The following is a 42,975-nucleotide window of genomic DNA, read 5'->3' as shown; positions in this document are numbered from 1 at the left end:
TAATGCCAGTCAGTTAAGCTGACTGGCATCTTTCTTTTTATGGGGATACTTAGATGGTTTTGGCTTAACCCATCGGGGATATCTTCTATCTTCTCGTCTAGCTGGAAGCTTAAATAAGACCAGTGTATCGAGTAAGTGCTGCCAGTGTATTGGAATGTTCCCTGGGCTCATTATAGATACTGACGAGAAATACTGAATGACAGCCATCGAACTGCTAGAGAAACTAAGCTGGTTAGGCCATATCCCTGTGACTGTCGCCGCCATCGTCATTATTCTTCGTATTAAATTATAGGCGAGTAACACGGCCCATAGCTCCTGACGCACCATGTCTGGACGCTTACTTCTTAAATGGTATGCGCTATCAAGCATGGTTTGTTTGATTTCTCTAAACCCAAGTTCTATCTCCCAACGATGACAATATAATTCAACAATTTCATTACCTGGATAACGCAATCTATCCGTCATCGAGGTTAATATACGGTAGCTTTTGCCCTTTATTGTTTTGCTGATTAATCTCGCTTTAATCGTTTCAGGAACATCGGGAAAGTTTTTTTGTGCATGCTTTGTTGTTTTCAATTCAATGATATGGTCATTTTTACCCGCGCTGGAGATGATTTCATACTGTAAGTCGGGCCTTGCTGGTATCAACCAGTGCCTCATCTCCCCAGTTTGGTGCCAACGGTTTAACAGGCCTAAAGAATAATATCCTTTATCAAACATAGTCAGTGAATTATCTGGTGTACGTTCAATTAAACGCTCAGCTAATTTCATCTCGTTGGTTTTATAGTTATCAAACTCGCTACTGAGAAGTTGATGGCTGGTCAATTCCATATGACAGACCATGCGTATTTGAGGAAAGGCTGTATCACCGTATTGGTTGCTACCTGAAGAGAAGGCTTTACGATTATCAGGCGTGTCGGCTGTTCGCCACACAACACCGTCAACAGCTAATAGGTTCAAACCATTCCATGTTTCGAATGACTGTTGCTTATACATTGATTGAGCAGATTTATTGAAAACGTGTTTAACGGAATCATCACCTAACCTTTGTCTCGCCTGTACCATCGCACTTGGAGCAACGAGTGGGTTCTTGCCAGGTAACATGATATCTAGCTTATTAGCGATATTCCAAACTGATTCTTTTCGAAACAATGCCATGCCAATAACTGACCACAAAACGGCTTCAAGCGGTAATCTTCGCTTACGAACGGTTGCAATCCCTGCTTGTTGAAAACCTTGTTCAATGATTTCAGGGTCAAGAATTTCTGATAATTTTTCAAAGGTATGGTATCGGCTGCTTTCTTCAAGTGTTGCTTGCAGTGCTTGTTCTATATTCACAAAAAATCCGTAGTTAGTTTCCTAACTACGGATTTTGCATGATCGTTTGGATCGGTCAACCGGTCATTTTCTTAACTGATCGGCATTAAGCTTTAGGCTCCTTTTTTTGTGCTCTAGAGTAGTTAATAAAATAACCCAGCGGTTTTTACATCAGGCAGTTAAGGTTTAGGCGCTTCAATTACCCAAGGCTGCGAAAACCAAAAGTAATCACCAGGGCTTGAAATAGAAGGGGCTGTGCAATTAAAACGAGAACGCCCTTTATTAAGGATCTTTGGTGAGATGATTTCGACAGTATTTTTAGTTATCCATTTTAAATCTGCTTGGCCTACGCTTGATACATAACAGGCAAATTGGCTCTTATGAAAATCACCCATCTTAAATTCTATTGTAAGCGTGGGAGGATTTTGCTGTGTAACGCTATCTTGATAAGTTAAATTGGTAATATTAAACGCGCGTGAGTTAAGCTTAGTAATAAGGGTTTCTAGTTTACTGTAAAAGCCTGATGCAGGAAAACGCGGTAAGCGGCTAAAATTAGAATCTTTATTTACAGCGCCTGAGTGCTGGCCAATACCTACAAAACCAAGCTCTGTCACGAGTGCTTGCAGCTCGTTATTAAACTCACCATACGGGTATGCTAAGTATTTATAATCGTGGCCTATTTCTTCTTTTATGCGCTTTTGAGAGTTAAGAATATCTTGCTTAATACGTGATTGCCATTGTGCATCGGTTTCGTTTTCAAGCTTAAGGTGTAAGTAATCATGTTGCCCGCTATGATTGGCTATTAATGCTCCTTTTTTAGATAACTCTTTAAGCTTATCCCACCCCATTACGTAACTCATGCCTTCGTCTATTAATTTAGGATTTACGAAGATAGTGTACGGGTAGCCAAACTTTTCTAAAATAGGCGCGGCTTGTTCATAGTTATTGTTATAACCATCATCAAAGGTGATGGCGAGTGTTTTATCAGGTAAAGTTTCACCTTGTTGAAGCGCGCTAATCAACTCATTAAGAGGAATAACGTTAAAGTTGTGCTCTTTTAAATAGCTTAAATGCTCCGTAAATGTATTTGCGCTAACGCTCGTTACTGCGGGTAGGGTTTCACTAACATGATGATACTGTAAAATAACGGCTGCTTGAGCCCGTACAGATACACCAATGAGGATAAATAATACTAAATGAAACAATTTCTTATACATAATAAGGCACACCATAAAAGCTTGTTGTTGTTAGCGGGTCCGATGATACTATCAAATATCACAGTGCCGTTGTTAGGAATTGTTGATACCGCTGTAATTGGGCACTTAGGAAGCGCTCATTACTTAGCGGGTATTGCCCTTGGCTCTGCAGTTATATCTATTTTATTTTGGCTTGCTGGCTTTTTAAGAATGAGTACCACGGGGCTCGTGGCACAAGCATACGGAAAAAACGATTTAACCCAACTTGCCGCTTTACTTAAACGCAGCCTATTGCTTGCAAGCGCAGTGGCTGTGCTATTAATTGTGTTATCCCCATTAATAAAGCACGCTATAGCTTACCTCTCCGCAGCCAATGGCGACGTACTTGCCCAAGCTTATCAGTATTTTAGCATTCGTATTTTTAGTGCTCCAGCAGCATTGTGTAATTTAGTGTTACTGGGTTGGATGCTTGGTGTACATTATGGTCGAGGCCCATTTTATTTATTACTCGTCACTAATATCGTTAATATAGTACTCGATATTTATTTTGTTGTTTATTTAGATTGGGCAGTTGCAGGCGCTGCATGGGCGTCACTTATTGCTGACTATACAGCACTAGTATTTGCACTGTTTTTAGTGGCTAAACTAGCTAAAAAACAAGACATTGATCTAAATGTACCGAACTGGTTGAGTATTAGCAAAATGGCTGAATTATTGAGTTTGAATAGAGATATATTTATTCGCTCTTTAATACTGCAATTATGCTTTAGTTTTATGACATTTTACGCGGCGCGTATAGGCGAAACCACATTAGCTGCTAATGCTGTCTTACTTAACTTTTTAATGTTGGTGAGCTTTGCTCTTGATGGCGTTGCTTACGCCTCTGAGGCAAAAGTAGGGCAAGCTAAAGGCCAAGGAAGTGTTAAGAATATAGAGCTGTGGGTTAAAATAAGCGTATTTTGGGGTATGCTTTTTGGTGTGTTATATAGCCTATTTTTTGCATTATTTGGCAACACCATAATCAAGCTTTTAACCAATGTGCCAGAGGTTATTCAAGAGGCAACGCATTATTTACCATGGATAATAGTATTACCAATTTTGGCCATGAGCTGCTTTTTGTTTGATGGTGTTTTTGTAGGGCTTACGCGAGCAAAGAACATGCGTAACAGTATGATACTTTCAGCTGGAGTTGGCTTTTTTGGTGTGTTTTGGGTGTTTATAGACTTGCAAAATAACGGGTTATGGCTGGCTATGAGCTGTTTTATGTTAATGCGCGGGGTTACATTAATAATTAAATATCACCTCTTAAAAATAAATAATCAGCTATTAGATTAAATAAATGGTTTATTTCCAGAGATCGGGGTCGTGGTGTTTAGGGCCCATATCTTTTAGAACTTGTGAAAAACGATTAGCAAAAATACCGCAGTAGCCCCAACCGGCAAAAAATAATGCGGGGAGTAAAATTATAACGCCAATTATTTGTAAGCTGTAGTGGGTGTAATACCCAATAGATATGAATATCACGGCTAGCACAAACAGTGCTAAGCCGCGAAAAAAGCGCTTTAAGCTCAGCTTAGGATTGCTCCCTAAGCGATAGATAAGCTGCTTTAGCATTTACAAGGCCTAATAGTAAGAGTGATCGCCCGCTTCGTGTTCTGTTATATCAGCAACACCGGTGATTTCTTCAAACTTAGCTATCATTTCTTTTTCAATGCCTTCTTTTAGTGTTACATCGATCATAGAACAACCGTTACAACCACCACCAAACTGAAGTATAGCTATACCTGCAGCTGTAATCTCAACAAGGCTTACTTGACCACCGTGGTTAGCAAGTTGTGGATTTACTTCGGTTTCTAGCATGTGCTGTACACGTTCGTTTAACGATGCATCGTCACCTATTTTACGCGCCTTTGCATTTGGTGCTTTTAGCGTTAACTGAGTACCCATTTTGTCGGTAACAAAATCGATTTCAGCTTCTTCTAAAAATGGCGCACTTTCTGCATCTACAACGGCATCAAAACCGTTAAAGTTTAGGCGAATATCGCTCGCTTCTACAGCGTCTTCTGGACAATAAGACACACCACATTCCGCTTGTGATGAACCAGGGTTTACAACAAACACACGAATATTGGTTTGTTGTGATTGATCTGCTAATAGTTTAGCAAAATGCGCTTGCGCTGTTTCGGAAATAGAAATCATAAAACCATCTATACTTGACTAAATTACTCGGATACTGCGTATCATACTCCGCTCATCGTGTTGCGGCTAGTGTTGAGCGTAAAAAGTTGGCATCTATTTTAAGCAATGGTAGCGTGCAAACAACGAACATTTTTTGAGTGATTTATATGCGTTTGGTATTAACATTAATGGTGGTGTTGCTTAGCTTTTCAAGTGTAGCTAAGCCACTTTCGTATTATTTTGAACAAGATGTAAAATTTGACCCTTCAATTCCTACTCCTGAGCAAGTACTCGGTTACGAAGTAGGAGAGTGGCACGTGAGACATGATCAGCTCGTACGTTATATGGAAATACTTGCTGATAAAAGCGACCGTATAAATTTTGAAGTGATTGGCCACACACATGAACAACGCCCCTTGTCATGCTAACAATTACAGCAGCTGATAAGTTATCAAGCATAGAGCAGACACGCCAAGCTCACTTAGCACGCTTAAGTAACGATGGATCAGATGCTAATTCTACAAAACAGCCTGCCGTTGTATGGATGGGATACAGTGTGCATGGTAATGAGTCATCAGGTAGTAACTCATCTTTGCTGGTGGCGTATTACTTAGCTGCTGCACAAGGCGCTGAAATAGATGAGTTATTAAATAACACGGTTATTTTACTCGACCCTTCGCTTAATCCTGACGGACTTGCTCGTTTTGCTAATTGGGCCAACAGTAACCGAGGTATGAACTTATCAAGCGACCCTAAAACTCGTGAACATGTTGAAAACTGGCCAAGCAGTCGTACCAATCATTACTGGTTTGATTTAAATCTTGACTGGTTATTACTACAACATCCTGAATCGCGCGCGCGTATTGCTAAATTTCATCAGTGGAAACCAAATGTCTTAACCGATTTTCATGAAATGGGACCAAACAGCAGTTACTTTTTTCAGCCAGGTATTCCTAGTCGTAAGCATCCTATAACACCGGATGAAAATGTAACGTTAACTAAAGCGATTGCTAACTATCACGCAAAAACGTTAGATGAAAACAACGCACTGTACTTTACTGAAGAAAGCTTTGACGACTTCTATTACGGTAAAGGTTCAACCTATCCCGATGTAAATGGCGGCATAGGCATTTTATTTGAGCAAGCAAGTTCTCGCGGGCATATCCAAGACACCATAAATGGACCTTTGAGCTTTCCTTTCACTATTAAAAATCAACTATTAACGAGTTTATCTACCTTTAAAGCCGCTGTTGATAACCGCCAAGCATTACTTGATTACCAAGCTAAGTTTTATAATCAAGCTACTGATTTAGCCAGTGATGAAAGCTTTGAAGGTTATGTAATTGAGGGCGCGGATGACAACACTCGTATTAAAGATTTTTTAGGGTTGTTAAAACAGCATCAAATAGATGCTTTTTCGCTTACTAAATCACTCAAGGCAAATGGCAATAACTATACAACCAATAGCTACTTTGTGCCCTTAGCCCAGCCACAGTACCGCCTAATAAAAGCTATTTTTAGCGAGCAAAAAAACTTTGCTGATAACACCTTTTATGATGTATCTGGCTGGACTTTAGCGCATGCGTTCAACTTACCTTTTGCAAAAGTAAAAAGCAGTTGGGGTTTAGAGGTTGCAAGTACACCGTGGCAAAAAGCGGTAAAACCTTCTTTTGCTTCACTTGAGCAAGGCTATGCGTTTGGCTTTTCGTGGGATGATTACCTAGCACCTAAAATGCTAAACAGACTGTTAAAGCAAGGTATTAAAGCGCGTGTAGCGCTAAGCCCATTAACAGCCAAATCAAACTCAAGTGAAGTAAGCTTTGATGCTGGTAGTATTATTGTGCCAGCAGGCTTACAAACGAATAATGATTGGGTTGGAATATTAAATAAAGCACAAAACGAGTTTGGAATTGCAATCAAGCCTATTAACTCAGGTCTTACAAGCAAAGGAGCCGATTTAGGGTCTCGTACAATGNGAGCCGAAAGTATTATTGGTAGGTGGTAAAGGCGTAAGCCAGTACGAAGCTGGGGAAGTATGGTATTACCTCGATCGCTTTGTAGGTGTTGCGCCAACAATTGTTGAAATGGAGCGTTTAAACTCTATTGAACTCAGTAATTACAGCCATATAGTACTTGCTCATGGTAACTACAACAGCTTATCTGATACCGACAAAGTGGCTATAAAAAGCTGGGTAAGAAAAGGCGGCGTTATTTGGGGTCACAAAGGCGGCGCTAAATTTTTAGCTGATCAGCAATTACTCAAAGCAAGCTATCTATCAAGACAAGATGTAGCGAGTGCATTTAAAACGACAGGTTTAAGTTATGGCGATAAGGACCATTTAGCAGGACGTCAACGCATTGCAGGAGCTATTTTTAATACTAATGTAGATTTAACTCACCCACTTACATTTTCACTTAAACGCAATACATTGCCCGTATTCAAAAACAGTACTTGGTTGCTAGAAGCTTCCGATGCACCGTTTGTAAATGTACTTACCTATACTAAAAAGCCATTGTTAGCGGGTTTTACCGATGCTGTTAATGTTGAGCAAGTTGCTGGTGGTGCTGGCTTAATTGCGCACTCATATGGACGAGGTACAGTAATAGGCATGACCGACGATCCTGTATTTAGGGGTTACTGGTATGGGACTAGTCGACTACTAAGCAATGCGTTATTTTTTGGTCATACGTTTCGTGCAAATGGCGAATAATACCAATTAGCTTAATTAAGTAATCTATTTTGAGGATGGAAAAACGTGTTGATAGCTAGGCAAAAAATTCGCTAATTAGTTGTTCTCGGCAATTGCTCCTGGATTGCTCTACCTTCTGCATCCATGCAGTCGTAAATGAGAATTTTTTAACACAGGTAGCGACACGTTTAGCCCCGCAAAATGATTAAGTATTATTGCGGATTGGTTTAATACTTTTTAATAATTAAATAGGCGTTAAGCAAGTTGTAAAAGCCCACACTTGTTTAGCGCCTGCTTGTTTTAGTGCACTAGTAGCTGCGTTTAATGTTGCCCCTGTCGTCATCACATCATCAACAATAGCGACTGTTTTACCTGCCATGTCTTGTGTACAAATAAAGGCATTTTTTAAGTTTCTTATACGCTTTGCTTTGGATAGCTCCGACTGAGCTTGTGTTTTTTTATCGCGAATAAGAACATTACTTAGTGGGGCGTAATTAGCTAAACAGGGTTGCCATACTTGGCTTACCTGATTAAATCCGCGAGTAATAAAGCGGCTTTTATGAAGAGGTAAAATAATAAAGGTATCTGGCAAGTTAGGGCTTTGCTCAAAAAACTGCGTTAACTGTTTTTGTATAATTTGCTGCAATGCCTTTTTATAATGAATTTGATTATTAAATTTTAGCCTTTTAAGCCAATGCTCAAAGGGAGGTTGATAAAAAGCGCATGCAAATAATTTATCAAACTCGCAATTAGGAAACATCTCAATAATATCAGGTCGATGCAATAAACTCGTATGCTTACTAAAATCAAACAATGGTAAATCTTCAAGGCAATAATCACATAGCCCTAAAGAGGTCGTAATCGAGTTTTGACACTGCACGCAATAAGAGGGAAATAACCAATTTAAAACGGCTTGTTTCACAGACTCGCTCCTTGCATTGCAATCGCCTTTCTAAACGTTATGATGAGCCTAAGTTTGGTAAAGTTTAGGCAAATATGCAAAATGAGTTAGTGTTATTACATGGTTGGGGAATGAATCAGGGCGTATGGCAGTTAGTACAGCCAGAACTTGAGTTTTTATATTCAGGAAATGTACGTAGCCTTGACCTACCTGGGTTTGGTAATAGCGATGTGTGCCCAAGCCCTTATACTTTGCATGATGCAGCAGAAATTTTAAGTAAGCAATTAAAGCCGAAGAGCATTTTAATGGGATGGTCGTTAGGTGGATTATTTGCACTTTATATTGCTAAGCATTGGCCTGAAAAAGTATCTAAAGTTATTTTAATAGCATCGACTCCTTTTTTTGCTGAGGCAGATAACTGGCCTGGAATAAAAGCGAATGTATTGGCGCAGTTTAAAGAGCAGTTAGTTAATCATCGAGAAAAAATAATAGAGCGCTTTTTAGCTATTCAAGCAATGGGTAGCGAGTCGGCGCGTGATGATATAAAGCAACTTAAACAATTGCTAAATCAGTACAGCGCACCCCAAAGCGATGCCCTGAGTGCTGGTTTAGATATTTTACAAAACGACGATTTACGTGACTTATTTGCTCATTGCCTAGTCCCTATTAGAGGAGTATTCGGCCGCCTTGATGCTTTAGTACCTTATAAAGCTATTAGCAAAATGTCAGCACTAAATACTGAGTTTGAATATGAAGTACTAGATAAAGCGTCCCATGCACCATTTATTTCTCATAAAAGTGAGTTTTTATCTGTCGTTAAATCAATGCTTTAAAATAGAGCTAAGAATAGCGCTGTTTAAAGCTTTATTTTGAGCAGAACCTGAGCGATAATTAAACAATGTTTATTTGGTGGAGGTTTTAATATGCCAATCGGATCAGTATTTAATAGTGGTATAGAAGGGTTTAACCGAGCTAGCCAAGGTATTGAAAAAGCCAGTGCTGAGATTAACCGTGCCAGTATAGAACAACAAGATGACGCGCAATTAGCGCAGCAACGTCAGCTTACGGCAGCACGCCCTGAAGAAGCGATTACTGCACCAGTAGCACAACCAGCTCGTGTTGATGAAGCGCTTGTTAACTTAAAAGTTGAAGAGTTTAATGCCAAGGCAAATACGCAATCAATTCAAACGGCCGATGATTTACTTGGCACGTTAATCGATATTAAAGTTTAGTATTATGAATATTGTCACGCCATTTCCGTCTATTAATATAAACACCGCAAATGTTTATACGGAAACCGCACGGCGTGACAACCAACTACGCGAAGTTATTCCGGCTCCCGCATCTAGTAGCGCAAGCAACACAGAAACCAAAGCGCAAAGTGATGCTGAAAAAGCAAAATTGCCAGGTAGTAGCGATGGTGCGACGTATAGCGCAACGGGAAAAATAGCAGGCGAAAAGTCAGTTCAGCAGCGCGATGGAAACTCAGAAAACCCTGAGGGCACTGAGCAAGAAAGTGAAGCAATTGAGAAAAAAGAATCTGAGCAAGAAGAGCTGCAATTAGAACAAGAACAACAACAAATTACAGAACTAAAAGCACGGGATACTGAAGTACGAATACACGAACAAGCACACGCTTCTGTAGGCGGGCAATATGCTGGCTCGCCAAGTTATGAGTATCAACGTGGCCCAGATGGTACTAACTACGCAGTTGGCGGAGAAGTACAAATAGATGTATCAGAAATTCCGGGTGACCCGCAAGCGACTATAGACAAAATGCAAACGGTACGCGCTGCCGCATTAGCGCCTGCAGAGCCTTCGGGAGCTGATCGCTCTATTGATGCAGATGCTACGCAAAAGCTAGCAGCGGCTCAAGCTGAGCTTGCACAACCTGAAAAAGAAGACGACGAAGGCGCAAAAAGTAAACTTGAAGCGTCATTCTCTAGCGATGAAAGCAGCGATACAAAAACAGCTAAAAGTGACGAGCAAACACGTGATGCCGATGTTGAAGCACGGGCGGGGCGTATTGCTAACTTTTATCAAATGGCTACATCGCCAGCGAGCCAAAGTAGTTTTTCAGCGTTAAGTTAATAATTTAGCAAAACATAACCACAAAAAAACCGCTTACGCGGTTTTTTTCGTTTTAGCTTAGCTGTACAAGTATTATTTTTTCACTTTAGCATTAGCGAACGCATCGGCAAATGCATTACCCATTAACGCATTACCGTTGTCACGTTTAGGCTTTGCAGCGCGAGGTTGCGAATTATTAGCACGTGCTTGTGGTTTTTGCGTAGCTGGCGCTGCTGACTTATTACTTGTGTCAATGTCGTCATCTAAGCGCATAGTAAAGCTTATACGTTTACGTGCAGCGTCTACTTCAACAACTTTAACCTTTACAATATCACCAGCTTTAACAACTTCACGCGGATCTGATATAAATTTATTCGTGATTGCTGAAATATGCACTAGACCATCTTGGTGAACACCTACATCAACAAACGCACCAAAATTAGCAACGTTTGAAACCACGCCTTCTAAAATCATACCTGGTTTTAGGTCACTAATTTTTTCAACACCGGCTTTAAACTCAGCTGTTTTAAATTCAGGGCGAGGATCTCGACCTGGTTTATCAAGCTCAGTAATAATGTCGGTAACGGTTGGTAAGCCAAATTTTTCGTCAGTGTAATCGTTAGCAGCAAGTTTAGTTAAAAAGTCGCTGTTACCAATTAGATTACTGACATCGACGCTATTGCGTTCACAAATACGTTTAACAACAGGATAAGCTTCAGGGTGAACTGATGAGTTATCTAGAGGATCGCTACCATTGTTAATACGTAAAAAACCAGCCGCTTGTTCAAATGCTTTTGGCCCTAAACGCTCAACCTTTTTAAGCTCACTACGTTTAGTAAATGTGCCGTTAGCATCGCGATAATTAACGATATTTTGCGCTAATGTTTTGTTTAAACCAGATACGCGTGTAAGTAGCGGTACCGATGCCATGTTTAAATCTACGCCTACTGAGTTTACACAGTCTTCAACTACTGAAATAAGGCTTTGGCCTAATTGGCTTTGCGATACATCGTGTTGGTATTGGCCAACGCCAATTGATTTTGGCTCAATTTTAACAAGTTCAGCAAGAGGATCTTGAAGGCGGCGCGCAATAGAGACAGCCCCTCGTATAGAAACATCTAAATCTGGGAATTCATTAGCTGCAAATTCAGAAGCTGAGTAAACCGATGCACCCGCTTCGCTAACCATAATTTTACTAAGCTTAAGTTCGCTGTTTGCTTTCATAAGCTCAGCAACCAACTTATCTGATTCGCGTGATGCAGTACCGTTACCAATCGCAATTAGCTCAACTTTATGCTGACGACAAAGTTGCTCTAACGTACGCACTGATTTATCCCAATGATTTTGTGGTGCATGAGGGAAAATAGTTTGTGTAGCTAGTAATTTACCTGTGCTATCAACAACGGCAATCTTACAGCCAGTACGAAGGCCTGGATCAAGACCTAAAGTAGTACGGGGGCCTGCAGGTGCTGCCATTAATAAATCTTTTAAGTTTTTAGCAAATACGTCGATTGCACCAGCTTCTGCTTTTTCGCGCATTGCTGCAAAAAATTCATTCTCTAGGTGTAATCCTAACTTAATTTTCCACGCCCATTGCACAACGTTTAATAACCAAGGACTTGCCGCTTTATATTTAATATCTAAACGGTAATGGTCAGCAATCATGTTGGCACATAGTTGCGCTGAATTTTCAGCGCTAGGCTCTGGATTAACATTTAACTGAAGTACACCTTCATTTCGGGCTCTAAGCATAGCAAGCGCGCGGTGAGAAGGTACTTTTTTGAGAAGTTCTTGATGCTCAAAGTAGTCACGGTATTTTGCACCCGCTTGCTCTTGGCCTTTAATTACAGTGCTTTCAATTGCGCCGTTTTGGCTTATGTGACTTCTAAATTTAGCAAGTAATTTTGCGTCTTCAGCAAAGCGCTCCATCAAGATAAATTTAGCGCCTTCGAGTACAGCTTTTGTATCTGCAAAGCCTTTTTCAGCATTTACAAACTGCTCTGCTTGTTGCTCTGGGTCAAGGTTAGCATCTTTAAATAGTGCATCTGCAAGTGGCTCTAAACCAGCTTCAATTGCTATTTGGCCTTTAGTACGGCGCTTAGCTTTATAAGGTAGGTATAAATCTTCAAGTTCAGTTTTACTTTGTGCATTGGTTATATCGGCACTTAGCTCTGGCGTTAATTTATTTTGCGATTCGATGGTCGATAAAATAAAACTACGGCGCTCTTCTAGTTCACGTAAATACGATAAACGCTGCTCTAAAAGGCGTAATTGGGTGTCGTCTAGGCCGCCGGTAACTTCTTTTCTGTAGCGGGCAATAAAAGGAACAGTTGCGCCTTCATCAAGTAATTTTGTAGCTGCAACAACCTGTTGCTGCTGTGCGTTTAACTCACCGGCTAAACGTGCAGAGATATCGCTCATGCAAAAACCTTTTTATACAATAAAATAAGACCAGAAGCGTGTTACTGGCGCCGTTAATTGCTTGAATAATATCACAGGAGGTAGTAATAAAAAGCTCTTAAAGCAAGCTATTTCACTTGCTTTAAGATGGTTGGGAGGGGAGTAAATCAATTCAACTAAAAGAGCGCCCTAGTGAGGATGCTCAATGTTTTCTAATACTTCACTGAAAGAGTGAGCAATAGGGCTAATATGTAGTGGAATATGTAATGTTTTAGCTATTTGGCGAGCTGAAATTAAACCACAAATTTCGCTACTTGCTGTTGTTACTAATAAAAACATTACACCTTGATGCTCCATTGTTTGCAGCGCATCACCAATACATGCATAGCTTAAACTTTGCATGCTTACACCTGTAAGTCGGCTAATTGGCGTCATAATATCGCGCAAGCTTACTTCACTTCGTGGGGTATTTAAACGCTCTGCAATAATAGTAATTTTAGAGCTTTGTAAATCGGCGCTAGAAACAAGACCAATCAATTTTTGGTTCTCGTCGGTTACTAAAACAAAATCAGATTGTTGTGCACTAACTTGTTTAAGTGCATCTGTAATCGTTGTTGTATGCTCTGCACGAATGGGCGTTTTTTGAGTAAAGTTATTTACCATTTTTAGTGCTGGAGATGATAAATCAATCAATGGTTGGTCATCTGCAAATGTGCTTGCAATAACGCCGTGAGAAACATTTTGAGTACGTAATTCTTTAAAGTTAGACATAGTAGTCACCTTAGTAGTTATAAAATTTAATTAAGTTGTAAAATAATGAATTAAATTAAATAGCTAGGTGGTCCGCGTTGGTACGCAGTGCTAAAAGGTCTGTTTAGGTTGGTGCTCTTATAAAAAGAATCTACGACATTAGGAAGTGGTTGAGGCGACCTAAAGGTAATAGTATTAACGTGAGAGTCTACGTCAAAATCGAGGTTTGCTTGGTCAGGAATGTCACAAGCAATAAAGTGATTAGATAGTTTAGCGTTATCAAGGTTTACTTCAGTGTTACTGGCATGCAGCGTCAAACTTACACTCATTAAAAGTGCAAACAATACGGCATTATTTAATATGCGCTGTACTATGTTTGACATAACCACGACCTTAATTAACTGCTTTCAAATTAAACAAATCAACTTGAATAATTCAGTTATAGCTTATTGGTTTAATTTACACAATCAAAAGTTAACATGATCTGAATCAAAACTTTTTATTTCTTTTTTTGGTAATCGATACTGTTTACATACCACTGTTTTTTACCCTGAGGAGTAGGTACTTCAAAATCGTCATCTACTTGTTTTTTAATCAGCGCCCGCGCCATAGGTGAGTCTATCGATATGTAATCTTTTCGGTCGTAAATTTCATCAGGTCCGACAATTCTGAATTTTTTAGTTTCACCTTCTTCGTTTTCAATTTCGACCCATGCACCAAAAAACACTTTTCCATCTTGAACGGGAGAGTAGTCGATGATTTTTAAATCAGGTATGCGTTTGCGTAAATAGCGTACACGACGGTCAATTTGGCGTAGCAAACGCTTGTTGTACTGATAGTCTGCGTTCTCAGAGCGATCTCCGAGGCTGGCTGCCCAGCTAACTATTTTTGTTACTTCTGGGCGTTTAACGTTCCATAGTTGATCGTGTTCTTGTTGTAATTGCAAGTAACCTTCGCGGGTAACTAAATTTGTTTTCATGGCCAATTCTTTATTAACTCTAATGGTGTGCACGTTATTAAATTTGCCAAAACTTGTCGAGCGTAAAATGTAATAAAGTACGAGTAAGGAAGCTTTGAAATGTTCAGTAACAATCTAAGCAAGTAATTAGTTTTTGATTATTAAGTTTTTCATTTATATTAACTAGTAATTGGATATAAAAATAAGAAAGAGATTATGGGACACGAGACCACAAAAGTATTAGTTGTTGATGACGATATGCGCTTACGCAGTTTGCTTGAACGTTACTTAGTAGAGCAAGGCTTTATTGTTAGAACCGCAGGAAACTCGGAGCAAATGGATAGACTCCTAGAGCGTGAAAACTTTCACTTAATGGTTCTCGATTTAATGCTTCCAGGCGAGGATGGCTTATCTATTTGCCGCCGACTACGCCAAAAAGAAAATGAAATTCCTATTGTTATGCTTACTGCAAAGGGCGACGAAGTAGACCGTATTATTGGTCTTGAACTTGGCGCTGACGATTACATTCCAAAACCATTTAATCCACGTGAGCTACTTGCTCGCATAAAAGCAATTTTACGCCGCCGCGCAAAAGAAGTGCCAGGTGCTCCTGCTGCTGAAGAAAACTTAATCGCTTTTGGTAAATTTACGCTTAATTTAGCAACGCGCGAAATGAGTGAAGGGGATAAAACAATATCGCTTACCAGTGGTGAGTTTGCAGTGCTCAAAGCGCTTGTTTCGCATCCGCGTGAGCCACTTAGCCGCGATAAGCTAATGAACTTAGCGCGTGGGCGTGATTACAGTGCGCTTGAGCGAAGTATTGATGTGCAAGTGTCGCGACTTCGCCGCATGATTGAAGTAGATGCTGCTAATCCGCGATATATTCAAACCGTTTGGGGTTTGGGGTATGTGTTTGTTCCCGACGGTGGAAAGTAATATTTATGGGCATGTTTCCGCGCAGTGCTTTTGGGCAAACTGTTTTTTTAGTGGCGGCTTTGTTGCTAATAAATCAAATAGTGTCTTATGTTACGGTTAGTTTTTATGTTGTAAAACCAACTATTGAGCAAGTTAACTTGATGCTTGCTAAGCAAATTAAAACGGTATTTATTGACTGGGAAGATGGCGTTGAAATAAACGACGAAGTATCTGCGAAGTTTTTTGAAATTACCGGCATTGAAGTGATGACTCAGCGCGAAGCGATGCGTCAAGGGCTTGGGCAAAGCCGCGAATATTCTATGCTATCGCGTAGCATGACTGAGCAACTTGGTGGTTATTCTCGTGTACGTATTAGCCAAACTGATCCATTGATTTATTGGGTTGAAGCACCGCAAGCGCCAGGTTATTGGGTAAAAGTACCGCTTAAAGGCTTTAAAGAGAATAACTTAGAGTTTTTAACTTTTTACTTATCAAGTATTGGCTTTTTAAGTGTGCTGGGTGGGTGGTTGTTTGCAAGGCACCTTAATAGGCCATTAAAAGCACTGCAACAAGCTGCAGTAAAAGTAGGTAAAGGCGATTTTTCTACCAAATTAGAAGAAGAAGGCTCAACAGAAGTAATAGAAGTAACGCGCGCGTTTAATCAAATGTCGCGCGGAATTGCCGCACTTGAAAACGACCGCCGTTTACTAATGGCTGGTGTATCGCATGATTTACGTACGCCGCTTACGCGTATCCGTTTAGCCACCGAAATGATGGTTGATGAAGACGACTATCTTCGTGAAGGTATTATTTACGATATAGAAGATATGAACGGGATTATCGATCAGTTTATTGAGTATTTACGCCACCATAAACGTGAAGAGCTAAGTTGCGAAGATATAAATGCTTTAGTTGCCGAGGTTGTAAATTCTGAGCTTCAGCATCAACGTACTATTACGTTTAAAAGTAATCCAAATATAGGCAATATACCCTTAAGCTCTGTGGCTATTAAACGTGTAATTACCAACATGATTGGTAATGCGCTGCGTTATTCTGAGGGCGATATTGAAGTACTTAGTTACTTTAATTCAAACAAAAAATATGTAGTTATCGCTGTAAACGATAGTGGTCCTGGGATCCCTGAAAACGAATTAGAGTCTGTGTTTGAGCCCTTTAAGCAAGGCGATGCTGCACGTGGCAGTGAAGGTAGTGGCTTAGGCCTTGCCATTATTAAACGCATTGTTGATATACACGACGGTAAAGTAAAACTAGAAAACCGCCCAGAAGGCGGTTTAAGTGCACAAGTATATTTGCCAATAAAGGTATCAACCCCTGCATAGTAAATGCAGGGGGCCCATCATATTAAAGTGCTTTAAAACGAATAGCTGTACCGCCACTAGTGGCTAATTTAAGCGTTAGTTTATCGCTTGCAGTTACAACACGTTTTTCGATAGTTAGATCGTACGGATTGTTTTTCCACTCTGCGCTTTTACCATCTTTATAAATTTGTGCTTCAAACTTTTTGCCTTGCTCTAAAAAGTCGAGTTTTACCTCAACAGTTCTGGCTTTTTCGTCAGTAACAGCACCTAAGTACCAATCATTTCCTGAGTATTTAGTGCTTTTACGTTCTTTACGGGCAAATACAATAAAGTCGCCTACTTCACCATCAATAGCAATACTTTGCTGCCAATCTGTTGGTACGTCTTGAATGAATTGAAACGCATCGGGCTTAGCCAAATAGTTTTTAGGTAAGTCGGCAGCCATTTGAATTGGGCTATACAAAACAACATAAAGTGCAAGTTGTTTGGCAAGTGTAGTTTGTGGGCGGTTTGTATCGCCTCCTAAACCATTAAAGCTCATATCAAAAATACCTGGCGTAAAGTCCATAGGGCCAGAGAGCATGCGGGTAAAGGCAAGCATTGGTACGTGTTCTGGTGGGTTAGGTGGTGAACCCCATGCATTGTATTCTTGTCCGCGTGCGCCTTCGCGCGCAATCCAGTTTGGATAAGTACGGCGCAGGCCTGTATCTTTAATTGGCTCGTGCGTATTGATGCTAATTTTATGTTTAGCTGCAAGTTTTACGTTATAAAGGTATTCGTTAACCATAAACTGGCCGTCATGCCATTCATGGCGAGCAATACCGTTTTTGTCTATACGTTTTATATTTCCGCCATCGGCTACATAACCTGTTTTTACTTGGCTTACGTTTGATTTTTCGTAAAGTGTAAAGGCATCTTCCATTTGGTCACGGTAGTTGCTTACATTGCCTGATGTTTCATGGTGGCCAATGAGCTGTACGCCTTTTTCTTTGCCGTATTGAGCAAGCGCTGCTATATCAAAGTCGTCGTACGGTTTGGTAAAGTTAAATACATCGCCATTAAAATACCAATCGCCATCCCAACCAATATTCCAGCCTTCAACGAGTACGCCATCAAAACCATACTGCGCTGCAAAATCCATATAGTATTTTGTGGTTTGCGTAGTGGCGCCGTGTTTTTTACCGCTACCCCAAGTTTGCGTGTTTATATGCATACCCCACCAAATACCGACGTATTTGCCAGGTTTAACCCACGACACGTCACCGAGTTTATTAGGCTCGTTTAAATTTAGTATTATATCTGAATTAACTAGGCCAACAGCGCTGTCGGCTATTTGAATGGTGCGCCATGGTGTTTTAAAAGCGCCTTGCTTTTTAACGGCAATACCATCTGACCAAGGGGTTAAGTCGGCTGTAAATGTGCCTGGACGGCGCTGATTAAGCACCATACCCGCGTAATCAACAAGCGCAGCTTCATGAATACTAATATGAGTACCGTCACTTGTTTTAAACGTAAATGGTGTGTGAGCTAGTGGAGCTTCGTTAAGTGGAGTAGTGTTGTAAACATATTCGTAGCGGTTCCAGCCACGAGCAGGTATCCACCATGCTGTTGCATCATGGCTATTGTTTATTGCAAATTCAGTTAACTCTTTGGTTATTTCTGTATGTTCGAAGCCGGCTTGTTGTGGTACTTCGTATCTAAAACCTACACCACTATCAAATGCTTTAAATCGAATAGTGTAGGTACCTTTATTTGGCTCGTTTTTTGTAAAGGTAACGGCCACTTCGTTATATTCGTCAACAACGTTTTGGCGTTCGCCCCAAGGTTGTTGCCACTGCGAGTTAACGCTTTGTTGTTCAATGCTTTTAATTTTAAAGCCATCGCTAAAAGCTGCTTGTGTTTTAAATTCAAACCCCAGTAAAGATTTGTTTATAACCGCTTTGTTTTTAAATTTTATTGCGTAGCTTGGCGTGTTGTTTTCGTCAGAGATGCTTACTGTTATTTGTGTGTCTGGCGATTTTAGCTCTACGGTTTGTCCGTAGCTATTACTAGCAAAGGCTAAAAGCACAAGTGCTGGTATTCTCATGGTGTGTCCTTAGATGAGTCGGTGGTGACATTTAAGGATAATGACTGTTGATGATTAATACGACTGCCTACATACGTATTCAATGTTTTAAAAAATAGAAAGAATTTAGTGGTTTAATCGGTCTATAATGTAAACAAATTGATAATAGCGACAAGAAAATGATAAAAAGCTTACTTTGTGTATTTTTACTAAGTGTTAGTACTGGAGTTTTTGCAGCAAATATAACAATTAAAAATGCTAATAATGGCCCATTATCTAATGCTGTTGTGTGGCTAACTGCAGGAGATTCCTCTAGCGTTATTCCTCCAGAAGCACCTTATGCGATGACCCAGCAAAATCGAGAATTTAAGCCGCGTATTTTAGTTGTCCCACAAAATGCAAAGGTAGAGTTTCCGAATGCGGACTCAATCATGCATCATGTTTATTCATTTTCTAAAGCCAAAACGTTCGAATTAAAGCTATATAAGGAGCACCCAAAAGCGCCCATTACTTTTGATCAAACGGGTGTTGTTGAGCTTGGCTGTAATATTCATGATTGGATGTTAGGTTATATTGTGGTGGTAGATAGTACTATTTTTGCAATCACTGATGAAAATGGCCATGTTGATTTAAATGCCAATGCAGGCGAATACACGTTAAGTGTTTGGCATTCTGGATTTAGTGATATTAGTAAGGTTGAATCTCAAACTATTACTGTGGCTACTAACCCGATCACTTATAAAGTAAAGCAGGAAATTGCGGAGCAAATTGACTTTGCTACGGATGAATTTGATGACTATTAATCGTTTAACGAGGCTGATATTTTTAGCCGGTGCTTTATGTTTTAGTAATGCATTGTATGCACAAGTAAAAGGCTTGATACAAATTAGAGCCGTGCAGGGTGACGATACACGTAGCTTCCAAGAGGGCGGCCTTGGGCTATATCGGCACGATACTAAAAGCGACGAACTTATTTTATCCCAAGGTATTTTAGATTTTAATGTTGATTTAGCATCTAGTTGGTCGGCTCATGGGGTGTTAAATGCGAATCAAGATCCTGACGTTGGCCTTGGTTTTACGCAAGCTTATGTAAAGTATCAGCCGCTATCTAACAGCAACTATAAATGGCATGTGCGTGTAGGGGGCTTTTATCCACTTATGTCGCTTGAAAACCCTGATATAGGATGGACTTCTCCTTATAACTATACAAACTCAGCTATTAATAGCTGGATAGGCGAGGAAGTACGCACTGTTGGCGCAGAGGTAACTATTAAGCGCCCAGCAAAACGTTTTAACAGCGCTCATAGCTTTAGTTTTGTAGGTGCTACATTTAAAGGCAATGACCCTGCCGGTACTTTACTTGCTTGGCGTGGTTTTGCATTACACGATAGGCAAACTACATTTAACGAAAGTGTTAAATTTGCGCCTGTAGCGGCATTAAATACGTATGAATTACGCTGGCAAGCTAATCAGGTTTTACCGTTTGAAGAAGTAGACGGACGTTTTGGCTATTACGCTGGCGTACACTGGGATTACTTAAAAAAATCACAATTTCGAATTTATTATTACAACAATAACGGTGACCCAACCACACTTAATATTAGTACAGGGCAGTATGCTTGGGATACTCGCTTTACAAGCGCCGCTTGGCTTTATAAGTTTAATAATAAAACCCGCTTTATAGCACAGGTACTTAATGGTAAAACCGAAATGGGCGCTAATGCTTTAATTGATAATGCCTTTTACAGCCATTATTTAATGTTAAGCCATAAAGAAGGCAAGCATCGAGTTTCTGTACGCTTCGATTACTTTAAAGTGACAGATAACGACACCACTGCGTTTGATCCTAATGCAAGCAATGGGGAAGGTTTAACCGCAACATGGCGCTACCAGCTCACTAATAAACTACAAATAGGGGTTGAAGGTTCTGCACTTAAAAGTGCTGCTAAAAATAGAGAGCCAATTGGATTTAATGAACGAATCTCGCAGCAGCAAATAATGCTAAATGCGCAATGGCGTTTTTAAAAGTATAAAAAAGGGAGCATTTAAAGCTCCCTTTTTAGTTTAATAAAATTGGTATAGATTATACCAACCTGCATAAATCTTTGATCAATTTAACGAATTAAATTGCACTATAACGTCGTTAAAAATTTTTTATTTAGAACAACTAGATACAAAAATTTTTGCCTAGTTCTAGCGTAATTTTCTTAACGTTAAATAGACCCCATATATAAGCAGATTGGTATTATTTTTTATCGAATGCGCGTTTCATGTAGTTAGGTGTAGCGAGTGCGCCATGATGAATACCGCTATTGTAGTATTCACTGTGCTCGGCTATTTGTGCCGCGCCATCTTCTCTAAAGCCGTCAAATGCTTGTGATTTACGTGCAAGTGTTACTGACCATAAACCGCTTGGGTAAATTGGTTGCGGGAATGGCAGTGTTTGTAAATCGTTAAAGCCTACGCTTAGCATTGCTTCGCGCATTTCAACTAATAATGGCATATGCATAAGAGGTGATTCGCTTTGTTGTACTAAAACACCACCTGGGCGCAGTGCATCTAAACAGCTTGTGTAAAACGCATGATTAAATAAACCTTCACCTGGACCCACCGGATCGGTGCCATCAACAATAACCACGTCGATAGATTCGCCAGCGGCTTCGCGCATGTATTTAATACCGTCGTCAAACATAACCGTTGCACGGGCGTCGTTGTTAGATTCACAAAGCTCTGGGAAGTATTTTAACGACATTTGCGTTACTACTTCGTCTATATCTATTTGCGTTACAGTTTCTACGCCTGGGTGTTTTAATACTTCGCGTAAAGTACCGCAGTCGCCGCCGCCAATGATAACGACGTTTTTAGGGTTTGGGTGCGCTAAAAGTGCAGGGTGGCTGATCATCTCATGGTAAAAGAAGTTTTCGCGGGTTGTTACCATAGTACACCCGTCGATGATCATTAAATTACCAAAGTCTGTGGTTTCAAACATTTCTACCTTTTGAAAAGGAGACTGTTTTTCATCTAACTTTTTATTAATACGTAATGAAAATGCGCTGCCATCGCGGTCGCTAATTTCAGTAAACCACTTACTTTGATCTAAATTTGCCATAGTTACTATTACACTTTTTTAGGTTGAGTATGAAAAAGGGGCAATTCTGCCAGTGCTTGGCGTTTTGCTCAATGACATTTTAACTGATTTGACGAATAAAGTTAGTTAGGAGTGAGTGAAAGTTCAATTTTTGTTAGCCTAGTGGATAGTGACGTATTAAAATGCGCCTTTATACCTAATTGACTAAAGAAGAGTTGCCATGACCTGGGGTTTAGAAACAGCACGCGCCACTTATAACGTTGCTCATTGGAGTGATGGTTATTTTGATATTAACGCACAAGGCGAACTGGTGGCTTACCCAGATGGCGACCAAACAAAACCGGCCATTTCTTTAACGCAATTAACTGAGCAGTTTAAACAACAAGGTTTAACGTTGCCGGTTTTAGTGCGCTTTACCGATATTTTAAAAAATCGTGTAGACACACTTACTAATGCGTTTACGCAAGCGCGAGCAAATCGTGAATATAATGGCAAATACACCTGTGTTTACCCAATTAAAGTAAATCAGCAACGCTCTGTAGTAAGTAAGCTATTAGCGCATCCAAGCGGACTTGTTGGCCTAGAAGCAGGCTCAAAGCCAGAACTTATGGCTATTTTGGGCGTAGCAAAAGAGCCAATCACTATTGTGTGTAACGGCTATAAAGACAGTGAGTTTTTACGCTTAGCATGTATTGGTCAAGCAATGGGCCACAGCGTAAAAATTGTGGTAGAGAAGCTTTCAGAACTAACCACACTACTTGAAGAAATAGACAACCTAGGCATAGAACCTGCTATTGGTATTCGCATTCGCCTAAACTCAGTAGGCAAAGGCAAGTGGCAAAACACGGGCGGCGAAAAAGGTAAGTTTGGTTTAACGGCAGGCCAAGTACTAAGTGCTGTTGAAGTGCTGAAAAAGCATAATAAGCTGCACTTAATGCAAATGGTGCATTTTCATATTGGTTCTCAAATTGCCAACATTCGTGATATTCACCGTGCTTTGCGTGAATGTGCACGCCACTTTGCTGAGCTTACACAATTAAACGTACCGTTAAACACCGTTGATGTAGGCGGCGGCTTAGGCGTTGATTACGAGGGCTCTGGCTCACGCAGTGCGTGTTCAATGAATTACACCGTAGAAGAGTACGCGCGTAATGTAGTGAATGCATTTGCAGAGGTGTGCGATCAGCATAACCTTACGCATCCGGCCATTATCACCGAATCGGGGCGCGCTTTAACCGCTCACCATGCGGTATTAATTACCGATGTAATTGACGTAGAAAAAGCGCCCAATCATTTAAATCCAGAGCCACCGCTTGAAAATAGCGCGTTAGTGCTTGATGAAATGTGGCAGTGTTTACAGCGTTTAAACCCGCGTATGGCACTTGAGATTTATCACGACGCTATGCACTTATTTAGCGAAGCGCACGATCAGTACGTGCATGGCTTAGTAAGCATGCTAGAGTGGGCGAAAATAGAGCAGCTTTACTTTACTATTTTACATCGTGTACGTGCATCGCTTAGTAATAATGCGCGCGCGCACCGTGAAGTCCTCGACGATTTAAACGAAAAGCTTGCCGATAAACTCTTTGTTAACTTTTCATTATTTCAGTCATTGCCTGATGTATGGGGTATTCAGCAGTTGTTTCCGGTTATGCCAATCGAAAACTTAACTCAACCATTGACTCAGCGCGCGATTATTCAAGATATTACCTGTGACTCTGACGGGCAAATCCGCGAATACGTTGAAGGCGCAGGTATCGAAACCAGCCTACCAATACCAGAATATAAACACGGTGAGCAATACCACATTGCTATGTTTATGGTGGGTGCATATCAAGAAATTTTAGGCGATTTACATAACCTATTTGGTGACACTGATTCTGTGCATGTAGAGCTTAACGATGAAGGTTATGTGTTAACCAATGCCATAAAAGGTGATAGCGTTAAGGATGTATTAAAGTTTGTTGACTATGATAGCGCCATTTTAGCTGACAACTTTGCGTACCAAGTTAATAAACTTGATGTATCAGCGCAGTGTAAAGAAGGTTATTTAGCTGAGCTTAATGCAGGCCTTGAAGGCTATACCTATTTTGAAGATTAATTTGTAAGCAACTGAAAGCGCAGTATTAGTGGCTGCGCAATGTTTAAAGGAATGGAAGTAATGTCAGTTATTCGCGGTGTATTTAGTATTATTTTTTACACAATAAACACACTTTTTTGGTTTGTGCCTATTTTTATTTGTGGGCTTATAAAGCTTATACCTATTAAGCCTCTACAAAAGGTTATGAGCTGGGCTGCAAAGCAATTTGCAACTATTTGGGTAACCTTTAATAGCTTAAATCAAAAGTTATTTACGCCAACTAAACTTAATGTAACTGGCCTTGAAGACCTTAAGCTAAAGGATTGGTACCTAGTAATTGCAAATCACCAAAGCTGGGTCGATATTTTAGTATTGCAGCGCGTGTTTAACCGTAAAATTCCATTTTTAAACTTCTTTTTGAAAAAAGAGCTTATTTACGTGCCTATTCTAGGTTTGTGTTGGTGGGCGCTTGATTTTCCGTTTATGACTCGCACGAGTAAAAGCCAATTAAAAAAGAATCCAAAGCTGCGAGGCAAAGACTTAGAAACCACGCGTAAAGCCTGCGAAAAATTTAAAGAGATGCCAGTAAGTGTGGTTAACTTTGTAGAAGGCACTCGTTTTACTACACAAAAGCACGCGCGCCAAAATAGCCCGTTTCCACATTTATTAAAACCAAAAGCGGGCGGTATTGCTTTTGTAATGCAAGCGATGGGCGAGCAAATTACTAAAGTGGTTAACGTTACCATTCATTACCCAGATGGCATTCCTACATTCATGGATTTTGCAGGTGGTAAGGTAAAAAATATCAACGTACACGTGGATGTAAGGCCTGTAAGCGAAGAGCTTATTGGTGACTACACCGGCGATTCTGAATTTAGAGTACGCTTTCAAAGCGAGCTAAATCGTTTATGGGAAAATAAAGAGCAAACATTACAATCGCTCGAAAAACACCCCAAATAAAAGGCAAAAATATGAGCTTACAGTTATGCTAAAAAAGTGGTTACCAAATTGGCTTAACGGCTTAATTGTGGGCTGCGTATTGTTTTCTAATGTAATGCTTTTTGGCTCGCTAGTATTTGTACTAGGGCTTATTAAGTTATTACTGCCTTTGTCTGTTGTTAACTCTTTATTGCACAGCGCTTATCGAGGGTGGTGTAATGGCAATCGGTTTGGCTTGTGGCTAGGTTGTCCTAATATTGTGGTTGATATAAGTGGCGATTTAAATTCAAAAAGTTGGTATTTACTTATATGTAATCACACGAGTTGGTTAGATATAACCGTGCTTAGCTCATTACATGCATTACCAGCCCCTAAGTTTTTTTTAAAAGATGAATTAAAATACGTGCCTTTTATTGGCACTGGTGCGTGGGCTATGGGTATGCCGTTTATGAAACGGGTAAGCAAAGCACAGCTTGCTAAAAACCCAAAATTGAAAGGGTTGGATGTAGAGCGCACAAAGCACAGCTGTCGCAATTTTCGTCACTATCCTACTACCATCGTTAATTTTGTTGAAGGCACACGCTTTACGCCAGCTAAGCATAATCTGCAGCAAAGTCCTTTTAAGCACTTATTAAAACCCAAAGCGGGTGGCATTGCTTTTGCGCTTGAAGTGCTAGCCAACCAATTTGATGCCATGCTAAATACAAGTTTAGTGTATAGCGGTAAAACAGATCATGTTTGTCGTAACTTGTTAAAAGGCGAGCTAGATTCTATTTATGTTTCAATAGACGTAACGCCCATTAATGACAATATGCAGGGCAGCTATCAAACCGATGACGTATTTAAAGCTAATTTTCAACATTATGTGAATGAGCTATGGGTTGCAAAAGATCAGCAGCTTGCCGATATTTATGCTCAACAAGATTTACCTGAACCACAAATCAGTAAGGAAATTGAAACACTATGACCAACACCCACCTACAGGAGTTAATCGCTCCTTGGTTTGAAAAAGTACCCGATGCGGATTTTCTTAGTTCTATTACCGCAGTTTCAATAGGGATTTTTTCTTTATTAATTGTTTACTTATTTACTCGTAGGTTAATGTTACCAGGCATTCAAAAAGTGGTAACTAAGCTTTCGCCTCAACGTATTGGTTCGTTGTCGCCTATGCTTAATAAGCTTAATAGACGTATTGCAGGTATGCTTTGCTGCGTATTATTTTTGGCGACCTTTGACAGTGTTTATCCGGTTAATGAGCTGACCGCTGAAATTTTGAAAACGGTTGGCCAAGCCATACTAATTATTCATGTAGGTTTTATTTTTAGCAGTATTGTAAGCATTGCGGGTTCTATTTATAACCAATTGGAGTTTGCACGCGAAGTCCCTATTCAGGGCTTAATTCAGGTTGTTAAGCTAATCACCTTTATTGTGTGTGCTATTTTAATTGTAAGTATTTTCCTTGAGAAGTCACCCACTTATATTCTCTCTGGCTTTGGTGCTATTGCTGCTGTTACGTTATTAGTATTTAAAGACACTATTTTAGGCTTTGTAGCTAGTATTCAAATCGCAGCAAATCGCCTAGTAACCTATGGTGATTGGATTCAAGTAGAAAACTATGGCGCCGATGGCGAAGTAATTGATTTGGGTTTAAACACTGTAAAGGTACGTAACTGGGATAACACCATTACAACTATTCCAACTTATATGCTAGTTGCGGGTTCGTTTAAAAACTGGCGCGGTATGCAAGAGTCGGGCGGTAGACGTATTAAACGTTCACTTAATATAGATATGCACAGTATTTGTTTAGTAAGTGATGAATTTAGAAAGCAGATAGATGCGGCTATTCCGCTTCATGACTATATCCGAGTGACGACATTACCCGCTCAAGTTTCTAATTTAGGGCTGTTTCGTCGTTATGCTGAGGGCTATTTAAAGCAGCACAGTAAAATTAATACGTCGCTTACGTTAATGGTACGAGAGCTACAACCAATGAACCACGGGTTACCGATTGAGTTTTATTGCTTTAGTGAAGACAAACGCTGGATTTCGTACGAGCATCTACAAGCCGAAATAATGGACCATTTACTTGCAGTATTGCCAGTGTTTGGGCTTAGGGCATATCAAAGTGTTAGTGGGCAATTAAGCCCTCCTAACGAGCAACAAACAGATAAGCCAACATTTAGAGTGATGGCAAATAGTGCTGCAAAAGACCCACAGCAATAAATAAAGCTAAGAGCCACCAAATAGGTGGCTTTTTAAATCGCAGCCATGCAAATGTAATTATTAGTAACGCAACCTGCCAAAGGTTATGCACAGCCGATGTCCAAATTGGTGAATACAATGCGGCCGCTAAAAAACCGACTACCGCTGCATTAAGCGCCGCTATTGAATTTGCAAAATGTGGCTTACTTGCCAAATTAATCCAACTCTTCTGAAACGCCAGTATAAGTAAAAAACCAGGCATAAATATAAGCAGTGTAGCTATAAGGGCACCCACTAAAGGTTGCTCAGAAGTAAGTTGTGCGCCTAAGTAAGTAGCAATAGTAAACATTGGCCCTGGCACTGCCTGTGCACTCGCGTAAGCACTTAAAAACTGATCATCACTCAATGCTGGTACGCCAGCTTGAAGTACCGGCAGTACTACGTGTCCGCCGCCAAACACCATTGCACCCGCTTGGTAAAAAGGGATAAACAAAGCAAACTCATGCCCTAGTGGAATAAAGCTAACCCCAAGTAAGAGCGCAAATAACCCCAGTGCAATCCAATTAATATTACTGTTTTTACTGCTAACATCGTCTGCTACTGTGCCAAGTTTTAATAAAGGCCATATAGCACCTACTGTTGCAGCAGTGATTAAAATCGCTATTTGAGTTCCCATCATTGGAAATAACACCAAGGCAAGTGTACTCATTATCGCAAGTAACTTAAGCGCAGCACTTGTACAAAAGCTTTTAGCCATACTAAGTGTTGCATCCGCGACTATAACAACGGCAAATAACTTTAAGCCTGCAATAATTGCAAAGTAAACAGCGTCAAACTGATGGGCACTAACCGCAAGCAGCACCATTATTAAAAACGAAGGCAAGGTAAAGCCTACAAAAGCAGCTATACCACCCAGTACTCCTGCACGCTCAACACCAATAGCAAAACTAACTTGGCTAGAGCCTGGCCCTGGTAATGCTTGGCTTAAACTAATAAGTTGTGCGTAACGCGTGTTAGTTAGCCAATTTAACGAGTCTACAAAGTGGCGCTTAAAATAGCCTAAATGCGCAGCGGGGCCACCAAAACTCATGCACCCTAGTAAAAAAAATTGTCTAAAAATAGCAATTAACATTGCGCCAATATCCTTTGTAAAATTCATTAAATTGTCACAGCGTAGTATGACATTTTTATTAAAACGGCACATTAGTTTGAGGTCTGTTTAACAATCAAGCAAGATGCGCTGCTTTTAACACTCTCTTCATAGTTTGTTCATACATGTATTTGCATACTCTTGCTAAATTCTTAATGAATAGGGTATCACCATGACTTTAACTAAATCACTTTTAAGCGTAACCGTAGTAGCTGTATTACTTTCTGGTTGTGAAATGAATAACACCGGCAAAGGTGCGGCTATTGGCGCAGCAGCGGGTGGCGTATTAGGTAAAGCAACAAGTAACCATAAAGATAAGCGTATTTTTATAGGCGCTGCTATCGGCGCACTAGCTGGCGCTGCAGTGGGTAACTACATGGATAAGCAAGAAGAAGCATTTCGTGATGAACTTGCAGGCTCTGGTGTTGAAGTTGTACGTGAAGGCGATAACTTGCGTTTAGTTATGCCATCTAATATTACGTTTTCGACCGACCAATCTTATATTTCGTCTGGCTTTAACGATACCTTAGATGCTATTGCTAAAGTGATGAACAAATACGAAAAAACGTACCTAAGTATTGAAGGCCACACAGATAGCACAGGTAAAGACAGCTACAACATGAACCTATCGCGTGAACGTGCTCAAAGCGTTAAAAACTACTTAGTGAACCAGCAGATTATGGCTGAGCGTGTAAGTACTATGGGTTATGGCGAAACACGTCCAATTGCGACTAACGATAGTGCAAATGGCCGTGCTCAAAACCGCCGTGTAGAAATTCAAATAGTGCCAAACACAGAAGAATAATTAGTCTTTATTAAACTGTAATTCACACAGTTTTTGATACAACGGGTTACTTGCTACTAATTCTTGGTGGGTACCCGTTGCTATAATCTCTCCATTTTCCATGACTACAATCACATCGGCATGTTTAACCGTTGCCAGCCTATGGGCAATAATAAGCGTTGTTCTATTTTGCATTAAATGCTCAAGCGCAGCTTGCACGTGGTGCTCACTTTGAGCATCGAGTGCACTGGTGGCTTCATCAAGAAGGAGTATTTCAGGGTCTTTTAAAATAGCGCGTGCCAGTACAATACGCTGCTTTTGCCCACCCGATAACCTCACACCTTGCTCACCTAAAAAACTGTTATAACCTTGCGGTAATTGTTTAATAAATTCATCAGCATGAGCATGTTTGGCAGCGGCATATACTTGCTCGTCACTTGCTTTTGGGTTGCCGTAGCGAATGTTATGCATTACATCGGAGCTAAATAAAATAGGGTTTTGCGCTACCATACCCATTTTACCTCTGAGGGTATTAAGCGATAATTCTTTAATGTTTATATCTTTAAATTTAATGGCTCCGCTAGCCGGATCGTAAAAGCGCTGTAGTAATTCAAATAAGGTTGTTTTACCTGCGCCAGAAGGGCCAACAATAGCCACAGTTTGGCCTTGAAGTATATTTAAACTTATTTTATTAAGTGCGCTTACGTCTGGGCGAGAAGGGTAGTTAAAGCTTATATTCTCAAGCGTAATAGCAGGGCTGTTACTATTTTTTAGTAAGTTACTATCTTGTGGATTTAGTGGGTTTTCTATCTCACTTTTAACAGCAAGTAACTCAAGTAATCTTGCAGCTGCGCCTGCTGCGCGTTGTAGTTCGCCATATACTTCAGCAACGGTTGCCACCGACATTGCCACCATAATAGCGTAAAACACAAAGGCTCCTAGCTCACCGCCAGTCATGGTACCTGCTAATACGTCGCTGCCGCCGACCCACAGCATTGCGCTAATAGCACTAAAAGTTAAAAATATTACCGCTGCAATTAAAAACGAGCGTTGTTTAATGCGGCTTTTAGCCACATTAAAGGCTTTTTCGGTTTCAAGTGCAAAAGCGTGCTGCTCTTGTTCTTCGTGGCTATAGCTTTGCACTACTTTAATATTTTGAATGATCTCGCCGGCATAGGTGCTTATATCGGCTATGGCATCTTGGCTGGAGCTTGCAAGTTTGCGCACCTTTTTACCAAATACCATCATAGGAACAAGTACCAACGGCACACAAGCAACAACCACTAAAGTAAGTTTTAAATTAGTAAACAACAGCATAGCAAGTCCACCAACCAGCATAAGTACACTGCGAAGCGCCATAGAAAATGATGAACCAATAATTGATTGCAGTAATGTTGTGTCGGTTGTTAAACGCGACATAAGCTCGCCACTGCGGTTTTCTTCAAAGTAGCTTGGGTGCAAAGTAACAATGCGATTAAACACGGCTTTGCGAATATCGTTACTGACTCGCTCGCCAATCCACGACATTAAATAAAAGCGGCTAAAGGTGCCCACGGCCAATAAACTAATTAAACCAATAAGCACCAATACAGCTTGTTGTAGCTGCGCTTGGGAGCCAGCTATAAAGCCATGATCTATGACAAACTTAACCCCTTGCCCTAATGATAAGTTAACACCAGCGGTTACTAAAAGGGCAGCAAGCGCCGCTACTACCATCCATTTGTAAGGTTTAATAAAAGCAAAAATAGGTAATAAACTACTAAAAGCGGCTTTTTCGGGCTTAGGGCTTGTTTTTGACATAGTGGATTCTTTTTAAAGGTTAAGGTATAGATATGGCACTAAGATAATAAAAATCAATACTTTTAAACATTAGCATCAATAAGGAAACGTTATGACTACTGCAACCGTAAGTGGAGAATTTAATGTAAATCTGGCCCCTATAGAAGGCTACGCAAGCGGCCAAAACGGCGTTAATTTAGGGCGTATGTCGATAGATAAAACATTTAAAGGTAGCTTAAATGCCACCAGCCAAGGCGAAATGCTAAGCGCCATGACACCCACACAAGGCAGTGCCGGTTATGTTGCCATAGAGCAAGTAATAGGCGAGCTTGACGGTAAAAAAGGCAGTTTTGTACTGCAGCATTTTGGCACTATGGATAAAGGCCAAGACAGCCTAATTTTAAATGTAATTCCCGACTCTGGCACTAATGAGCTAGAAGGGTTAACGGGCAGTATGAAAATACGTATTGAGCAAGGGATTCACTACTACGATTTTGAATACACGTTATAAGATACTCAAGGATTAAAATGCAAAAAGTAATCGAATTTAGAAAGACCCGTTTTTTGGGTGGGGTAGATATAGTCGCACTGAATGACCGCATACAGGAATTAAACCAAGATGGCTGGAAAGTAATAAACGCAGTGCCCTTGGCAGGTTTTTATGGGCAAGTGCACGGTTATACATTACTTATTGAAACTGACGAGCTTTAAATGACATTTACAGTATGGTTAAGCCTAGCTGCTATTTGCATGATGGGCGCAATGTCGCCAGGACCAAGTTTAGCGGTGGTTTTAAAGCACTCACTTAACGGCAGTATGAAAAACGGAATGCTTGCCGCGCTCAGTCATGGTACTGGCGTTGGCTTGTATGCTGGTGCATCGTTATTAGGGCTAGGCGCTTTAATGATGCAGTTTCCGACTGTTTATCAAATACTGGTGTATTTAGGCGCAGCCTATTTGGCGTATTTAGGTATAAAAATATTGCTAGCAAAACCCAGCAATAACGAACTTGAAGTACAAAAAAGTGAGGTAAGTGCAGCTAAAGCATTACAAGATGGTTTTGCCATTGCTTTTTTGAACCCCAAGCTCGCGATTTTCTTTTTAGCCTTGTTCTCACAGTTTATTGACCCTCAGCTACTTACTTTAAGTGTGGGCATAATTATGTGTTTAACTGTGTTTGTAATTGATACCGGTTGGTACTTGCTGGTGGCGTTACTGACCGAGGTTTCAAAAAACCGCTTTGGATTTACCAAGCAAAACCCGTGGCTTGATAAAATACTGGGTGTTGTGTTTATTGCTCTTGCGATAAAAGTGGTGCTTAGCCTTTAAATAGCGTTCCAAATGCAGGTGTATGTACGCGCATACACCTGCAGCCTAACTCTCATGCCCTGCATACGTATTCATCACATTAATTTTACCTTTTAGTTACAATTTGTTGGTTGTGTTTTGAACAACACAGCAACACCTGACAACAATAACTCAAAGGTTCACACACATGGACAAGTTTAAACTAAGTGCACTTATGCTGGCTTTATTTGCCGCAAATAGTGCATTGGCTGCAAACGAAGACTCAACAAATCAATCACCCAGCACACAAGCTGAAGATTTAGAAATTATTGAAGTGCGAGGCTTTAGTCGCAGTTTAATTCAATCTTTAAATCAAAAGCGTTTTAGCGATACGGTGTCAGAACAAATTTCTGCCAATGATTTAGGGGCATTGCCTGATATTTCAATGGCCGATGCACTTACACGATTACCAGGCATTTCAGCAGTAAGAACGGGCGGACAAGCGGCGCAAATTAATATACGTGGGCTTTCGGGCGGGTTTGTATTTTCAACACTTAATGGCCGCGAGCAAGTATCTACAAGTGGCAGCCGCAGTATTGAGTTTGACCAATATCCGTCAGAATTAATTAGCTCTGCGGTGGTATACAAATCGCCAAAAGCATCGCTTATTGAAGGTGGCGTGGCCGGTACGGTAGAGCTTGAAACCGCCAGCCCACTCAATAACGACCAAACACATAAATTTGTAGCTAATGTGCGCGGTATGTATAACGACCGCGCCTCAGAGGTATCGGATGCCACTGAATTTGGCGACCGAATTAGTTTTTCGTATCAAGGCAAATACCTAGACGACACATTAGGCGTGGCGCTGGGCTATGCGCGTTTGTTTCAGCCAAGTGTAGCAACGCAGTTTATTGGCCTTGCTTACAACGACACAAAAGACGTTGATGGCGCAGCTAACGACACCAATGGCCCTTTAGCTAATCCAGAAAACGAATACATTAGCGAAGGCTTTGAGCTACAGCATTTAGGCGGCGAAGAAACCCGTAATGGTTACTTAGCAGCTATAGAGTGGGCGCCGGTAGATAACTTTAAATTAAAAGGTGACGCATTTTTATCGCGCTTTGATAAAGAGTCATTTGCCCGTGGCCTGAGGGTTAAATTAGGCGGGCCAACAGCTGCATATGCTAACGCTCAGCTCGATGGTAATGCCGTAATAGGCGCAGCGGTTAACCGCACTTCGCAAAGCTATACCCGCGTTGAAATAGTTAACGACGACAACCAAGACTTTGACGAAGTAGATAGTTTTGGCGTTAATGCCGATTGGCAGGTAACCGATAGATTAAGCGTAAATGCCGATGTGTCGCTTTCTCGCGCAAAAAGTAACTTTAGAAATGGCTTACTGTGGAGCTTAGTAGCAGAAGATGCCAATGCAGAAACGCCAGTATTTGATAACAACGTAGCAATTAACTATCAATTAAACGGCTTAAACTTACCTGACGTTGGGTTTAATCAGGCGGCCGCCTTTAGCGATATAGACCGTGTAATGGTCAGCAAATATGGTATTTACCCAGATCAAACAGAAGATGAAGTAACGGCATTTAGACTAGATTTTAAATACGAGCTAGAAAGCGACATATTTAGCTCAGTAGAGTTTGGTGCGCGCTACTCAGATAGAGAATACAGCCGAAAGCGTTCGGTATTTGAGTACGGTAACGACGGGGCGTTTTCAGCAACGCAACCGCCTTTGAGTTTAACCGACGATATGGCTTNCTGGCAGGGCGAGTTTAGTTATTTCCCGTCGTATTTAGCCATTGATTTAGACAAAGCGCTCAATGCGTGGTTTCCAGATGGCACGCCCGAGCCTGTCCAAACATGGGGCAACGCCGATGGCGTAGACGACGCGCAAGGTTACACAACTAACTATTCGTGGACATTGCTACAAAGCGGCTCGGTGTTTGAAGATGTGCTAGCTGCGTACGTTATGGTAAACATTAACACGCAAATAGGGGGGCTCGACCTATCGGGTAATGTGGGTGTGCGCCGCGTTGAAACCGACCAATCAGCAACGGTACTAGAAAACGTAGCAGGCGATGCGCGCTTAGGTGCGCAAAATATTGTTGATGAGAACGGCATTGTAAATGATTTATACGCACCTAATGTATTAGGCACTAAATACACCGACTACTTACCATCATTAAATTTAAACCTGCAACTTAACGACAATTCACTTGTGCGCTTTGCAGCGGCTAAAGTAATGTCGCGTGCGCCAATTAACCGCTTAGCGGGCGATGCCAGTGCAAACGTAAGTGACGATGGTGTTATTAATGGTTCAAGTACTAATAACCCATTTTTAAAACCCTTTTATGCCGACCAGTACGACTTATCTTACGAATATTATTTTGAAGAAGGTAACGGCACTATCGCAGCAGCGTTATTTTATAAAAATATAGACTCGTTTGTTGAAACCTTATCAATCGAAAACTTCGACTTTAAAGGCAATGGCTTTAACGTACCTGACTCTATAGAAGACCCAGTTAGTGGCGAGCAAGTTGCGACAATAAACGGTATTTATACCACGGCAGTTAATAACGGTGAAGGTGGCTATATCAGAGGGCTAGAGCTTGCTTATACGCAAGTGTTTACCTTTTTACCTGAGCCATTTAATGGCTTAGGCGCTAACGCAAGTTACTCATACACCGAGAGTGAAATTGAATCGATCACCAGTTTAGGGGGCGACACGTTAGCGCAATCTTTACCTGGGCTATCTAATAACGTGTTTAATGCCACGTTTTTTTACTCAATGGATGATTTTGAAACCCGCCTCAATGTGCGCTACCGCGATGAGTTTGTATCAGAGCAGGTTGCCATTAACGAGCAAGTGGTTAATTTTGATGCTGAAACCGTAGTCGACTTTCAAACCTCTTATCGCTTTAGCGACTCGCTAACAATGCTTTTGCAAGTTAATAACTTAACCGATGAACCAACCCAAAGTTACTTTGGCTCAGAGCAACGAACAGGGACGACTCAGTACTTTGGTCGTCAGTTCTACCTTGGTTTTACATACAGTCATTAATTAGCAAACGGAGCGTTTAAAAATGAAAATTATAACTATGTCTAAATATTTGCTAATAACGTTAGCGTTAATGCTATTAGCAGCGTGTGGTGGAACAGGTGATGTTGAATCTGGTGAACCATTACTTACCTGTAATGTGCCACAAGTCCCTAATGAAGCGGGGTCACAATGTGTCGATCCCGAACCTATATCGTGCCCTGCACCTACAGTACCTGATGAAAATAACGAAAGTTGCGTGGTTGGCGCCGACCCAACCCTGCCAGACCCTGTTGTATTTGCAGGGGAGGGAGAGGCGGTTTTATTTTATAACCGCTTAGCCGATGATAACTACGAAGGTTACCGATTACATTCGTGGAATAACGATGTGTGTGATGCTTATGCACCACCATTTGATACCAGTGATTGGGCTAACGGCCATGAATACGATGGTATTGATCCAAACTACGGTGCGTACTGGATAATTAACCTTAAAGAGGGTTATAACGAATGTGCCAATTTTATTATTCATATTGGTACAGAAGGGTCAGGTAAGGCGTTTGGTGATGTGGATTTAACCATGCCGCTGATGCAAGACGATGAAACCTTTCAGCGTATGAACTTTACCATTCATGGCGAGCCTTCGGTGTTTGAATACCCTATATTAAGTTTAGGCGAACGCGCAGTTGCTATAACAGGTGCTTCAGCGCATTGGATTGATTTAAATACTATTTTGTATAAACCAAGTAACGAGCTTACAAGCCTAATTAAGTTACATTCATCAGCTACCGCTCAGCTTGAAGTGGATATTGATACTGGTTTAAACGGCGATACTGTTACGCTGCAATCAAGCAATATAACTGATGAGCAGGCTGCAAAAGTACCGCATTTAACCACCTGGAACGCATACGAAGGAAGTTGGGATACAAGCACGGCTAAAACGCTTATTAAATCGCAGCTTGTTATTGCAGGTTACGATAGTGAAGGTAAGCTTCTAGAAGCAAGCTATGTTCAAACCGCTAAAGCACTCGACGCCCTTTACACGCAAGGCGAAGACGATGCTAATGAAGCTGTGCTGGGTGTAAATTATGGCAATAACGCGATTGATGTAACTGTGTGGGCACCCACCGCTAATAACATGATGCTAAATGTGTTTGATGATGCAAAAACACAAGTGCACTCTACGCCAATGACATTAAATACACAGACAGGTATTTGGCAAGCAAGTTTAGATATGCAATACGACCGCCATTACTACCGCTTTAATTTTGATGTTTACCATCCACTGACTCAGCAAATAGAGTCGCTTTGGAGCACAGACCCTTACTCACTAAATGTATCTACCAATGGTTTATACAGCCAGTTAATTAATTTAGCCGATGAAGACACTAAACCCGAAGGGTGGGATACACGCCTTATTCCTACGGTAGAAAACCCAGAAGATGCGATTATTTACGAGGGCCATGTACGTGACTTTAGTGCGCGCGATAACAGCGTAACAGAGGCTAACCGCGGTAAATACCTTGCATTTACTGAGCTAAATAGTGCTCCTATGCAGCACTTACAAACTTTGGCTCAAAATGGATTAACGCATTTTCATTTATTACCTATTACTGATATTGGCACCATAGATGAAGACGTCAGTAAGCGTGTAGATATTAGCGATTCGCTAGGAGATTTATGTGAGCAAATTAATGATGAAGCCGATGCGTGTAAAACCCAAGATAAAAACAGCACCATTATTGATTTAATGAGCGGTTATTTACCAGGCTCAGATGACGCACAAGCACTTGCTAATGCTATGCGCAGCTTAGATAGCTTTAACTGGGGTTACGATCCGCATTACTTTATAGCGCCTGAAGGCTCGTACGCATCAAGCCCAGAGGGCATTGCCCGCGTTAAAGAAACCCGCGCTATGGTACAATCACTGCAATCTATTGGTCTGCGCGTAGTGCTTGATGTGGTTTATAACCATACAACATCGTCGGGTATTTGGGATAAATCGGTATTTGACAAACTAGTACCGGGTTACTATCACCGTTATAACGAAGTAAGTGGTGAAATAGAGCGCTCAACGTGTTGTGAAAATACAGCCACAGAGCATGTAATGATGGATAAGTTTGTTAGTGATTCATTAGTTATTTTGGCACGCGAATTTGGCTATGACAGCTTTAGATTTGATGTAATGGGGCATATGCCAAAATCGTCAATTCTTGCAGCACGCGATGCAGTGCAAGCCGTTGATGAAGATAACTACTTTTATGGCGAAGGCTGGGACTTTGGTGAGGTGGCAAATAACCGATTATTTGTACAAGCCAAACAAGNGGCCGGTAGCGAAGTAGGTACATTTAACGACCGTATTCGTGAAGCCGTTCGCGGCGGCGCATTATTTAGTAATAGCTCAACAGATGGCAATTTAGCAGAGCAAGATACTTTACGTTTGTCGCTTGCGGGTAATTTACAAAACTACATTTTAAAAGACTTTAAAGGTAACTCAGTAAAGGGTAATAGCTTTACTTGGAATACTCAGCCAACGGCGTATGCACTAGACCCTGCCGATAGCATTCATTACGTATCAAAACACGATAACGAAACACTATGGGATCAGCTGCAATATAAACACAGCGCTAACATGAGTATTGAGCAGCGCGTTCGTGCTCATAATATGGCGTTAGCACTCCCTCTTATGAGCCAAGGTATTCCATTTATGCAAATGGGCGCCGACTTGCTACGTTCAAAATCGATGGATCGTAACAGCTACGATTCGGGCGACTGGTTTAACTTTGTTGATTTTACCCAAGATACCAATAACTGGAATATTGGCTTGCCACCCGCGCAAGACAACGAAGTGAAATGGCAAGAAATTATGCCTATTTCTGCTAATACCCAAGCGGCTGCACAGCCACAAGATATTACCTTTGCACATGATGTATTTAATGAATTTTTACAAATACGTAGTAGCAGCCCACTCTTTAGATTAACCACAGAGCAAGATGTTATTGAGCGAGTGGGTTTTCATAACGTAGGTAAAGCGCAGCAACATGGCTTAATTGTAATGAGCATTGATGATGGCGAAGGGCTAACAGACTTAGACCCTGCATTTGACGCGCTTGTTGTCGTGATTAACGCAACCGAGCAAACCCTTAGCCATACTATTGCCACCGCAGCGGATTTTGAATTACACGATGTATTAAAAAACAGTGTTGATGCAAGCATGACCGATGCTAATTTTGCTGCTGGCGATAACGAAGGCACATTTACTGTACCGCCTTACACATTAGCTGTATTTACTAAAAACCAAGGTGAGAGCCAAGGTGCTGGTTTAAGTGCAAATGCGACAGTGGGTGCACCTGATGTAGTACCTTATGGCAGCACCGCTGTGTTTGTGCGCGGGACTTTAAACGACTGGGGCACACGCGATGCATTTGAATATATTGGCGAGGGTGAATACCGTATAGCAATTGCACTGAGCGCTGGCGATTACGAATTTAAAATTGCCTCTGAAGATTGGTCTACAGTTGATTTTGGCGCGCTTACTGACGCTGATAAAGATGTAGTTGAAAACCAAAGTGAGGCATTAACGCGCTCAGGTGCAAACATGACATTCAGCGCTGCTATTGATGCAACCTATGTATTTTCACTTGATGCTTCAAACCCTGAAAATCCAACGCTTACTTTATACAACGAAGAGCCATTTATAGGCACTGCTATTTATGTGCGCGGTACGCTTAATGACTGGGGAGTAACCGATGAGCTAAGTTATAAAGGTAAAGGCATTTACACCTTTACTAAAACACTGAGTGCTGCAAGTTATGAATTTAAAGTAGCGTCAGAAGATTGGAGCACGGTTGATTATGGATCGGCTGAGGGTGATGCCAGTGTAATGGTTGGCACCGCTGAGCAGTTGTCGGTTGCGGGCGCGAATATGACCATCGACATTGCAGAAGAAGGTGAATACCAGTTTATATTTGACGCCAGTGATTTAAATAACGTATCGCTAAAAGTGCTCAACGCTGAAATGTTTGCACAAACAACGGTATTTATTCGCGGCAGCTTAAATGACTGGAGTACTGATAACCCGCTTATGTACGAGGGTGATGCAATTTACTCTACATCAATAGATTTAGAAGCAGGTGACTACGAATTTAAAGTAGCGTCTGAAGATTGGAGTACCGTTGATTACGGTGGAGCAGGCGATACGCCGGTAGTGGCAATTGATGAACTAACACTACTTGAAGCCGTAGGTGCCAATATAGCACTAAATATTACCGAACAAGGTACTTACTCCTTCAAGGTAATAGGCCCAGATAGAGAGAATGTGAGCTTACTTATCAGCAAACAGTAGCGGTTATATTTTCCCAGACCTAAGCCGAGCATAGCCCTGTATGCTCGGCTTTTTTGTATGTACATAAGTGTGTGAAAGTATATTTGAATGCTAATTATAAATGTTTGGACTAAATTGCATTCAATATTAGATTGGCGTACTTTTATAAATCCCCAACCATACAAAAGAAAGCTAATGAGTAACTTAACCTTAAAAAGTGCTAATTTTGATCCTAAAGTAAAACAATACTGGATGGTTACTGCCTCGCTATTTGCAATGTTGGCTCTTGTTACTATACCGCTTATACCTATCATTTTACTGATTGTATGGCTGGTGAGCGGACGAATACTCGCAGCTATGTCAGCTGACTTATTACCACAAAAATTGGTAGTTAAACGTGGCATATTATTTAAAGAAGAAAAATCTATTCCGCTTGAAAAAATAACAGATGTAGGGTTAAGCCAAGGGCCGCTCATGCGAATCTTTGGATTATATCGTTTAAGCTTTGAAACAGCAGGGCAGTCAGGAAATGGTGCTTTAGTGTCTTTGCTTGGTGTAGTTAATGCGAGTGAGTTTAGAGAGGCGATACTTGAGCAAAAAGATGTATTGGCAAACCAAGGTAAAGCGTCGCAGCAGGCAACAGAGCAAAGTGAGAAAGAGCTACTGAGATCACTTACTTATAGTGTTAAAAATATTGAGCAGATGCTACTTGTTTTACTTGATGAAAGGCAGCAAAAGTAGCCTGTTTTAAAATTGTAAAGCTTATAAGGATATTTTTATGAATACGGAAATAGAAAATATATTTAATAATTATCCTGAGATAGCAAAAAGTAAGCTTATAAAATTACGAGAGTTAATTTATACCGTAGCACAAGAGCAAAACTTAGGAGCTGTTGAAGAGTCTTTAAAGTGGGGAGAGCCAAGTTATAACACAATAAATGGCAGCCCCATTCGCGTAGGCTTTAAGGGCTCCTCGTGTTATTTGTTTTTTCATTGCCAATCAAAGCTAGTAAGCACATTTAGAGAGTTGTATTCCCACACTCTCACTTTCGAAGGTAACCGGGCAATTGTATTAAATAGTGAAAAGCCATTACCAGAATACCCAGTTAAAGAGTGTATTAAATTAGCACTGACTTATCACAAAGTTAAACGCCTACCTTTACTAGGCGCATCATTATAAGTATTCAGTTGATGTTTAAAACACACTACATATTTGGTTTGCGTCACAGGTAATAACGGTTACGTTTTCATAACCCACACGCGTTAACGCTTCTGCTCCCAACGTTGCGCGCGCACCACTTGCGCAGTGCACGTAAATAGGGCGAGCTGCGTCTTTTTCTATTTCCATCAGTTTCATCTCGAGTAATCCACGCGGAATATTTATAGCGCCGGCAGCCGATTTTGTCGCGTGCTCTGCAGGTTCTCGCACATCAATAAGTAAACCTTTATTTTGTTCAAGCTCGAGTTTTGCTTGCGCTGCGTCAATACGGCGTTGGTTAGGTGTGATAATTTTTAGTAAGTCAGGGATTGATGTAAGCATTAGTTTGTAAATCCTCTTTTTCTTAAAAAAGACATTAATGAGTGCTACTTGGTATAAGTAGGTGAATTGAGTTAATACTTATAAATAACGTTAAAAACTGAAAGTTACTTTATATAAAGTAACTTAATAGTGCGGATACTGCTACAGCACTTCCGCCGATTAATAAAACGGCATCGCTAGTTTCATGGCCATCTTAATATTAGTAAAACCTAATGTTAATTATATTAGAACTTGCTAATGTAAAAGTCTATACTTAAAAAGGTATCAAAAAGAGAAATAATAAAAATGAATATTGAACAACTAGCTGTCAACGCAGAGCAAGCCGAACAGTTTTTAAAATTAATGGCTAACAAAAATCGCTTAATGATTTTATGTAGTTTATTACAAGGTGAGCAAAGTGTAGGTGAGCTAAATAAAAATGTACCTTTAGCACAGTCAGCGTTATCTCAGCATTTAGCAAGTTTACGCAAGGCAGATATGGTTGCTACTCGCAGAGAAGGGCACACTATTTATTACTCATTGACCGATCCAAAAGTTGAGTCGATCATTGCTTTGCTATATGAGTGGTTTTGCCGACAAGAAAATACTAAATAAACGTAGCTATTTCATCGAGTGATTTTTTATCCAGTGCATGAGCAGGTATTGTTGCATCATCACTTGGGTAGCCTGTAATAAGTAGCATGTATGGGCGTTCGTTATCTTTATCGCGATTACATATGTCGGTTAAAAAACTCATTGGCTTTGGAGTATGAGTAAGGGTTGCCAAACCACTGCGGTGCAAAGCTTGAATTAAAAAGCCGGTAGCTAAGCCAACAGACTCATGCACATAATAATTCGTATTTTTATCATCGCTGCTTACGCCGCCCTTTTTTTGACTAAATACAGCTATAAGCCAAGGTGCATGCTCTAAATAAGGTTTATTGGCGTCGGTACCTAACGGTTTTAGCGCATCTAACCATTCTTCACCTGCTCTGCCTTCGTAAAAAGAACGCTCTAATTTTTCTGCGGCTTCTCTTATTTGTTTTTTTACATCGCTACTGTTTATAGCCACAAAATGCCAAGGCTGATGATTCGCTCCACTTGGTGCTGTGCCAGCTGCTTTTATACATGCTTCAATAATATTTTTTGGTACTGGGCGATCGCTAAAGCTGCGAATGCTATGGCGGCGTTGGCTGGTTTGTAAAAACTCGTTAGCACGATTTAGCATTTCTTCATGTGGATATTCTATAAAGTCATTTAACGGCTGGCTTTGGTGATCTTGCATGGCTTTTCGCTTCTTATAAAGGGTATACGGATTTAATGGTTGATGAGGCACATTTCTCCCACTAACCGGTTACTGCCCTCAGATGGTTGATAGATCGACCCCGAAGTTGAGTTCCTCGGCTAAGTCCGGCAGACCGTAACCGATGGTTTTCTTGTAGAACGGAGAGACCTTCGCAGTCGGGGCCTTCTTCTTGTGCTTCGTGGTGTAGAGCATTCGTGCCCGCATCACCTCGAAAGAGTAGCCACGTCCCTCCCGGTTCTTGTCCTTGGCCAGTCGGTTGATGGACTCAGTGTAAGCGTTGGTGACGGGCATGCCCGTCTCGAAGTAGGTCATGATCTCTTCGCGCCAGTTGCCCACCGCCCTGACCAAATCGCTCCAGACTTCCTTCTGTCTCTTCGGGATGGTGGCTATCCAATCGTCCAGGGCGACTTCTGCCTGGGGCCGTGTGGTAACGTCCCAGATGCCGTAGAAGCGTTCCTTGTGCTCGTAGGCGGCCAGCAGTTGCGGGAATGCGCCTGTCCAGGTCTCCATGATGAGGCGTTCCCGGTCTGAGACTTCGTGAGCACGTTTCAGCAGGATTTCCGGTCTCCCTTGAGGGTTCGGCTCTGGGAAGGCTTCAGCTCCTTTCTGAGGCCCTTGCGCACTTTCTCCAAGGCATCGTTTGACATACGCACCACATGGAACTTATCGACCACGATGCGTGCCTGTGGCAGCACCGTCTTGACCGCCG

36 protein-coding genes and 2 pseudogenes are annotated in these 42,975 nt (G+C 41.0%); 22 read left to right on the top strand and 16 right to left on the bottom strand.

What is annotated here, in order from left to right:
• Nucleotides 1–9: 9 nt before the first annotated feature.
• Both L655_RS0106620 and L655_RS0106615 read right to left on the bottom strand, forming a co-directional pair.
• The gene (locus L655_RS0106620) at nucleotides 10–1,332 is read right to left on the bottom strand and encodes an IS4 family transposase (RefSeq protein ID WP_198925100.1); all 1,323 of its coding nucleotides are present in this window, start codon (nucleotides 1,330–1,332) and stop codon (nucleotides 10–12) included.
• A gap of 164 nt (nucleotides 1,333–1,496) precedes the next feature.
• Nucleotides 1,497–2,534, bottom strand: coding sequence for a polysaccharide deacetylase family protein (locus L655_RS0106615; protein WP_024604504.1), 1,038 nt, complete (start codon nucleotides 2,532–2,534; stop codon nucleotides 1,497–1,499).
• Nucleotides 2,535–2,576: 42 nt separating this feature from the next.
• Between L655_RS0106615 and L655_RS0106610 the strand changes: the two genes are divergently transcribed.
• Nucleotides 2,577–3,848 (top strand): MATE family efflux transporter, encoded by a 1,272-nt coding sequence (locus L655_RS0106610; RefSeq protein WP_024604503.1) that lies wholly within the window; start codon nucleotides 2,577–2,579, stop codon nucleotides 3,846–3,848.
• Between the two features lie 9 nt (nucleotides 3,849–3,857).
• On the opposite strand, the gene L655_RS0106605 is transcribed toward L655_RS0106610, so the two are convergent.
• Complete coding sequence (locus L655_RS0106605) at nucleotides 3,858–4,127, bottom strand: hypothetical protein (RefSeq protein ID WP_002959572.1); 270 nt, start codon at nucleotides 4,125–4,127, stop codon at nucleotides 3,858–3,860.
• 9 nt (nucleotides 4,128–4,136) lie between these two features.
• Nucleotides 4,137–4,712 (bottom strand): Fe-S biogenesis protein NfuA, encoded by a 576-nt coding sequence (gene nfuA, locus L655_RS0106600; protein ID WP_002959571.1) that lies wholly within the window; start codon nucleotides 4,710–4,712, stop codon nucleotides 4,137–4,139.
• A gap of 146 nt (nucleotides 4,713–4,858) precedes the next feature.
• On the opposite strand from nfuA, the pseudogene L655_RS01000000125235 reads away from it, so the two are divergent.
• Nucleotides 4,859–7,402 (top strand): annotated as a pseudogene (locus tag L655_RS01000000125235) (M14 family zinc carboxypeptidase).
• A gap of 223 nt (nucleotides 7,403–7,625) precedes the next feature.
• On the opposite strand, the gene L655_RS0106590 reads toward L655_RS01000000125235, so the two are convergent.
• Nucleotides 7,626–8,303: a ComF family protein gene (locus tag L655_RS0106590; RefSeq protein ID WP_024596110.1), complete on the bottom strand. Its 678-nt coding sequence runs from the start codon at nucleotides 8,301–8,303 to the stop codon at nucleotides 7,626–7,628.
• A 74-nt stretch (nucleotides 8,304–8,377) separates the two neighbouring features.
• On the opposite strand from L655_RS0106590, the gene bioH reads away from it, so the two are divergent.
• The 3 genes from bioH (at nucleotide 8,378) to L655_RS0106575 (ending at nucleotide 10,373) form a co-directional block, all read left to right on the top strand.
• Nucleotides 8,378–9,115 (top strand): pimeloyl-ACP methyl ester esterase BioH, encoded by a 738-nt coding sequence (bioH, locus tag L655_RS0106585; RefSeq protein WP_024604502.1) that lies wholly within the window; start codon nucleotides 8,378–8,380, stop codon nucleotides 9,113–9,115.
• A 90-nt stretch (nucleotides 9,116–9,205) separates the two neighbouring features.
• Nucleotides 9,206–9,514, top strand: a complete 309-nt coding sequence (locus tag L655_RS0106580; protein ID WP_024604501.1) for a hypothetical protein — start codon at nucleotides 9,206–9,208, stop codon at nucleotides 9,512–9,514.
• Between the two features lie 4 nt (nucleotides 9,515–9,518).
• Entirely contained in the window at nucleotides 9,519–10,373 is an 855-nt protein-coding gene (locus L655_RS0106575; RefSeq protein WP_024604500.1) for a putative metalloprotease CJM1_0395 family protein, read from the top strand.
• Nucleotides 10,374–10,445: 72 nt separating this feature from the next.
• Here the strand turns inward: L655_RS0106575 and L655_RS0106570 are convergent, their stop codons facing one another.
• The 4 genes from L655_RS0106570 to greB all read right to left on the bottom strand — a co-directional run bounded on the left by L655_RS0106570 (nucleotide 10,446) and on the right by greB (nucleotide 14,481).
• On the bottom strand, nucleotides 10,446–12,773 hold the full coding sequence (locus tag L655_RS0106570; protein ID WP_024594285.1) for a Tex family protein: 2,328 nt from the start codon (nucleotides 12,771–12,773) through the stop codon (nucleotides 10,446–10,448).
• A 168-nt stretch (nucleotides 12,774–12,941) separates the two neighbouring features.
• Nucleotides 12,942–13,523, bottom strand: coding sequence for a CBS domain-containing protein (locus L655_RS0106565; RefSeq protein WP_024594284.1), 582 nt, complete (start codon nucleotides 13,521–13,523; stop codon nucleotides 12,942–12,944).
• A 50-nt stretch (nucleotides 13,524–13,573) separates the two neighbouring features.
• Complete coding sequence (locus L655_RS0106560; RefSeq protein ID WP_007584977.1) at nucleotides 13,574–13,885, bottom strand: hypothetical protein; 312 nt, start codon at nucleotides 13,883–13,885, stop codon at nucleotides 13,574–13,576.
• Nucleotides 13,886–14,001: 116 nt separating this feature from the next.
• Entirely contained in the window at nucleotides 14,002–14,481 is a 480-nt protein-coding gene (gene greB / locus L655_RS0106555; RefSeq protein ID WP_007584978.1) for a transcription elongation factor GreB, read from the bottom strand.
• A 195-nt stretch (nucleotides 14,482–14,676) separates the two neighbouring features.
• Here greB and ompR point away from each other — a divergent pair, with 195 nt between their 5' ends.
• The gene (gene ompR / locus L655_RS0106550) at nucleotides 14,677–15,396 is read left to right on the top strand and encodes a two-component system response regulator OmpR (RefSeq protein WP_024604499.1); all 720 of its coding nucleotides are present in this window, start codon (nucleotides 14,677–14,679) and stop codon (nucleotides 15,394–15,396) included.
• 5 nt (nucleotides 15,397–15,401) lie between these two features.
• Entirely contained in the window at nucleotides 15,402–16,715 is a 1,314-nt protein-coding gene (envZ, locus tag L655_RS0106545; protein ID WP_024604498.1) for a two-component system sensor histidine kinase EnvZ, read from the top strand.
• A 22-nt stretch (nucleotides 16,716–16,737) separates the two neighbouring features.
• On the opposite strand, the gene L655_RS0106540 is transcribed toward envZ, so the two are convergent.
• The gene (locus L655_RS0106540; RefSeq protein WP_024604497.1) at nucleotides 16,738–18,780 is read right to left on the bottom strand and encodes a glycoside hydrolase family 97 protein; all 2,043 of its coding nucleotides are present in this window, start codon (nucleotides 18,778–18,780) and stop codon (nucleotides 16,738–16,740) included.
• A 158-nt stretch (nucleotides 18,781–18,938) separates the two neighbouring features.
• Here L655_RS0106540 and L655_RS0106535 point away from each other — a divergent pair, with 158 nt between their 5' ends.
• Nucleotides 18,939–19,562, top strand: a complete 624-nt coding sequence (locus L655_RS0106535) for a plastocyanin (RefSeq protein ID WP_024604496.1) — start codon at nucleotides 18,939–18,941, stop codon at nucleotides 19,560–19,562.
• Nucleotides 19,552–20,784 (top strand): hypothetical protein, encoded by a 1,233-nt coding sequence (locus tag L655_RS0106530; RefSeq protein ID WP_024604495.1) that lies wholly within the window; start codon nucleotides 19,552–19,554, stop codon nucleotides 20,782–20,784. The genes L655_RS0106535 and L655_RS0106530 overlap by 11 nt, the downstream gene beginning before the upstream one ends.
• A 220-nt stretch (nucleotides 20,785–21,004) precedes the next feature.
• Here L655_RS0106530 and speE read toward each other — a convergent pair whose 3' ends face one another.
• Nucleotides 21,005–21,868: a polyamine aminopropyltransferase gene (speE, locus tag L655_RS0106525; protein WP_024604494.1), complete on the bottom strand. Its 864-nt coding sequence runs from the start codon at nucleotides 21,866–21,868 to the stop codon at nucleotides 21,005–21,007.
• 199 nt (nucleotides 21,869–22,067) lie between these two features.
• Here speE and speA point away from each other — a divergent pair, with 199 nt between their 5' ends.
• Genes speA through L655_RS0106505 form a run of 4 tightly spaced genes read left to right on the top strand, consistent with a single transcriptional unit; the run spans nucleotide 22,068 to nucleotide 27,089 of the window.
• The gene (gene speA, locus L655_RS0106520) at nucleotides 22,068–23,948 is read left to right on the top strand and encodes a biosynthetic arginine decarboxylase (RefSeq protein ID WP_002959544.1); all 1,881 of its coding nucleotides are present in this window, start codon (nucleotides 22,068–22,070) and stop codon (nucleotides 23,946–23,948) included.
• Between the two features lie 60 nt (nucleotides 23,949–24,008).
• The gene (locus L655_RS0106515; protein ID WP_024604493.1) at nucleotides 24,009–24,887 is read left to right on the top strand and encodes an acyltransferase; all 879 of its coding nucleotides are present in this window, start codon (nucleotides 24,009–24,011) and stop codon (nucleotides 24,885–24,887) included.
• Between the two features lie 25 nt (nucleotides 24,888–24,912).
• Nucleotides 24,913–25,833: an acetyltransferase gene (locus L655_RS0106510; RefSeq protein WP_002959541.1), complete on the top strand. Its 921-nt coding sequence runs from the start codon at nucleotides 24,913–24,915 to the stop codon at nucleotides 25,831–25,833.
• Complete coding sequence (locus L655_RS0106505; RefSeq protein ID WP_002959539.1) at nucleotides 25,830–27,089, top strand: mechanosensitive ion channel domain-containing protein; 1,260 nt, start codon at nucleotides 25,830–25,832, stop codon at nucleotides 27,087–27,089. The genes L655_RS0106510 and L655_RS0106505 overlap by 4 nt, the downstream gene beginning before the upstream one ends.
• Here L655_RS0106505 and chrA read toward each other — a convergent pair.
• On the bottom strand, nucleotides 27,046–28,200 hold the full coding sequence (gene chrA, locus L655_RS0106500) for a chromate efflux transporter (protein WP_024604492.1): 1,155 nt from the start codon (nucleotides 28,198–28,200) through the stop codon (nucleotides 27,046–27,048). The two genes, L655_RS0106505 and chrA, sit on opposite strands and share 44 nt — an antisense overlap.
• A 190-nt stretch (nucleotides 28,201–28,390) precedes the next feature.
• Between chrA and L655_RS0106495 the strand changes: the two genes are divergently transcribed.
• Nucleotides 28,391–29,023: an OmpA family protein gene (locus L655_RS0106495; protein ID WP_024604491.1), complete on the top strand. Its 633-nt coding sequence runs from the start codon at nucleotides 28,391–28,393 to the stop codon at nucleotides 29,021–29,023.
• Here the strand turns inward: L655_RS0106495 and L655_RS0106490 are convergent, their stop codons facing one another.
• Nucleotides 29,024–30,802, bottom strand: a complete 1,779-nt coding sequence (locus L655_RS0106490) for an ABC transporter transmembrane domain-containing protein (protein WP_024604490.1) — start codon at nucleotides 30,800–30,802, stop codon at nucleotides 29,024–29,026.
• Between the two features lie 91 nt (nucleotides 30,803–30,893).
• Between L655_RS0106490 and L655_RS0106485 the strand changes: the two genes are divergently transcribed.
• The 7 genes from L655_RS0106485 to L655_RS0106455 all read left to right on the top strand — a co-directional run bounded on the left by L655_RS0106485 (nucleotide 30,894) and on the right by L655_RS0106455 (nucleotide 40,621).
• Complete coding sequence (locus tag L655_RS0106485) at nucleotides 30,894–31,292, top strand: DUF3224 domain-containing protein (RefSeq protein WP_024604489.1); 399 nt, start codon at nucleotides 30,894–30,896, stop codon at nucleotides 31,290–31,292.
• Between the two features lie 17 nt (nucleotides 31,293–31,309).
• Nucleotides 31,310–31,492: a hypothetical protein gene (locus L655_RS0106480; protein WP_024604488.1), complete on the top strand. Its 183-nt coding sequence runs from the start codon at nucleotides 31,310–31,312 to the stop codon at nucleotides 31,490–31,492.
• Nucleotides 31,493–32,110 (top strand): LysE family translocator, encoded by a 618-nt coding sequence (locus L655_RS0106475; RefSeq protein ID WP_024604487.1) that lies wholly within the window; start codon nucleotides 31,493–31,495, stop codon nucleotides 32,108–32,110.
• Between the two features lie 166 nt (nucleotides 32,111–32,276).
• Nucleotides 32,277–35,141 carry a TonB-dependent receptor gene (locus tag L655_RS0106470; RefSeq protein ID WP_024604486.1) on the top strand — a complete coding sequence of 955 codons (2,865 nt, stop codon included), beginning with the start codon at nucleotides 32,277–32,279 and terminating at the stop codon, nucleotides 35,139–35,141.
• A 22-nt stretch (nucleotides 35,142–35,163) separates the two neighbouring features.
• Nucleotides 35,164–39,462 carry an alpha-1,6-glucosidase domain-containing protein gene (locus tag L655_RS0106465; RefSeq protein ID WP_024604485.1) on the top strand — a complete coding sequence of 1,433 codons (4,299 nt, stop codon included), beginning with the start codon at nucleotides 35,164–35,166 and terminating at the stop codon, nucleotides 39,460–39,462.
• A gap of 174 nt (nucleotides 39,463–39,636) precedes the next feature.
• Nucleotides 39,637–40,182: a PH domain-containing protein gene (locus L655_RS0106460; RefSeq protein ID WP_024604484.1), complete on the top strand. Its 546-nt coding sequence runs from the start codon at nucleotides 39,637–39,639 to the stop codon at nucleotides 40,180–40,182.
• Between the two features lie 37 nt (nucleotides 40,183–40,219).
• Entirely contained in the window at nucleotides 40,220–40,621 is a 402-nt protein-coding gene (locus L655_RS0106455) for a DUF1801 domain-containing protein (protein ID WP_024604483.1), read from the top strand.
• A gap of 15 nt (nucleotides 40,622–40,636) precedes the next feature.
• On the opposite strand, the gene L655_RS0106450 is transcribed toward L655_RS0106455, so the two are convergent.
• Nucleotides 40,637–40,981, bottom strand: a complete 345-nt coding sequence (locus L655_RS0106450) for a rhodanese-like domain-containing protein (protein ID WP_024591370.1) — start codon at nucleotides 40,979–40,981, stop codon at nucleotides 40,637–40,639.
• A gap of 285 nt (nucleotides 40,982–41,266) precedes the next feature.
• On the opposite strand from L655_RS0106450, the gene L655_RS0106445 reads away from it, so the two are divergent.
• Complete coding sequence (locus tag L655_RS0106445; protein ID WP_010554926.1) at nucleotides 41,267–41,575, top strand: metalloregulator ArsR/SmtB family transcription factor; 309 nt, start codon at nucleotides 41,267–41,269, stop codon at nucleotides 41,573–41,575.
• Here L655_RS0106445 and L655_RS0106440 read toward each other — a convergent pair.
• Both L655_RS0106440 and L655_RS01000000125230 read right to left on the bottom strand, forming a co-directional pair.
• The gene (locus L655_RS0106440) at nucleotides 41,568–42,245 is read right to left on the bottom strand and encodes a nitroreductase family protein (protein ID WP_024604482.1); all 678 of its coding nucleotides are present in this window, start codon (nucleotides 42,243–42,245) and stop codon (nucleotides 41,568–41,570) included. The two genes, L655_RS0106445 and L655_RS0106440, sit on opposite strands and share 8 nt — an antisense overlap.
• A gap of 78 nt (nucleotides 42,246–42,323) precedes the next feature.
• A pseudogene (locus L655_RS01000000125230) lies at nucleotides 42,324–42,975 on the bottom strand (transposase); the annotation flags it as partial.

The organism is Pseudoalteromonas sp. TAE79, assembly GCF_000498015.1.
Lineage (GTDB): Bacteria > Pseudomonadota > Gammaproteobacteria > Enterobacterales > Alteromonadaceae > Pseudoalteromonas.
This window is presented reverse-complemented; position numbering and strand designations above follow the sequence as displayed.

Excerpts from the sequence above, each read along its gene's own strand:
- L655_RS0106615 (WP_024604504.1), bottom strand. The coding sequence starts at position 2,534 with ATGTATAAGAAATTGTTTCATTTAGTATTATTTATCCTCATTGGTGTA.
- L655_RS0106610 (WP_024604503.1), top strand. The coding sequence starts at position 2,577 with ATGATACTATCAAATATCACAGTGCCGTTGTTAGGAATTGTTGATACC.
- L655_RS0106605 (WP_002959572.1), bottom strand. The coding sequence starts at position 4,127 with ATGCTAAAGCAGCTTATCTATCGCTTAGGGAGCAATCCTAAGCTGAGC.
- nfuA (WP_002959571.1), bottom strand. The coding sequence starts at position 4,712 with ATGATTTCTATTTCCGAAACAGCGCAAGCGCATTTTGCTAAACTATTA.
- bioH (WP_024604502.1), top strand. The coding sequence starts at position 8,378 with ATGCAAAATGAGTTAGTGTTATTACATGGTTGGGGAATGAATCAGGGC.
- L655_RS0106580 (WP_024604501.1), top strand. The coding sequence starts at position 9,206 with ATGCCAATCGGATCAGTATTTAATAGTGGTATAGAAGGGTTTAACCGA.
- L655_RS0106575 (WP_024604500.1), top strand. The coding sequence starts at position 9,519 with ATGAATATTGTCACGCCATTTCCGTCTATTAATATAAACACCGCAAAT.
- L655_RS0106570 (WP_024594285.1), bottom strand. The coding sequence starts at position 12,773 with ATGAGCGATATCTCTGCACGTTTAGCCGGTGAGTTAAACGCACAGCAG.
- L655_RS0106565 (WP_024594284.1), bottom strand. The coding sequence starts at position 13,523 with ATGTCTAACTTTAAAGAATTACGTACTCAAAATGTTTCTCACGGCGTT.
- L655_RS0106560 (WP_007584977.1), bottom strand. The coding sequence starts at position 13,885 with ATGTCAAACATAGTACAGCGCATATTAAATAATGCCGTATTGTTTGCA.
- greB (WP_007584978.1), bottom strand. The coding sequence starts at position 14,481 with ATGAAAACAAATTTAGTTACCCGCGAAGGTTACTTGCAATTACAACAA.
- ompR (WP_024604499.1), top strand. The coding sequence starts at position 14,677 with ATGGGACACGAGACCACAAAAGTATTAGTTGTTGATGACGATATGCGC.
- envZ (WP_024604498.1), top strand. The coding sequence starts at position 15,402 with ATGGGCATGTTTCCGCGCAGTGCTTTTGGGCAAACTGTTTTTTTAGTG.
- L655_RS0106540 (WP_024604497.1), bottom strand. The coding sequence starts at position 18,780 with ATGAGAATACCAGCACTTGTGCTTTTAGCCTTTGCTAGTAATAGCTAC.
- L655_RS0106535 (WP_024604496.1), top strand. The coding sequence starts at position 18,939 with ATGATAAAAAGCTTACTTTGTGTATTTTTACTAAGTGTTAGTACTGGA.
- L655_RS0106530 (WP_024604495.1), top strand. The coding sequence starts at position 19,552 with ATGACTATTAATCGTTTAACGAGGCTGATATTTTTAGCCGGTGCTTTA.
- speE (WP_024604494.1), bottom strand. The coding sequence starts at position 21,868 with ATGGCAAATTTAGATCAAAGTAAGTGGTTTACTGAAATTAGCGACCGC.
- speA (WP_002959544.1), top strand. The coding sequence starts at position 22,068 with ATGACCTGGGGTTTAGAAACAGCACGCGCCACTTATAACGTTGCTCAT.
- L655_RS0106515 (WP_024604493.1), top strand. The coding sequence starts at position 24,009 with ATGTCAGTTATTCGCGGTGTATTTAGTATTATTTTTTACACAATAAAC.
- L655_RS0106510 (WP_002959541.1), top strand. The coding sequence starts at position 24,913 with ATGCTAAAAAAGTGGTTACCAAATTGGCTTAACGGCTTAATTGTGGGC.
- L655_RS0106505 (WP_002959539.1), top strand. The coding sequence starts at position 25,830 with ATGACCAACACCCACCTACAGGAGTTAATCGCTCCTTGGTTTGAAAAA.
- chrA (WP_024604492.1), bottom strand. The coding sequence starts at position 28,200 with ATGTTAATTGCTATTTTTAGACAATTTTTTTTACTAGGGTGCATGAGT.
- L655_RS0106495 (WP_024604491.1), top strand. The coding sequence starts at position 28,391 with ATGACTTTAACTAAATCACTTTTAAGCGTAACCGTAGTAGCTGTATTA.
- L655_RS0106490 (WP_024604490.1), bottom strand. The coding sequence starts at position 30,802 with ATGTCAAAAACAAGCCCTAAGCCCGAAAAAGCCGCTTTTAGTAGTTTA.
- L655_RS0106485 (WP_024604489.1), top strand. The coding sequence starts at position 30,894 with ATGACTACTGCAACCGTAAGTGGAGAATTTAATGTAAATCTGGCCCCT.
- L655_RS0106480 (WP_024604488.1), top strand. The coding sequence starts at position 31,310 with ATGCAAAAAGTAATCGAATTTAGAAAGACCCGTTTTTTGGGTGGGGTA.
- L655_RS0106475 (WP_024604487.1), top strand. The coding sequence starts at position 31,493 with ATGACATTTACAGTATGGTTAAGCCTAGCTGCTATTTGCATGATGGGC.
- L655_RS0106460 (WP_024604484.1), top strand. The coding sequence starts at position 39,637 with ATGAGTAACTTAACCTTAAAAAGTGCTAATTTTGATCCTAAAGTAAAA.
- L655_RS0106455 (WP_024604483.1), top strand. The coding sequence starts at position 40,220 with ATGAATACGGAAATAGAAAATATATTTAATAATTATCCTGAGATAGCA.
- L655_RS0106450 (WP_024591370.1), bottom strand. The coding sequence starts at position 40,981 with ATGCTTACATCAATCCCTGACTTACTAAAAATTATCACACCTAACCAA.
- L655_RS0106445 (WP_010554926.1), top strand. The coding sequence starts at position 41,267 with ATGAATATTGAACAACTAGCTGTCAACGCAGAGCAAGCCGAACAGTTT.
- L655_RS0106440 (WP_024604482.1), bottom strand. The coding sequence starts at position 42,245 with ATGCAAGATCACCAAAGCCAGCCGTTAAATGACTTTATAGAATATCCA.